This window comes from Pseudomonas sp. P4795, assembly GCF_048822895.1.
Lineage (GTDB): Bacteria > Pseudomonadota > Gammaproteobacteria > Pseudomonadales > Pseudomonadaceae > Aquipseudomonas.
In genome coordinates, this window is record NZ_JBMFBT010000004.1 from 395,272 (window position 1) to 449,693 (window position 54,422).

At 60.5% G+C, this 54,422-nt stretch carries 56 protein-coding genes and 1 pseudogene (2 of these 57 only partly in view); 22 read left to right on the forward strand and 35 right to left on the reverse strand.

Annotation, left to right across the window (positions count from 1 at the left end; genetic code table 11):
• The 5 genes and pseudogenes from ACOI8A_RS13925 to ACOI8A_RS13945 all read left to right on the forward strand — a co-directional run.
• On the forward strand, positions 1–298 hold the final stretch of the coding sequence (locus ACOI8A_RS13925) for a putative 2-aminoethylphosphonate ABC transporter ATP-binding protein (RefSeq protein WP_420647394.1). The gene continues 779 nt to the left of window position 1, outside the view; the window shows 298 of its 1,077 coding nt (coding positions 780–1,077); its start codon lies off the left edge, out of view; it ends in the stop codon at positions 296–298.
• Entirely contained in the window at positions 298–2,022 is a 1,725-nt protein-coding gene (locus ACOI8A_RS13930) for a putative 2-aminoethylphosphonate ABC transporter permease subunit (RefSeq protein ID WP_420647393.1), read from the forward strand. Before ACOI8A_RS13925 ends, ACOI8A_RS13930 begins: the two co-directional genes overlap by 1 nt.
• A 50-nt stretch (positions 2,023–2,072) precedes the next feature.
• A complete protein-coding gene (locus tag ACOI8A_RS13935; RefSeq protein WP_420647392.1) occupies positions 2,073–3,098 on the forward strand; it encodes a putative 2-aminoethylphosphonate ABC transporter substrate-binding protein in 1,026 nt (341 codons plus the stop codon).
• Positions 3,099–3,280: 182 nt separating this feature from the next.
• Entirely contained in the window at positions 3,281–4,444 is a 1,164-nt protein-coding gene (locus tag ACOI8A_RS13940; RefSeq protein WP_420647391.1) for a TIGR03364 family FAD-dependent oxidoreductase, read from the forward strand.
• A gap of 17 nt (positions 4,445–4,461) precedes the next feature.
• Positions 4,462–4,569: pseudogene (locus tag ACOI8A_RS13945) on the forward strand (phosphohydrolase); the annotation flags it as partial.
• 127 nt (positions 4,570–4,696) lie between these two features.
• Here the strand turns inward: ACOI8A_RS13945 and ACOI8A_RS13950 are convergent.
• A complete protein-coding gene (locus tag ACOI8A_RS13950; protein ID WP_420647390.1) occupies positions 4,697–6,073 on the reverse strand; it encodes a GTPase/DUF3482 domain-containing protein in 1,377 nt (458 codons plus the stop codon).
• Complete coding sequence (locus ACOI8A_RS13955) at positions 6,066–7,445, reverse strand: DUF2868 domain-containing protein (protein ID WP_420651295.1); 1,380 nt, start codon at positions 7,443–7,445, stop codon at positions 6,066–6,068. The genes ACOI8A_RS13950 and ACOI8A_RS13955 overlap by 8 nt, the downstream gene beginning before the upstream one ends.
• 85 nt (positions 7,446–7,530) lie before the next feature.
• Here ACOI8A_RS13955 and ACOI8A_RS13960 point away from each other — a divergent pair, with 85 nt between their 5' ends.
• On the forward strand, positions 7,531–8,043 hold the full coding sequence (locus ACOI8A_RS13960; RefSeq protein WP_420647388.1) for a dihydrofolate reductase: 513 nt from the start codon (positions 7,531–7,533) through the stop codon (positions 8,041–8,043).
• Positions 8,044–8,159: 116 nt separating this feature from the next.
• Here ACOI8A_RS13960 and ACOI8A_RS13965 read toward each other — a convergent pair whose 3' ends face one another.
• Positions 8,160–9,551: an L-cystine transporter gene (locus ACOI8A_RS13965; protein ID WP_420647387.1), complete on the reverse strand. Its 1,392-nt coding sequence runs from the start codon at positions 9,549–9,551 to the stop codon at positions 8,160–8,162.
• 240 nt (positions 9,552–9,791) lie between these two features.
• On the opposite strand from ACOI8A_RS13965, the gene ACOI8A_RS13970 reads away from it, so the two are divergent.
• Positions 9,792–10,847 (forward strand): haloacid dehalogenase-like hydrolase, encoded by a 1,056-nt coding sequence (locus tag ACOI8A_RS13970; protein ID WP_420647386.1) that lies wholly within the window; start codon positions 9,792–9,794, stop codon positions 10,845–10,847.
• A gap of 206 nt (positions 10,848–11,053) precedes the next feature.
• Here ACOI8A_RS13970 and ilvD read toward each other — a convergent pair whose 3' ends face one another.
• The 5 genes from ilvD to ACOI8A_RS13995 all read right to left on the reverse strand — a co-directional run bounded on the left by ilvD (position 11,054) and on the right by ACOI8A_RS13995 (position 18,031).
• A complete protein-coding gene (gene ilvD, locus ACOI8A_RS13975) occupies positions 11,054–12,895 on the reverse strand; it encodes a dihydroxy-acid dehydratase (protein WP_420647385.1) in 1,842 nt (613 codons plus the stop codon).
• Positions 12,896–13,151: 256 nt separating this feature from the next.
• Positions 13,152–14,384 (reverse strand): multidrug effflux MFS transporter, encoded by a 1,233-nt coding sequence (locus tag ACOI8A_RS13980; protein ID WP_420647384.1) that lies wholly within the window; start codon positions 14,382–14,384, stop codon positions 13,152–13,154.
• Positions 14,377–15,339: a diiron oxygenase gene (locus ACOI8A_RS13985; RefSeq protein WP_420647383.1), complete on the reverse strand. Its 963-nt coding sequence runs from the start codon at positions 15,337–15,339 to the stop codon at positions 14,377–14,379. Before ACOI8A_RS13985 ends, ACOI8A_RS13980 begins: the two co-directional genes overlap by 8 nt.
• Positions 15,336–16,409 carry a SagB family peptide dehydrogenase gene (locus tag ACOI8A_RS13990; protein ID WP_420647526.1) on the reverse strand — a complete coding sequence of 358 codons (1,074 nt, stop codon included), beginning with the start codon at positions 16,407–16,409 and terminating at the stop codon, positions 15,336–15,338. Before ACOI8A_RS13990 ends, ACOI8A_RS13985 begins: the two co-directional genes overlap by 4 nt.
• A 425-nt stretch (positions 16,410–16,834) precedes the next feature.
• On the reverse strand, positions 16,835–18,031 hold the full coding sequence (locus tag ACOI8A_RS13995) for a class I SAM-dependent rRNA methyltransferase (RefSeq protein ID WP_420647382.1): 1,197 nt from the start codon (positions 18,029–18,031) through the stop codon (positions 16,835–16,837).
• A gap of 266 nt (positions 18,032–18,297) precedes the next feature.
• Between ACOI8A_RS13995 and ACOI8A_RS14000 the strand changes: the two genes are divergently transcribed.
• From ACOI8A_RS14000 to ACOI8A_RS14010, 3 genes are all read left to right on the forward strand, one after another.
• Positions 18,298–19,110 carry an HDOD domain-containing protein gene (locus ACOI8A_RS14000; RefSeq protein ID WP_420647525.1) on the forward strand — a complete coding sequence of 271 codons (813 nt, stop codon included), beginning with the start codon at positions 18,298–18,300 and terminating at the stop codon, positions 19,108–19,110.
• 12 nt (positions 19,111–19,122) lie between these two features.
• Positions 19,123–19,935, forward strand: a complete 813-nt coding sequence (gene mutM / locus ACOI8A_RS14005) for a bifunctional DNA-formamidopyrimidine glycosylase/DNA-(apurinic or apyrimidinic site) lyase (protein WP_420647381.1) — start codon at positions 19,123–19,125, stop codon at positions 19,933–19,935.
• A 70-nt stretch (positions 19,936–20,005) separates the two neighbouring features.
• The gene (locus tag ACOI8A_RS14010; protein WP_420647380.1) at positions 20,006–20,329 is read left to right on the forward strand and encodes a multidrug transporter; all 324 of its coding nucleotides are present in this window, start codon (positions 20,006–20,008) and stop codon (positions 20,327–20,329) included.
• An 80-nt stretch (positions 20,330–20,409) separates the two neighbouring features.
• On the opposite strand, the gene ACOI8A_RS14015 is transcribed toward ACOI8A_RS14010, so the two are convergent.
• The 5 genes from ACOI8A_RS14015 to ACOI8A_RS14035 form a co-directional block, all read right to left on the reverse strand.
• Entirely contained in the window at positions 20,410–20,661 is a 252-nt protein-coding gene (locus tag ACOI8A_RS14015; RefSeq protein WP_420647379.1) for a YfhL family 4Fe-4S dicluster ferredoxin, read from the reverse strand.
• Between the two features lie 156 nt (positions 20,662–20,817).
• Positions 20,818–21,297 (reverse strand): pantetheine-phosphate adenylyltransferase, encoded by a 480-nt coding sequence (gene coaD, locus ACOI8A_RS14020; RefSeq protein ID WP_420647378.1) that lies wholly within the window; start codon positions 21,295–21,297, stop codon positions 20,818–20,820.
• A 115-nt stretch (positions 21,298–21,412) separates the two neighbouring features.
• A complete protein-coding gene (locus ACOI8A_RS14025; RefSeq protein ID WP_420647377.1) occupies positions 21,413–23,008 on the reverse strand; it encodes a GMC family oxidoreductase N-terminal domain-containing protein in 1,596 nt (531 codons plus the stop codon).
• Positions 23,009–23,049: 41 nt separating this feature from the next.
• Entirely contained in the window at positions 23,050–23,595 is a 546-nt protein-coding gene (locus tag ACOI8A_RS14030; RefSeq protein ID WP_420647376.1) for a twin-arginine translocation pathway signal protein, read from the reverse strand.
• 23 nt (positions 23,596–23,618) lie between these two features.
• Complete coding sequence (locus tag ACOI8A_RS14035) at positions 23,619–25,049, reverse strand: coniferyl aldehyde dehydrogenase (RefSeq protein ID WP_420647375.1); 1,431 nt, start codon at positions 25,047–25,049, stop codon at positions 23,619–23,621.
• A 147-nt stretch (positions 25,050–25,196) separates the two neighbouring features.
• On the opposite strand from ACOI8A_RS14035, the gene ACOI8A_RS14040 reads away from it, so the two are divergent.
• Positions 25,197–25,868, forward strand: coding sequence for a TetR/AcrR family transcriptional regulator (locus ACOI8A_RS14040; protein WP_420647374.1), 672 nt, complete (start codon positions 25,197–25,199; stop codon positions 25,866–25,868).
• A gap of 28 nt (positions 25,869–25,896) precedes the next feature.
• Positions 25,897–26,751 (forward strand): sulfurtransferase, encoded by an 855-nt coding sequence (locus ACOI8A_RS14045; protein ID WP_420647373.1) that lies wholly within the window; start codon positions 25,897–25,899, stop codon positions 26,749–26,751.
• Here the strand turns inward: ACOI8A_RS14045 and ACOI8A_RS14050 are convergent.
• From ACOI8A_RS14050 to ACOI8A_RS14065, 4 genes are all read right to left on the reverse strand, one after another.
• Positions 26,670–27,737, reverse strand: a complete 1,068-nt coding sequence (locus tag ACOI8A_RS14050; RefSeq protein WP_420647372.1) for a hydrolase — start codon at positions 27,735–27,737, stop codon at positions 26,670–26,672. The two genes, ACOI8A_RS14045 and ACOI8A_RS14050, sit on opposite strands and share 82 nt — an antisense overlap.
• Positions 27,738–27,898: 161 nt before the next feature.
• A complete protein-coding gene (rsmD, locus tag ACOI8A_RS14055) occupies positions 27,899–28,510 on the reverse strand; it encodes a 16S rRNA (guanine(966)-N(2))-methyltransferase RsmD (protein WP_420647371.1) in 612 nt (203 codons plus the stop codon).
• Positions 28,510–29,997 (reverse strand): M16 family metallopeptidase, encoded by a 1,488-nt coding sequence (locus ACOI8A_RS14060; RefSeq protein WP_420647370.1) that lies wholly within the window; start codon positions 29,995–29,997, stop codon positions 28,510–28,512. The genes rsmD and ACOI8A_RS14060 overlap by 1 nt, the downstream gene beginning before the upstream one ends.
• On the reverse strand, positions 29,990–31,345 hold the full coding sequence (locus tag ACOI8A_RS14065; RefSeq protein WP_420647369.1) for a M16 family metallopeptidase: 1,356 nt from the start codon (positions 31,343–31,345) through the stop codon (positions 29,990–29,992). The genes ACOI8A_RS14060 and ACOI8A_RS14065 overlap by 8 nt, the downstream gene beginning before the upstream one ends.
• Positions 31,346–31,689: 344 nt before the next feature.
• On the opposite strand from ACOI8A_RS14065, the gene ftsY reads away from it, so the two are divergent.
• The 4 genes from ftsY to rpoH all read left to right on the forward strand — a co-directional run bounded on the left by ftsY (position 31,690) and on the right by rpoH (position 35,789).
• A complete protein-coding gene (gene ftsY, locus ACOI8A_RS14070) occupies positions 31,690–33,129 on the forward strand; it encodes a signal recognition particle-docking protein FtsY (RefSeq protein ID WP_420651294.1) in 1,440 nt (479 codons plus the stop codon).
• Positions 33,126–33,797 carry a cell division ATP-binding protein FtsE gene (gene ftsE / locus ACOI8A_RS14075; RefSeq protein ID WP_095057385.1) on the forward strand — a complete coding sequence of 224 codons (672 nt, stop codon included), beginning with the start codon at positions 33,126–33,128 and terminating at the stop codon, positions 33,795–33,797. The genes ftsY and ftsE overlap by 4 nt, the downstream gene beginning before the upstream one ends.
• Complete coding sequence (gene ftsX, locus ACOI8A_RS14080; RefSeq protein ID WP_420647367.1) at positions 33,794–34,819, forward strand: permease-like cell division protein FtsX; 1,026 nt, start codon at positions 33,794–33,796, stop codon at positions 34,817–34,819. Before ftsE ends, ftsX begins: the two co-directional genes overlap by 4 nt.
• 115 nt (positions 34,820–34,934) lie before the next feature.
• On the forward strand, positions 34,935–35,789 hold the full coding sequence (gene rpoH, locus ACOI8A_RS14085; protein WP_420647366.1) for an RNA polymerase sigma factor RpoH: 855 nt from the start codon (positions 34,935–34,937) through the stop codon (positions 35,787–35,789).
• Between the two features lie 147 nt (positions 35,790–35,936).
• On the opposite strand, the gene mtgA is transcribed toward rpoH, so the two are convergent.
• Positions 35,937–36,659 carry a monofunctional biosynthetic peptidoglycan transglycosylase gene (gene mtgA, locus ACOI8A_RS14090; RefSeq protein ID WP_420647365.1) on the reverse strand — a complete coding sequence of 241 codons (723 nt, stop codon included), beginning with the start codon at positions 36,657–36,659 and terminating at the stop codon, positions 35,937–35,939.
• 74 nt (positions 36,660–36,733) lie between these two features.
• Here mtgA and ACOI8A_RS14095 point away from each other — a divergent pair, with 74 nt between their 5' ends.
• The 4 genes from ACOI8A_RS14095 to trmB all read left to right on the forward strand — a co-directional run bounded on the left by ACOI8A_RS14095 (position 36,734) and on the right by trmB (position 38,975).
• On the forward strand, positions 36,734–37,105 hold the full coding sequence (locus ACOI8A_RS14095) for a DUF423 domain-containing protein (RefSeq protein WP_420647364.1): 372 nt from the start codon (positions 36,734–36,736) through the stop codon (positions 37,103–37,105).
• Positions 37,106–37,184: 79 nt separating this feature from the next.
• Complete coding sequence (gene thiS, locus ACOI8A_RS14100; RefSeq protein WP_420647363.1) at positions 37,185–37,385, forward strand: sulfur carrier protein ThiS; 201 nt, start codon at positions 37,185–37,187, stop codon at positions 37,383–37,385.
• A gap of 60 nt (positions 37,386–37,445) precedes the next feature.
• Positions 37,446–38,240 (forward strand): thiazole synthase, encoded by a 795-nt coding sequence (locus tag ACOI8A_RS14105; protein ID WP_420647362.1) that lies wholly within the window; start codon positions 37,446–37,448, stop codon positions 38,238–38,240.
• Between the two features lie 9 nt (positions 38,241–38,249).
• Positions 38,250–38,975: a tRNA (guanosine(46)-N7)-methyltransferase TrmB gene (trmB, locus tag ACOI8A_RS14110; protein WP_420647361.1), complete on the forward strand. Its 726-nt coding sequence runs from the start codon at positions 38,250–38,252 to the stop codon at positions 38,973–38,975.
• Between the two features lie 124 nt (positions 38,976–39,099).
• On the opposite strand, the gene ACOI8A_RS14115 is transcribed toward trmB, so the two are convergent.
• The 9 genes from ACOI8A_RS14115 to ACOI8A_RS14155 form a co-directional block, all read right to left on the reverse strand.
• Complete coding sequence (locus tag ACOI8A_RS14115) at positions 39,100–39,423, reverse strand: DUF3392 domain-containing protein (protein WP_008083808.1); 324 nt, start codon at positions 39,421–39,423, stop codon at positions 39,100–39,102.
• A gap of 35 nt (positions 39,424–39,458) precedes the next feature.
• Positions 39,459–40,664, reverse strand: coding sequence for a radical SAM family heme chaperone HemW (gene hemW / locus ACOI8A_RS14120; RefSeq protein WP_420647360.1), 1,206 nt, complete (start codon positions 40,662–40,664; stop codon positions 39,459–39,461).
• Positions 40,661–41,257 (reverse strand): RdgB/HAM1 family non-canonical purine NTP pyrophosphatase, encoded by a 597-nt coding sequence (gene rdgB / locus ACOI8A_RS14125; protein WP_420647359.1) that lies wholly within the window; start codon positions 41,255–41,257, stop codon positions 40,661–40,663. Before rdgB ends, hemW begins: the two co-directional genes overlap by 4 nt.
• Positions 41,254–41,688 (reverse strand): DUF4426 domain-containing protein, encoded by a 435-nt coding sequence (locus ACOI8A_RS14130; protein WP_420647358.1) that lies wholly within the window; start codon positions 41,686–41,688, stop codon positions 41,254–41,256. The genes rdgB and ACOI8A_RS14130 overlap by 4 nt, the downstream gene beginning before the upstream one ends.
• Positions 41,689–41,714: 26 nt before the next feature.
• The gene (gene metW, locus ACOI8A_RS14135; protein WP_420647357.1) at positions 41,715–42,335 is read right to left on the reverse strand and encodes a methionine biosynthesis protein MetW; all 621 of its coding nucleotides are present in this window, start codon (positions 42,333–42,335) and stop codon (positions 41,715–41,717) included.
• A gap of 7 nt (positions 42,336–42,342) precedes the next feature.
• Positions 42,343–43,482, reverse strand: a complete 1,140-nt coding sequence (gene metX, locus ACOI8A_RS14140) for a homoserine O-succinyltransferase MetX (RefSeq protein ID WP_420647356.1) — start codon at positions 43,480–43,482, stop codon at positions 42,343–42,345.
• A 267-nt stretch (positions 43,483–43,749) separates the two neighbouring features.
• Positions 43,750–44,340, reverse strand: a complete 591-nt coding sequence (locus ACOI8A_RS14145; RefSeq protein ID WP_420647355.1) for a YggT family protein — start codon at positions 44,338–44,340, stop codon at positions 43,750–43,752.
• A 10-nt stretch (positions 44,341–44,350) separates the two neighbouring features.
• Positions 44,351–45,169 carry a pyrroline-5-carboxylate reductase gene (gene proC / locus ACOI8A_RS14150; RefSeq protein ID WP_420647354.1) on the reverse strand — a complete coding sequence of 273 codons (819 nt, stop codon included), beginning with the start codon at positions 45,167–45,169 and terminating at the stop codon, positions 44,351–44,353.
• A 23-nt stretch (positions 45,170–45,192) separates the two neighbouring features.
• Positions 45,193–45,879 (reverse strand): YggS family pyridoxal phosphate-dependent enzyme, encoded by a 687-nt coding sequence (locus tag ACOI8A_RS14155; protein ID WP_420647353.1) that lies wholly within the window; start codon positions 45,877–45,879, stop codon positions 45,193–45,195.
• 56 nt (positions 45,880–45,935) lie between these two features.
• Between ACOI8A_RS14155 and ACOI8A_RS14160 the strand changes: the two genes are divergently transcribed.
• The gene (locus tag ACOI8A_RS14160; RefSeq protein WP_420647352.1) at positions 45,936–46,970 is read left to right on the forward strand and encodes a type IV pilus twitching motility protein PilT; all 1,035 of its coding nucleotides are present in this window, start codon (positions 45,936–45,938) and stop codon (positions 46,968–46,970) included.
• A 104-nt stretch (positions 46,971–47,074) separates the two neighbouring features.
• Here ACOI8A_RS14160 and ACOI8A_RS14165 read toward each other — a convergent pair whose 3' ends face one another.
• Positions 47,075–47,692 (reverse strand): C40 family peptidase, encoded by a 618-nt coding sequence (locus ACOI8A_RS14165; protein ID WP_420647351.1) that lies wholly within the window; start codon positions 47,690–47,692, stop codon positions 47,075–47,077.
• 248 nt (positions 47,693–47,940) lie between these two features.
• On the opposite strand from ACOI8A_RS14165, the gene ACOI8A_RS14170 reads away from it, so the two are divergent.
• A complete protein-coding gene (locus ACOI8A_RS14170) occupies positions 47,941–48,375 on the forward strand; it encodes an NINE protein (protein ID WP_420647350.1) in 435 nt (144 codons plus the stop codon).
• Between the two features lie 128 nt (positions 48,376–48,503).
• On the opposite strand, the gene ACOI8A_RS14175 is transcribed toward ACOI8A_RS14170, so the two are convergent.
• The 7 genes from ACOI8A_RS14175 to gshB form a co-directional block, all read right to left on the reverse strand.
• A complete protein-coding gene (locus ACOI8A_RS14175; protein ID WP_420647349.1) occupies positions 48,504–49,775 on the reverse strand; it encodes a dihydroorotase in 1,272 nt (423 codons plus the stop codon).
• Positions 49,772–50,776 (reverse strand): aspartate carbamoyltransferase catalytic subunit, encoded by a 1,005-nt coding sequence (locus tag ACOI8A_RS14180; RefSeq protein ID WP_095164512.1) that lies wholly within the window; start codon positions 50,774–50,776, stop codon positions 49,772–49,774. The genes ACOI8A_RS14175 and ACOI8A_RS14180 overlap by 4 nt, the downstream gene beginning before the upstream one ends.
• Positions 50,777–50,803: 27 nt before the next feature.
• Entirely contained in the window at positions 50,804–51,310 is a 507-nt protein-coding gene (pyrR, locus tag ACOI8A_RS14185) for a bifunctional pyr operon transcriptional regulator/uracil phosphoribosyltransferase PyrR (protein WP_420647348.1), read from the reverse strand.
• A 97-nt stretch (positions 51,311–51,407) separates the two neighbouring features.
• Positions 51,408–51,845, reverse strand: coding sequence for a Holliday junction resolvase RuvX (gene ruvX, locus ACOI8A_RS14190; protein WP_420647347.1), 438 nt, complete (start codon positions 51,843–51,845; stop codon positions 51,408–51,410).
• Complete coding sequence (locus ACOI8A_RS14195; protein ID WP_420647524.1) at positions 51,845–52,417, reverse strand: YqgE/AlgH family protein; 573 nt, start codon at positions 52,415–52,417, stop codon at positions 51,845–51,847. Before ACOI8A_RS14195 ends, ruvX begins: the two co-directional genes overlap by 1 nt.
• 237 nt (positions 52,418–52,654) lie before the next feature.
• On the reverse strand, positions 52,655–53,554 hold the full coding sequence (locus ACOI8A_RS14200; protein ID WP_420647346.1) for an energy transducer TonB: 900 nt from the start codon (positions 53,552–53,554) through the stop codon (positions 52,655–52,657).
• A 77-nt stretch (positions 53,555–53,631) separates the two neighbouring features.
• A protein-coding gene (gene gshB / locus ACOI8A_RS14205; protein WP_420647345.1) for a glutathione synthase crosses the window boundary here: on the reverse strand, positions 53,632–54,422 show its 3' portion. It continues 163 nt past the right edge of the window; the window shows 791 of its 954 coding nt (coding positions 164–954); its start codon lies beyond the right edge, outside the window; the stop codon is at positions 53,632–53,634.

Below are 54,422 nucleotides of genomic sequence, written 5' to 3' on the forward strand. Positions count from 1 at the left end.
TCAGGTCGGCGGGATGAACATGCGTCTGGCCGACGGTAGTGTCAGTGGCGCCTCGGGCCGCTTGTTCTGCCGCCCGGAAGCGATCAACGTTAATCCGCTGGTGCACGAGGAAAACCTGTTCCCGGCCAAGGTGCGCGAGATCACTTTCCTCGGCAACCGCTGCCGCATGAGCTTCGAGCTCGATCAATTGCCCGGCCATGCACTGCTCGCCGAACTGGCGCCGGAAGCAATGCCGCGCCTCGGCGCGCAGCAAATCATGGTCGCTTTGCCGCCGCGCAGCTTGCAGGTGTTTGCCTGATGAACCGCAATATCGCGCTGCCGTTACCGCACAAGCAGGTACGGCAGGTGTCCCGCGCCGAGATCGGCGACCGCATCTTTGTGGTCGGCGGCAAACTTCTGCTGCTGGTACTGCTCGGTGTTGCAGTGCTGATGCCGTTGCTGGCGATCTTCTGGCGCGGCTTTAGCAGCGAGGCCGGGCAGGGCGGTGGCTGGCTCGCCGCCAAGGAATTGGTGAACAGTGAAAACTTCCACTGGTTGCTCGGCAACAGCCTGAAAGTTTCCCTCAGCGTCGCGGCCATTGTCGTACCGCTGGCCTACCTGTTTGCCTACGCACTGCAACGCACGCTGATTCCGGCCAAGGGCATCTGGCGCGGGATTTCGCTGCTGCCGTTGATGGCGCCGTCGATGCTGCCGGGGATTGCACTGGTCTATCTGTTCGGTAACCAGGGCATGTTGCGCGGACTGCTGTCGGACAACATCTACGGCTTCTGGGGAATTGTGCTGGGCGAGGTGATCTACACCTTTCCGCATGCGCTGATGATTTTGCTCTCAGCCTTGTCGCTGGCGGATGCGCGCTTGTTTGATGCGGCGTCGAGCATGGGCGCCAGCCCGGCCAAGGCTTTTCGCAGCATCACCTGGCCGGCGACTCGCCAAGCCGTGTTCGCCGCGTTCTGTCTGGTGTTCACCCTGACCATCACCGATTTCGGCGTACCGGTGGTGGTCGGCGGCGACTATCAAGTGCTGGCGCTGGAAGCTTATAAAGCCGTGGTCGGCCAGCAACAGTTCGGGCGCGGCGCGTTGATCGGCATGGTGTTGCTGCTGCCGGCACTGTTCAGCTTCGGAGTGGACGCCTGGCTGCGTCGGCGTCACGGCGACTCCATGAGCGGCCGCGCCCAGGTGTTCAAACCGGCGCCGTCGAAGCTGCGCGACAGCTGCTATCTGGCGATCGTCCTGCTGATCAGCGCCGCGTTGTTGCTGGTGTTCGGCATGGCGGTGTTCTCGTCGCTGGTGAAGTTCTGGCCGTACAACCTGTCGCTGTCGCTCAACCATTACCAGTTCAACGAAACCGCCGGCGGTGGTTGGCTCGCCTACAGCAACAGCCTGAGAATGGCGTTGGGCACGGCGTTGATCGGCAGCGTGCTGATCTTCACCGGCGCCTACCTGATGGAAAAAACCCGCAGCCAGCGCGGACTGAATCTGACCTTGCGCATGCTCAGTTTCATTCCGATGGCGGTGCCGGGTCTGGTGCTTGGCCTGGGTTACGTCTTCTTCTTCAACCTGACCGGCAACCCGCTGCATGTGCTGTACGGGACGATGACGCTGCTGATCGTCTGCACCATTGCTCACTATTTGACCACTGCGCAGATGACCGCGACCACTGCGCTGCGCCAGCTCGACGCCGAGTTCGAAGCCGCCGCGCTGTCACTCAAGGCGCCGCTGTATCGGCATTACCTGAAAGTTACCGTGCCGATCTGCCTGCCGGCGCTGCTGGACATCGTGCGCTACCTGTTCGTCTCGGCGATGACCACCGTGTCGGCAGCGATCTTCCTCTACAGCCCCGACACCATCCTCGCAGCGGTCGCGGTGCTGAACATGGATGACGCCGGCAACGTCGGCGGCGCGGCGGCGATGTCGACGTTGATTCTGTTCACCTCGGCGGGCGTGTCCTTGCTGCTGGCGTGGGCTTCGCGCGGCTTGTTGCGCCGCTCCCAGGCCTGGCGGCAGAACGCGCCCGGTCACTGATTTTCCGTAACCCTCAACTCACCTCTTTAATCCGAGAAAGGAAACCGATCATGTTCAAGCCTATGGCCCTGGCCGCTGCTGTGCTCGCAACTTTCAGCCTGAACGCCTTCGCGGCGAAAACCGAGTTGACGGTGTACACCGCCCTCGAAGCCGAGCAGTTGAAGACTTACAAAGAAGCCTTCGAAAAGGCCAACCCGGAGGTCGAGATCAAGTGGGTGCGTGATTCCACCGGGATCATCACCGCCAAACTGCTCGCCGAAAAAGATCGCCCGCAGGCAGATGCGGTCTGGGGTCTGGCGGCGTCGAGTCTGGCGATTCTCGATCAGCAAGGCATGCTGCAAAGCTACGCGCCGAAGGATCTGGGCAAGATCGGCGCGAACTACCGCGACGCCGCCAACCCGCCTGCCTGGGTTGGCATGGACGTGTGGGCCGCAACCATTTGCTTCAACACCGTCGAGGCCGAGAAGCAGGGCCTGACCAAACCGGTGAGCTGGCAGGATCTGACCAAGCCTGAGTACAAGGGCAAGATCGTCATGCCCAATCCGGCGTCGTCCGGCACCGGTTTCCTCGACGTCAGCGCCTGGCTGCAAACCTTCGGCGAGAAGCAGGGCTGGGCTTACATGGATGGCCTGCACCAGAACATCGGCCAGTACGTTCACTCCGGCTCCAAGCCTTGCAAACTGGCGGCGGCGGGGGAGTTTCCCATCGGTATTTCCTTTGAATACCCAGCCGTTCAGCTGAAACGCCAAGGCGCGCCGCTGGACATCATCCTGCCGAAGGAAGGCTTGGGCTGGGAGATCGAAGCGACTGCCGTGATCAAAGGCACGCCGCATGCAGACGCCGCGAAGAAACTGGCTGACTTCTCTGCCAGCGCTGAAGCGATGGATTTGTATAAAGAGAACTTCGCCGTTCTGGCGCAGCCGGGTATCGCCAAGCCGCAGACCGAATTGCCGGCGGATTATGAGCAGCGCCTGATCAAGAACGACTTCGCCTGGGCCTCGAAGAATCGCGACGAGATCCTCACCGAATGGCGCAAGCGCTATGACGGCAAGTCCGAGAAAGTCGTCGCCAAGTAAGATCTTTTTCGACTGTCAGGGCCTCATCGCTGGCAAGCCAGCTCCTACAGGTTTCAAGGTGTCCCCGCAGTCGGTGTTCACCACAAAATCTGGGGGAGCAGGCAAGCCAGCTCCCATATTGACCGGTGCGGAACATACATTTTGTGGACACCGCTGAACCTGTGGGAGCTGGCTTGCCAGCGATGACGGTCTCTCATTCAGAGCACCTCCAGATGACCCAACACAAAGACCTGCTCATCGTCGGCGCCGGAATCCTCGGCCTGTCCCACGCCTACGCCGCCGCCAAACGCGGCCTCAAGGTCGCGGTTTTCGAGCGCACCGCCACTCCCCTCGGCGCCTCGGTGCGCAATTTCGGCCAGGCGCTGGTCACCGGCCAGCCACCCGGGCCGATGCTCGAACTGGCCAAGGCCAGCCGCAAGATCTGGGGCGATTGGGCGCAGCTTGCCGGCCTGCAACTCAAGCGCAACGGCTCGTACCTGTTCGCCCGCACCGAAGCCGAAGAACACTTGCTGGAAGCCTTTTGCGCCGGTCGCGCCGTGGAGCACGACTACCGCGTCGACCTGCTGCGCGGTTCCGCATTGCGCGATCTGTATCGCGGCCAGTTCAGCCATCACCGCGCTGCATTGCACGGCTTGGAAGATCAACAGGTGTATTCGCGCGAAGCGATTCCGGCGCTGATCGAGTATCTGCGTCGCGAACTCAACGTCGAATTTCATTTCTCGACACTGGTGCGTGACGTCGAACCGGGCCGTCTGCACAGCACTGCTGGCGTGTTCATGGCCGAACACATCATCGTCTGCTCCGGCCACGATTATCAGACCCTGCTCGCCGAACCCATCGCCGCGCTCGACCCGCAAATCTGCCGTCTGCAAATGCTCCGCGCCCGGCCGCAGGTCAATCTCAACCTGCAACACGCCTTGCTCACCGGCCTCAGCTGCGTGCACTACGGCGCCTTCGCCGATCTGCCGGAAGCGACGGCGGTGCAGGCGCAGATCCTGCGCGAAGAGCCGCACTTGCAGGAACACGGCATTCACCTGCTGATCAGCCCGACGCCCTACGGCGAACTGATCATCGGCGACTCGCACCATTACGGCAGCGATGCATCGCCGTTCAACGCCGAGCAAGTCGACAACTGGATGCTCGAACTGGCCGAACAGACCCTCGGCTGCAAAGTGCAAGTGCTCGAGCGCTGGCAGGGGGTGTATGGATCGCGCGGGCCGGGGCCGTTTTCGTTCCTGCGTCCGGCACCGGGACTGAGCGTGGCGCTGATGCACACCGGAGTCGGCATGAGCGTCGGCCCGGCCATGGCTGAGCGCAATATCGCGCAGGTGTTGGGGGAGATTTGATGACGCGTCACGAGCAAGTCAGTTTGCGTATGCGTCAGTGGGATGAAATGGCCAAAGAAATGGCGGTGCCAGTGATCGACCTTGCGGTTTTGAAGGATAAAGCGGCGCGCCTTTTGGCTGTATAAGCTTCACACCGAGTCGCTGCCATCGCTGGCAAGCCAGCTCCCACAGGAATTTTGGTGTTCACAAGATCTGTGTTCATCGAAGAACACTGTGGGAGCTGGCTTGCCAGCGATGGCGCCAGATCAGACACTACAAATCTGCAGCAAGAGACTCGATCTGCTCCTGTCTTTCCGCCTGATTCAACTTCGAATGCGGATTCAACGAAGACCACTGCGGATGCGCCCGCGCCTTCTTCAATGCCTCGGGCAACTTGCCTTCGCGCCAGGTCTTGTCCTGCGGCGTCGCCACTTGAATGCTCTCCAGCGCCGCATGGCCTCGGGCATTCAACGCTTGCAGCAGCTGCCGTTGACGAAGCGCCAACAGGCGCAAAACATTGTCATCGACGGTCAGTTCACGCTGGCCTTTGATCTTGCCCAGCAAGCGATTGCCGTAACTACGCGCAGTTTGCAGCGCGCCACCGGCAATCGCCCCGGCCAGTGCCGCAGCGCCAAGCGTAATGCCGCCGACCAGCAAATCCACCCCGGCGCCGGCCGCCGCACCCGCAGCGATGCCGCCACCCACACGCACGCCAAGTTGCTTGAGGGTTTCCGGGTTGAACAGGTCATCGCCCCAACGCCCGTCGAGCAACGGCAGATCACTGGCCGCCGCATCCTGTGGACGAAACGCGTAGAGCTTGAGCAGCGCCTCAACGCAACGTTGCTCGCGCTGACGCACGGCTTTGCGCAGTTCGCTGATGGCTTGTTGTTCCTGCGCGGCTTCACTGGCCACGCTACGTCGGCACGCGGCGCAGTCGATCAGCAAGTCGGCGATCAGCCGCGCGGCGCTTTGCTCGCGGGCCAGGCGCTGTGCCTGTTGATCGGCGATCAAGCGTTCCAGTTGCGGGCGGGCATTTTCCAGCAGCAGTGCGAGGCTTTCGTACAATCGGCGCTCGCCATCCTCCGGCGGGGCAACGCTGTCGAAACGTACCAGAGCATGCAGACCGAGGCGCGCCAGTGCTTCCCGCCAGTCCGGTTCGCGATGGCTGGCGCTGCTGACGAAATTCAGTATCGGCAGCAGCGGTTTGCCGCAACTGGCCAACACTTCCAGTTCATCGCGGTACTTGGCCAGCACCGGTTCGCGGGCATCGATCACGTACAGACCGGCGTCGGAGGCCAATAGCTGGCGCAACACTTTGGCTTCCTGTTCGAAACGTTGCCGCGCCTCACTGCCGTCGAGAAAACGCGCCAGTCGCGCCGGCCCGTCGAGACGTTCACCGGGTCTCTCAAGTCGTTCAAGAAAGTCGAGCAGGGCGATGGCGTCTTCCAGCCCCGGCGTGTCGTACAGATCGAGCAACGGCTCGCCGTCCACTGACAGTCGCGCGCCTTCGACATGCCGCGTAGTGCTCGGCCGGTGCGAGACTTCGCCGAAGCCGACATCGCGCGTCAGGGTGCGCAGCAGCGAGGTTTTGCCGACGTTGGTGTGGCCGACCACCGCGAGTTTCAGCGGCGCTTTGCGGGCGTCAGTCATGTCCGTTCTCCAGCCAGTTCAGTGGCGCACTGTCGGCAAACGGCAGCTCAAGTTGTTGCAGCGCCACATGCCAGTCGCCCAGACGCTCGGCGTCCAGCGCCTGGCCCTGCGGCGGTTGCAGTAGCCAGATCCGCGTGGCCGTGGCATTGCGCGCCAGTTCGGCGATCAGCGCCAGACTGCCGCGATCCGGCGAACGCAGCGGATCGCAGGCGATGGCCAGACGCGCGGGCGGGAAGCGGCTGAGTTGTTCGAGGAGTTTGTTACGCGATTCGCGGCTGTCGAGCACGCCGGCGTTGCTGACGTTTTTCGGCAGTGTGGGTGGCCATGGACGTTGATCGTCGAGCTCGATGGCCACCAGCAACGCACCCTCGCTGGCGTGTTCGCCGACGCTGCTTTCGACACGATGCAGATGCTCTGGCGCGGCGTCGGTGATGCCGAGGCGTTCGCTGGTCGGCATCAGGCGTTCGCGCAATTGCACGTAGCCGGGCAGGTTCAAATCCAGACGCAACGCGGATTTGCCGCTGCTCCAGCGCCAGAAGCACACCAGCGCCAACAGCAGACGCGGCAACACGCCGAACACCACCAGCACGCCGACCAGCCAGGTCGCCCAGGCCAGACGCGTACTTTCGATATCGAGTGCTCCGTCGCCGCTGGCGCGGATCATTTCAACCGTCGGAATATTGAAACCGAGCAGCGCCGGCAGTGTGCCGAGGCTCCGGGTCATGTTGATGAAGGTGTCGCCGCTGAGAATCGTGGTCTCCCAGACAAAGCCGTAGCGTCGTGTCGCCATCAGCGTCAGTAGCAGGATCAGCGCACTGAGCATCGCCAACAGCCACAAGCCGTTGACCAACGCGCCGAGCGCCCAGCGATTGAGTTTCTTGCGTTGCAGCAACAGCAGCAGGGCCGGCGCCAGTTGCGCGGCTTTGGCGTCGCGAGCGAATTTTTCGCTGAGCCACAGCCACAAACGGCCGAGCGCGGCGCCGTGCTCGCCGGCGAATAGCAGTCCCAGTGCCCAGCTCAACAGCAGAAGCAGATTCAGCCCGAGCAGGCTGCCCAAGGCCCAGAACACATTGACCGGAGTTTGCCCGTCGCCTAGCGCGGCGAATGCCAGCCCGGCGCCGCTGACAATTGCGAACACCGCGAGCACGATCAGCGCCAGTCGCGCGCCTTGCAGCCAATGCGTGAGAGCAGAAGTCAGCCCGTCACGCTCGGCCAGCCACAACGCCCGGCGTTGAACACGGCTGGGCAGATCACCGCCGGCCGCACGGGCCAGGCGATTGGCTTCGAGATCGTCCAGAGGCCCGGCGTATTCTTCGCGCAGGCGGATGGTTTCAGTCAGCCAAAGGTTTTGCAGTGGAGTCAGTTCAGTCACGCGGCATCCCGTCGCTCAATTGAGCGGTGAGCATAACCGCTGTGGCGCTTATCCGGGTAAGCGCGGCTCTGGTATCCTCGCGGCCATGACTAAATCACTCCCCCTCAGCCTGATCGCAGCCCTCGGTGAAAACCGGGTGATCGGCGTCGACAACAGCATGCCTTGGCACTTGCCTGGCGATTTCAAATATTTCAAGGCCACCACGCTCGGCAAGCCGATCATCATGGGCCGCAAGACCTGGGACTCGCTCGGTCGTCCGCTGCCCGGTCGCTTGAACATCGTGGTCAGCCGTCAGGCCGATCTGGTGCTCGAAGGCGCGGAAGTTTTTTCGTCGCTGGAAGCTGCGCTGGTGCGCGCCGAAGAATGGGCGAAAGCGCAGGGCGTCGATGAGTTGATGCTGATTGGCGGTGCGCAGTTGTATGCGCAAGGGCTGGCGCAGGCGGATCGTCTGTATCTGACCCGTGTGGCGCTGAGCCCGGAAGGCGATGCGTGGTTTCCGGAGTTTGATCCGGACCAGTGGAAACTGGTGTCGAACGTGCCGAACCCGGCCGATGGCGACAAACCGGCGTACAACTTCGAAGTTTGGGAAAAAGCCTAAAAGATCGCAGCCTGCGGCAGCTCCTACAGGGGGGCCGCGGTGTTCACACATGATGTGATTCACCGCAAATCTCTGTAGGAGCTGCCGCAGGCTGCGATCTTTTGATCTTGCTTACATCAAGCCTGCGCCAACTCCGCATGCTCATCCGCATCCAGCAGCGCTTTATCCGTCTGCTGCATCACCTGACTGGTAATCGCACCCGCAGTGATCGAACCGCTCACGTTCAGCGCCGTACGACCCATATCAATCAACGGCTCAACCGAAATCAGTAACGCCACCAGTGAAACCGGCAAGCCCATCGCCGGCAGTACGATCAGCGCCGCGAACGTCGCGCCGCCACCCACGCCCGCCACACCGGCCGAACTCAGGGTCACAATCGCCACCAGCGTCGCGATCCACAGCGGATCCAGCGGATTGATGCCTACGGTCGGCGCAACCATCACCGCCAACATCGCCGGATACAAACCCGCGCAGCCATTCTGGCCGATGGTCGCACCGAACGACGCGGCGAAACTCGCAACAGATTGCGGAATGCCCAGACGGCGAGTCTGCGCTTCGATGCTCAACGGAATGCTCGCCGCGCTGGAGCGGCTGGTGAACGCGAAGGTCAGGACCGGCCAGATCTTGCGGAAGAAGCGCAGCGGATTGATCCCCGCCGCCGACACCAGTAAGCCATGCACCACGAACATCAGGCCCAGACCGAGGTACGACACCACCACGAAACTGCCGAGTTTGATGATGTCTTGCAGGTTGGAACCGGCCACCACTTTGGTCATCAGCGCCAGCACGCCGTACGGGGTCAGCTTCATCACCAGACGCACCAGACGCATCACCCAGGCTTGGAGGGTGTCGATGGCGTTGATCACTTTTTGACCTTTCTCGACGTCATCCTTGAGCAGTTGCAGCGCCGCTACTCCAAGGAACGCAGCGAAAATCACCACGCTGATGATCGAGGTCGGCTTCGCCCGTGCCAGATCGGCGAACGGGTTCTGCGGGATGAACGACAGCAGCAGTTGCGGCACATTCAGGTCGGCGACCTTGCCCGCGTAGTCGTTCTGAATGGTTTGCAGACGAGCCATTTCCTGGGTGCCGGCGACCAGACCTTCAGCGGTCAGGCCGAACAGGTTGGTCAGGCCGATCCCGATCAGCGCCGCAATGGCGGTGGTGAACAGCAGCGTGCCGATGGTCAGGAAGCTGATCTTGCCCAACGACGAAGCGTTGTGCAGACGCGCTACGGCGCTGAGGATCGAGGCGAACACCAGCGGGATCACGATCATTTGCAGCAGCTGCACGTAACCATTGCCGACCAGATCAAACCAACTGATGGAGGCTTTGAGCACCGGGTTGCCGGCACCGTAAATCGTGTGCAGCGCGACACCGAAGGCGACGCCGAGCACCAGCGCGAGCAGTACTTTTTTCGCCAGGCTCCACGAAGTGTGGCGGGTTTGCGCCAGACCGAAGAGCAGGGCGAGGAACACCAGCAGATTGAGGATCAGCGGCAGATTCATGAAAACTCCGATATGACTGTGTTAGTCGCATTCTTGGGCAACTGCGAACCGGCAAGCCTAACAGCTTGATTTCCATTGATTTAATACCTAAATCGCAGGTCGTCCGTCGTTTTTGGAATAAGCCGGTGTCGCTCTTGGGGATGCAGTTGGCGCGATAGGAACGTGCACGGTCGCTGACAGACGGGGACTGTCACACTAATTTGTTAGCGTCGATCTCTTTGAGTCAGGGGAGATCCATTGATGAAATTTGCACCGAAATTTCTCGCCGCAGCACTGTGCCTTGGCCTCGCCGGCCAGGTGTTCGCCACCGACCTCAAGCACTGGCCGGCAGATCAGGCCAAGGCGCTGGACGCGATGATCGCGGCCAATGCCAACAAGGGTAACTACGCGGTGTTCGACATGGACAACACCAGTTACCGCTACGACCTCGAAGAATCGCTGCTGCCGTTCATGGAAAACAAGGGCCTGATCACCCGCGACAAGCTCGATCCCTCCCTGAAACTGATGCCGTTCAAAGACACTGCCGAGCACAAGGAAAGCCTGTTCAGCTACTACTACCGTCTCTGCGAAGTCGACGACATGGTCTGCTACCCATGGGTGGCGCAGGTGTTCTCCGGTTTCACCCTCAAGGAACTCAAGGGCTACGTCGATGAGCTGATGGCCTCGGGCAAGCCGGTGCCAGCGACGTATTACGAAGGCGACGTGGTGAAGACGCTCGACGTCAATCCGCCGAAGATCTTCACCGGGCAAAAAGAGCTCTACAACAAGCTGATGGAGAACGGCATCGAGGTCTACGTGATGACCGCCGCTTCCGAAGAACTGGTGCGCATGGTCGCCTCCGATCCGAAGTACGGCTACAACGTCAAACCACAGAACGTAATCGGCGTGACTACTCTGCTGAAGAATCGCGAGACCGGCGAATTGACCACCGCGCGCAAGCAGATCACCGCCGGCAAATATGACGAGAAGGCCAACCTCGGCCTCGAACTGACGCCATACCTGTGGACACCCGCGACCTGGATGGCCGGCAAACACGCGGCGATCCTGACCTACATCGACGAATGGAAGAAACCGGTACTGGTGGGCGGCGATACTCCAACCAGCGATGGCTACATGCTGTTCCACGATGTTGACGTGGCCAAGGGTGGCATCCACTTGTGGATCAACCGCAAGGACAAATACATGACCCAGCTCAACGGCATGATGGCCAAACACGCGGCGGCGCAGGCCAAAGAAGGCTTGCCGGTGACGGCGGACAAGAACTGGGTGATCGTCAAACCTGAAGAAATCCAGTAACCCTCGATCCCCCCGATCCCCTGTAGGAGCTGCCGAAGGCTGCGATCTTTTGACTTTGACTTTGACTTTGACTTTGACTTTGACTTTGAAGATCAAGATCAAAAGATCGCAGCCTGCGGCAGCTCCTACATGGATCTGGTTTTCATTCTTCAGGCAAAAAAATGCCCCGCACTTGGCGGGGCATTTTTATGTGCGACGGTTAAAAATTACAGACCGTCAAGCATCGCCTTGTCACGCACAGCACCCTTGTCGGCGCTGGTCGCCAGCAGGGCGTAGGCCTTGAGGGCTGTGGTCACTTTGCGTGGGCGGATTTCCACCGGCTTCCAGCCCTTCTTGTCCTGCTCGACCCGGCGTGCGGCCAGTTCTTCGTCGCTGATCAACAGGTTGATCGAGCGGTTCGGAATGTCGATCAGCACTTTGTCGCCGTCCTGCACCAGACCAATCGCACCGCCGGCTGCGGCTTCTGGCGAAGCGTGGCCGATCGACAGACCGGAAGTACCGCCGGAGAAACGGCCATCGGTGAGCAGAGCGCAAGCTTTGCCCAATCCTTTGGACTTCAGGTACGACGTCGGGTAGAGCATTTCCTGCATGCCCGGGCCGCCCTTCGGACCTTCGTAGCGAATGATGACGATGTCGCCTTCCTTCACTTCGTCGGCGAGGATGCCGCGTACCGCGCTGTCCTGGCTTTCGAAGATCTTCGCATTGCCTTCGAATACGTGGATCGACTCGTCGACACCGGCGGTTTTGACCACGCAGCCATCGAGTGCGATGTTGCCGTAAAGCACGGCCAGGCCACCTTCTTTCGAATAGGCGTGTTCGAAGCTGCGGATGCAGCCGTTTTCACGGTCGTCGTCGAGGCTTTCCCAACGGGTCGACTGACTGAAAGCGGTCTGCGTCGGAATGCCCCCCGGGCCGGCCTTGAAGAAGTGATGCACGGCTTCATCGTCGGTCTGGGTGATGTCCCATTTGGCGATGGCTTCTTCCATGCTGCGGCTGTGGACGGTCGGCAGGTCGGTGTGCAGCAAGCCGCCACGGGCCAGCGAACCGAGAATGCTGAAGATGCCGCCAGCACGGTGCACGTCTTCCATGTGGTACTTCTGGATGTTAGGCGCGACCTTGCACAGTTGCGGCACGATGCGCGACAGGCGATCGATATCGCGCAGGTCGAAGTCGATCTCGGCTTCCTGGGCGGCAGCGAGCAAGTGCAGGATGGTGTTGGTCGAACCGCCCATGGCGATGTCGAGCATCATCGCGTTCTCGAACGCCTTGAAGTTGGCGATATTGCGCGGCAATACCGACTCGTCGTTCTCGGTGTAGTAGCGCTTGCACAGCTCGACGATGGTGCGGCCGGCCTGCAGGAACAGTTGCTCGCGGTCGCTGTGGGTGGCAAGGGTCGAACCGTTGCCCGGCAATGCCAGGCCGAGGGCTTCGGTCAGGCAGTTCATCGAGTTGGCGGTGAACATGCCGGAGCACGAACCACAGGTCGGGCAAGCGCTGCGCTCGTACTCGGCAACCTTCTCGTCAGAAGCGCTGGAGTCGGCGGCGATGACCATTGCATCGACGAGGTCGAGGCCGTGGCTGGCCAGTTTGGTCTTGCCGGCTTCCATCGGACCGCCGGAAACGAAGATCACCGGAATGTTCAGGCGCAAAGCGGCCATCAGCATGCCCGGGGTGATCTTGTCGCAGTTCGAGATGCACACGATGGCGTCGGCGCAGTGGGCGTTGACCATGTACTCGACAGAGTCGGCGATGATCTCGCGGCTCGGCAGCGAATAGAGCATGCCGTCGTGGCCCATGGCGATGCCGTCATCGACGGCGATGGTGTTGAATTCTTTCGCTACGCCACCGGCACGTTCGATTTCACGGGCAACCAATTGACCGAGATCCTTCAGGTGCACGTGCCCCGGAACAAACTGAGTGAACGAGTTGGCAATCGCGATGATCGGCTTTTTGAAGTCGTCATCTTTCATCCCGGTGGCGCGCCACAGTGCGCGGGCGCCGGCCATGTTGCGGCCGTGGGTGGATGTTTTCGAGCGGTAATCTGGCATGGAGCACTCCGGGCGGCTAATCACATAACAAAGGGGAGTGAGCTTCTATTGACGTCTGGAACACTCAGAAATGGCCGTGTGTCCTGATGTTGCCGATGACGTTGCGGGATCGCCGCTGGTCTCAGCCTGAGCTCATAAACCCGCCGGGGGATGAATGGCGATGAATCTGGCGATTCTACACCGCTGGCGTCAGGAGGGAATGGCGCAAAGCGTGCTTCCAGCGGTGACGCAGCGTGTGAGATGACGACCGGCAGGATTAATCGCTGCCCGGTTGCGCGATGGAATTTGCCTCGGAGCTTTTGCCGCGGCGGCTGATCTGGCTGTTCAACGCCAGTGCCACGCTGCTGAGGATGACGAAGCTGTAGCCCAGCGTCGATTGCAGATTCGCCGGACTCAGGCTGATCAACGCGCTGATCAAACCGCCGCAGATAAAGATCAGCGTACTGCCGGCCGACGCCGAGGTGCCGGCATTGTCGGGGAACATGCCCATTGCTCGGGAGGTGGCGGCCGGACGCGCGATAGTGGTGCCGGCGGTGCAGATCAGCATCGGGATCAGCACGGTGGCCGCTGCCAGTTCGAAGTTGACTGCGAGATAGAGCATGACCAGTCCTGACAGCAGGATCAGGCTCAACCCGACGACAATCTGCTGACCCGCGGCGATCCTTCTACTGAGCACGGTGGCGATGATGCCGCCGACCACATATGCCGCACCGTAGATAAGCAGGATCAATGAAAAGTCATAGGCCGACAGTTGCAGATGATCCATGAAAATCAGCGGCGAAATCACGATGAAAGAAAAATGGCAGGCAAACGCGAACGCCGAGATCAGCCAATAGCCGACGAAATCAAAATCGCCCAGCACGCGGCGATAGGCCTTGAGAAAGTTTGTGCGAGTACCGCGGACGGCAGGACGGCTGTTATCCAGAAATAGCCAGGCCTTGATCAATACCAGCGCCGCCAACACGGTGAAAACCCAAAAACTGCCGCGCCAGCCGAGGGTCGCCTGGAGAAACGTGCCGGCCAACGGGGACACCGAGATGAAGACCCCGGTGGCGGTGACCATCAGGATGCGCAGGCGGTCACGTTCTTCACCTTCAAACAGATCCTGCACCAGTGCCTGAGACAGAACGAAACAGCCGCAGCCCAATGCCTGCACCACGCGGAACATCAGGAACAGCGAGTAATCATTGGTCATCACACATCCCATGGCACCCAGCATCGAAACCGTCATGCCCGCGAGCAACAGACCTTTGCGTCCGATCACGTCGGACAGCGGGCCGATCAGCAATTGCGCAAATGCAATGCCGACGGCAAACAGGCTGATCGACAGTGCGATGTCTGCCGGCGTGCGACTGAAGTGTTCTGCCAGTGCCGGAAACGACGGTAGCAGGACATCCAGCGGAAACACGCCGAGCAAGACCATCGCCAACAGCAGACTGACCGCCGCACGGCGTTGCCCTGGAGTTACCGCAGATTTTCCGTCATCCATGGATCAGTCCTGCCTTGGCAAAAAGTGTCTGGTTTTGAGGCGACGCGAAAAATCCGGCTTTTCTCAGGGCGTCTAGCGTAGCGATGGCGCCAGAACGTGCGCGCAAGCGACTGGCTTGCTCAGTGGCCATGCCACCGACAATTTGCAGCAGCGCATTGTCGGCAATCCCGGCACCGCTCAGGCTTTGTTGCAGCCAAGGCTCATCGACCTCAAAGAATATGCCGATGATTTCCAGCAGCATTCTCGCGGTGAAGGTTCGCTGGCGGCTGTCGAGGCCGGGCCACAGGTGCTGAAACACCTCGGCGAAATACCGGCTGTGCCGGGCCTCGTCGGTGAGGTGATCGCGCAGCATCTCGCTGACATTGGATACCAGACTGTCACGGCACACGTCGAGCAGCTCGCGAGCAATGATGGTTTCCGAGACGAAACCGAGCAGAAACCAAGTCAGTGATTTGTGCTTTTGCGGTGTGCGAGCGATCAGCGCGTTCATGCGGGTAATGCGTCGGGGCATCGCCGGACGGTCGCTGATGCCATAGAAGTCGGCAATCTGCTCGGCAACCTGACTGGAAAACAATGCGTGGTAGCCCTCGTCGGTGTACAGCTGCAGCGCAGCGGTTTTCATCTGTAACGGAACGGCGGCAGGCAGCTCGCCGTGGACAATCACTTCCACGGCGCGATTGACGATGCGGTGTTCGAGCAAAGTGGTGTAGTCGAGAAAGTGCACCAGATGATTGGCTGTCAGCCGGTGCAAGACGCTGGGACCGGCTTGCTGGATGATCGGGTGCGCCAGATAAGGCAAGAATCCAGGGGGGAACCAGTGGCGGGTTTTCAGTTGCAGCTCCACGTCGTCCGGCAACTGGTAGTCGTGGACACTGACGCGTACCGAGGCGCGGTTATTCCAGTCCCCGAGCGTGAAGCGCTGCGCTGCGTCCGGGACCTCCTTGAAGGCACTCACGCCTGCGGCACTTGCAGCAATTCGCGCATTTCCTGACACATCGCCTGTCCGTCGCTTGCACCGCAACCGACGAAGAACAATGGTTGTTCCGCGCTGCCCGAGGTTTTCAACAATGCTTCGACCTGATCATCGGCGAATGCACCGGTGAGCCAGGTGTTCATGCCAAGTGCCGTGGCCACCAGTTGGAAGGTCTGTGATAGATGCCCGGCTTCAACGAAGGCCATTCGATAAGCACGCGAATGCTGGTACTTCCACCAGAGACGATCAAAGCGGGCGGTGATGAACAGACCCAGCGGCAGGTTGTTGATGAAATGCTGGCCAGCCAGGAGATTGCCCAGCGGCTCGCTCGGCAATTGATCGACGAAGCTCAAGGCGTGCTCTGCGGGATGATAGGCGTAGACCCCGGGTGCCAGTCCATCGACGTGCTGCACCAGCAGAAAGCCGTTGCAGGCATTGAGACCGCCGCCGGAAGGGCTGCTTCGGCGCGCACTCAGGCCTTCGGCAATGCTCGGGTCGCAAGCGCTATCGCGCTCGCGCAAATAGCCGAGGGTCAGGTAGAGCAGGGTGCCGACGTCTTGCAGGGAAATAGCGGCGCCAGTGAAGGAACGGCAGGTTTTTCTCTGCATCAGCGCGTTCCGAAAACTGTCGTTGTTCAGCGCGGCGAGTGCGGGTAAAGCGATAAGGTCTCGCGGAGAATGATCCGCGCGAACTGGCGCAGCAGGTGAAGTGGCTAGCACCTCTGTGCAATGTTCCAGATATTGCCTGGACCATTCTTGAATATTTTGTGGGGTATGTTCGCAGGGAATATTTTGCGTGCCGATATGATAAATCTTCGACAGTTCATCCCAGCCCCAGGCAGGGCAGTCAATTTTAGATGTGGTCAGTATTTGTGCATCTAAAAGTTCTGTATCAATAATATTATTGATGTCAAACAAGTTCGGGTTGTTAATGAGTTGTGCCAGGCGAGTGGAGTAATTCAGATCAAGTTCATGTTGCGTGTGATCTTTGTAGTTCCAGACTACTTGGCCGGGTGTGCAGGGCAATATGAATAAATAAGGATTTATGTGCATGTTCATACAAGGTGCTCTGGATTGGGTATAAGGCGCTGGGGCGCCGGCCGTCCCCAGCGTCTGCTTTACTTAGCGGGCTTTAGGCGCAACCAGAAAAGCCAGGTTTGCGATTTTGCCGGATTCCAGAGTAATTGCTTTCATGTTTGAACTCCTTGTTCATTGATTAGTTGAGCCACCTCGTGGTGACAACTCAATCATAGTTTGTAATGGATTAATGGCAAGCAGATATTGAGTAGGAATATTCCAGTAATTTTGTCGGAGTGATCTTTGGTTTGGAATAGTTGTGTCAGTTAAATATGAGTAATTAACAAATTTAAGGAAATGTCCTGCACGCCATCAGGACGACTAGTGTAGGAACAGAAAGTAGTAAAAAGCAGAAAGGGAGCCCGCAGGCTCCCTTTCTGGTGTCATCAATCCCGCAGGAATCAGCTGTTAGGCAGCAGGCGGCAGGTGATGCTCTTGATGTAGCGGGTTTCGGCAATCGCCGGGTGCACCGGGTGATCCGGGCCCTGACCGCCACGCTCCAGCAACTGAATATTACGATCCAGGTGACGGGCACTGGTCAGCAGGATGTTCTGCAAGTCGTCTTCCGGCAGGTGCATCGAGCACGAAGCGCTGAACAGGATGCCGTCCTTGGTGAGCAGGCGCATGGCTTGCTCGTTCAGACGACGGTAAGCGCCTTCGCCGTTTTTCATGTCCTTCTTGCGTTTGATGAATGCAGGCGGATCGGCAACGATCACGTCGAAGCGCTCTTCGCTGGCTTTCAGCTCTTTAAGGGCTTCGAAAACGTCGCCTTCGATGCAGGTCATTTTCTCGGCAACGCCGTTCAGCGCGGCGTTGCGCTCAACGCCGTCAAGGGCGAAGGCCGAAGCGTCGACGCAGAACACTTCGCTGGCGCCGAATGCGGCAGCCTGCACGCCCCAGCCACCGATGTAGCTATAAAGGTCGAGCACGCGTTTGCCTTTGGCGTAAGGGGCCAGGCGCGCGCGATTCATGCGGTGATCGTAGAACCAGCCGGTTTTCTGACCCTGAATCACCGGGGCTTCGAATTTCACGCCGTTCTCTTCCAGGGCAACCCATTCCGGCACCAGGCCGAACACGGTTTCGACGTAGCGGTTGAGGCCTTCGGCGTCACGCGCAGCGGAGTCGTTCTTGAACAGAATGCCGCTCGGCTTGAGCACTTGGGTCAGTGCCGCAATCACGTCATCTTTATGCGCTTCCATGGTGGCCGAGGCGATCTGCACCACGAGGATGTCGCCGAAACGGTCGACTACCAGACCCGGCAGCAGGTCGGAATCGCCGTAAACCAGGCGATAGAACGGCTTGTCGAACAGGCGATCTCGCAGCGAGAGAGCGACGTTGATGCGGTGCACCAGCAGCGACTTGTCCAGCGGCAGCTTGATATCGCGCGATACCAGACGAGCGCAGATCAGATTGTTCGGGCTCATCGCGACGATGCCCAGCGGCTTGCCGCCGGCAGCTTCGAGGATGGCCTGGTCGCCGGCCTTGAAGCCGTGCAATGGCGTGGCAGCCACGTCGATTTCGTTGCTGTAGACCCACAAGTGGCCGTTTCGCAGGCGTCGGTCGGCGTTGGCTTTGAGGCGCAGGCTAGGCAGGGACATGACGTCGCTCCGGAAAAAAGAGCGGGAGTATACCGTGTTGCGCCGCGTGCAGGTTCGGCGCAGGACATGCGGCATCCGGGGCGGCCCGCAAATCGGGTCAGGCGAAATCCTCGGCATGGTCTTGAATGAAAGTTTTGCGCCGATCTGCCGCTCATTTGTCGCCTGTCGGTTTTTAGCGGTTAGAATCGCCGCCTGTCCCAGAGTGTGTACTTATGTCCCAAGAGCTGACCACCGAACAGATTCAACAATCCCTGCAAGGCATCAGCGTGCCTGCGCAGCCGCAGATCATGGTGGATCTGCAAATGGAGCAATACATGCCCGACCCGGACCTGGAGGTGATCGCCAAGCTGATCGCTCAGGACCCCGGCCTGTCCGGCGCGCTGCTGAAAATCGTCAACTCGCCGTATTACGGCTTGAGCAACAAGATCACCTCGATTCAGCGTGCCGTTAACCTGCTGGGCAGCCGTTCGATCATCAATCTGATCAATGCGCAGTCGATCAAGGGCGAGATGAATGACGATACCATCGTCACCCTCAACCGTTTCTGGGACACCGCCCAGGACGTGGCGATGACTTGCCTGACGCTGGCCAAGCGGATCGGCACTCAGGCCGGCGACGAAGCCTACGCCTTGGGTCTGTTCCACGATTGCGGCGTGCCGTTGATGTTGCAGCGCTTCCCCAACTACATGCAGGTGCTGGAAAAGGCTTACGCCAATGCCAGCGCCGAATGCCGGGTGGTGGATACGGAAAACAGCGAATTCAACACCAACCACGCCGTGGTCGGCTATTACACCGCCAAATCCTGGCGCCTGCCGGAACACGTCAGCGGGGCGATTGCCAATCACCACAATGCGCTGGCGATTTTCACCGATGAGTCGTCGCGCAACAGTCAGATGAAGAACCTCTTGGCGATTCTGAAAATGGCCGAGCACATCTGCGCGTCGTATCGGGTGCTGGGCGGTCAGACCGAAGACTTCGAATGGAAGGCTGTCGGGCCGCTGGTGCTGGATTACGTCGGTCTGTCGGAATACGATTTCGAAACCCTGAAACAAACGATCCGCGACCTCGGCGCGCATTGATTCGAGAAGCTCATGCCTGAATTGCCGGAAGTCGAAACCACCCGTCGCGGTATTGCGCCGCATCTGGAAGGCCAACGGGTCAGCCGCGTAATCGTGCGTGACCGGCGACTGCGCTGGCCGATCCCGGAAGACCTCGATGTGCGCCTGTCCGGGCAGCGCATCGTGCTGGTCGAGCGGCGGGCCAAGTATCTGTTGATCAAGGCCGAAGTCGGTACTTTGATCAGCCACTTGGGCATGTCTGGAAATTTGCGGCTGGTCGAGGCCGGGCTGCCGGCGGCCAAGCATGAGCATGTGGATATCGAACTCGAATCCGGTCTGGCGCTGCGTTATACCGATCCGCGACGCTTCGGCGCGATGCTCTGGAGCCTCGATCCGCTCAATCACGAATTGCTGATCCGCCTCGGGCCGGAGCCGTTGACCGATCTGTTCGACGGCGAACGCTTGTTCCAGCTGTCGCGCGGGCGCTCGATGGCGGTCAAGCCGTTCATCATGGACAACGCGGTGGTGGTCGGCGTCGGCAATATTTACGCGACCGAAGCGCTGTTTGCCGCCGGGATCGACCCGCGCCGCGAAGCCAAGAGCATTTCCCGCGCGCGCTATCTGAAACTGGCGATCGAGATCAAACGCATTCTTGCGGCGGCCATCGAGCGCGGCGGCACCACATTGCGCGATTTCATCGGTGGCGACGGTCAGCCGGGGTATTTCCAGCAGGAGTTGTTTGTCTATGGCCGCGGCAACGAGCACTGCAAGGTCTGCGGCACCGGTCTGCGCGAAATGAAGCTCGGGCAACGCAACAGCGTCTGGTGCCCGCGCTGCCAGACTTGAGCGCAAACGGCTGAAAAAGTCCTACGGTCTATAGTGAGTTGTCTCACTGTTCAGCCCGAAGGATCGCGCCATGAAGTGCTTGCAAGCCCTGTTTCTTGCAGCGCTGCTGTGTTCCAGCCTGATTGCTCAGGCCACGCCAAGCGGCAGCGGTGATCCGCGTTACACCATTCAGAACCCACCGGCCTACGCCATGCTCGGCGACTTGCTGATTGCTCGACCTTTACTGGTGGTGGCAACGGTGATCGGTGCGGGGGCGTTTGTCGTGTCGCTGCCGTTTACCGCGCTGGGTGGCGGGATTGGCGATGCGGGGCAGGCGTTGGTGGTCGAGCCGGCGAAAGCGGCTTTTGTGCGGTGTCTGGGGTGTATCGGGGAGGGGTTTGAGCAGCGTGAGTGAGCTGATCGGGTTTTTGTGGTGTTGCTGAAGGCCCCATCGCGGGCTTGCCCGCGATGGCGTCGGAACAGACGCCGAGGGATTCAGGCCTTGCCGGTAATCTTGTGGTACTTCTCCAGCAACTGTTCAGCAGTCTCCGGATGCGCTTCGTCCAGCGGAATGCAATCCACCGGGCAGACCTGCTGGCACTGCGGCTCGTCGTAGTGACCGACGCACTGGGTGCACAGATTCGGGTCGATCACGTAGATCTCTTCGCCTTGGGAAATCGCGGCGTTCGGGCACTCGGGTTCGCAGACGTCGCAGTTGATGCAATCGTCGGTGATGATCAGGGACATGCTTGCTCCAGCCGGGGCGCATGGCCCGGGCGCTATCTATCAATGCGCGCAATTGTGCCGCATTGGCGCCCGCAGTGCACGCGGGTGCGATCAACTGCTCTCGCGAAAGTTGGCGTTTTGCGGCGGCTGCGAAGAGCTCGCAGCCTGCGGCAGCTCCTACTTTTTGAAGCGTTGAGTCAGCGCTTCCGCTACCACCGGGTGCACAAACTTGGTGATATCGCCGCCCAGCGCCGCGATTTCCCGCACCAGCGTCGAAGAAATGAACGAGTAACGCTCGGACGGGGTGAGAAACAGGCTCTCGACGTCCGGGGCCAGTTGGCGGTTCATGTTGGCCAGCTGGAATTCGTATTCGAAGTCCGACACCGCGCGCAGCCCACGCAGGAACACGTTGGCGTTCTGCTCTTTGGCAAAGTGCGCGAGCAGCGTCGAGAAGCCGACCACTTCCACGTTCGGCAGGTGCTTGGTGACTTCGCGAGCCAGTTCCACCCGTTGTTCCAGCGGGAACAGCGGGTTTTTCTTCGGGCTGGCAGCGACGGCAATGATCACATGATCGAACAGGCGCGAGGCGCGTTCGACCAGATCGCCATGGCCCTTGGTAATAGGGTCGAAGGTACCTGGGTACAACACTCGGTTCATCGCGTCGTCCTGGCGGGAGTCCGTTGGGGAGTCGGATGGTATCGCAGCCGTCCCGGCCGGGAAAGTCGCCTGTTGGGTAAGAAAGCACTATAGACGCCAGAAATTTTCTGCTTTTTCACGAATTTCTCAGCCGTTCGGCGAGGGATGTCGCCAGTTGCGCCGTCAACCCGTACACCGACAACTGCGGATTGGCGCCGATGCTGGTGGGGAACAGTGAGCCGTCGTGGATCGACAGATTGCGCAGCTGATGATGGCGACCGAGGCTGTCAGCGACAGCGGTTTTCGGGTCTTCACCCATCGCGCAACCGCCCATGACGTGGGCGCTGCCCAGGCGCGTGCGATACAGCTCAAGGCTCAAGCCGTCGATCAAACTGCGGGCCTCGGCCAGGCTGTTCACGTAACGCGCGTCGGCGTGCATCGGCATCACTGCTTTGGCGCCGCCAGCGAACTGGATCTCGGCCATGCTGTGAAAGGCCCGGCGCAAACCGTCCCAGGCGTAGGGTGAAACCTGGTAATCGAGGACCGGCGACCCGTCGCCGCGAAGTTCGACGCTGCCGCCCGGACTGTCCGGATGAAAGCCGTCGCGCAGCAACGCGAGCATGGCGTGGGTGTGCGGCAGGTCGGCCATGTGCCGGGCACTTTGTTCGCCGAAGCCGCCGAGCAGTGTGGCGGCGAGCGCCGGGTGCAGCGGCGGCACTTCGAGTTTGTACGCCATGTGCCCGGTGGCACCGTCCTTCCACTGGAAATGGTCGGAATAGATCGACTGCGGCGCGCCGTAAAACGGGTTGATCACTTCGTCGAACAGCGCGGCGGACATGTTCACCAAATGCAGAAAGGTGCGCTTGCCCAGACGCTGATGCGGATCCGGCGCATCCGAACGCAGCAGCAGCGCCGGGCTGTTGATTCCGCCACCCGCCAGCACGTAATGCCGGGCCTTGACCGTGATGGTGCGGCCGGTCGGCTCGACACAGCGCTCGTCCATCGCCACGCAGTGCAGGCCGGAGACCTTGTCCCCGCTGATCAACAACTTCTCGGCGCGCGCCAGATAGAGCAGTTCGCCGCCCTTTTCCAAAGTGGCGGGAATGGTCGTGACCATCATCGATTGCTTGGCGTTGGTCGGGCAGCCCATACCGCAGTAGCCAAGGTTCCAGCAGCCGCGCACGTTGCGCGGGATCACGTGCCAGCTGTAGCCGAGTTGCTCGCAGCCCTTGCGGATCACGTCATTGTTGGCATTCGGCGGCACCATCCACGGAGCGACGCCGAGGCGCTGCTCCATTTTCTCGAACCACGGTGCCATTTCGGCGACGCTGTGGCCTATGACGTTGTGCTCCCTGGCCCAGTGGTCGAGGGTTGGCTCGGGAGTGCGGAAACTCGACGTCCAGTTGATCAGCGTGGTGCCGCCGACTGCGCGGCCTTGCAGGATGGTGATCGCGCCGTCCTTGCTCTGGCGCCCGATGCCTTCCTGATAAAGGCTGCTGTAGGCCTGATCTTCCATCATCTTGAAGTCGCTGCTGGTTTTCAGCGGGCCTTCTTCGATCAGCAGCACTTTGTAGCCAGCGGCGCTGAGGATTTCCGCCGTGGTGCCGCCACCGGCGCCGCTGCCGATGATCGCAACGTCGGCTTCCAGCGTCAGGTCGTCGGTGAGTTGCGCGCCGTTGTAGGTTTTCCAGCCACGGGCGAGGCCTTCGCGGAACGGGTCAGGTACGGGCATCGATCAGATTCTCTTATTGTTTTTGGAGTGCGGCGCAGCTGTTAAACAGTCGGCGGGCCGGGATAAGCGCAATGCGCCCAGGATTCGCTGCGGGCGTACCAGGCCATCATGACCATTTGCAGCAATGAGCTGTGGCCCATGCGCAACAGGCTCAATGAGCTGTTTTGCCAGCGCTGGAGAAAATGCCGCATCGCGTCGGAGCTGGCGTTTTCCCAACTGCCCCAGATTCCGGTCAGTGGCCCGCGCGTGACGGCCATGCCGAGCACGTCGAACAACTGCCGTGTGAGCTTGAGCATTTCCGGCGACAGGTGGTCGAGGCTGCGATCCAGGGATTTCAGCGTGCCATCGACGGCCGCAGGCATGGCCGCGCTGGCCACGGCACCTTCAAGCATCACCGGAATCAACGCACGCAGAAACAGCAGATCGCCGCTGCGTAACGTGACAAATCCATTGGCCGCGACGTTCGACGAGCAGCCGCTGAGGCTGGCACCAAGGCCGGCAGTGGCAAGAAACGCGCTGGCGCCGAGGCTGAATTTCAGCAGGCCACGGCGCGACAGTGCAGGTGTTTCGGTCAGGCTTGGGTGCATTATTTTTATTCCCGGCGCAGACGTTAACGAATGAACAGTTTCTGGATCAGTTTCTGAATGGCTTTGCCGTACGGCGGATAAATCAGCCTGGCCGCGTTGAATCGCTGTTTGACCAGTACGCCTTTTGCCTTGCTGAAGGTCAGAAATCCTTCGTGGCCATGGTAGTGACCCATGCCGGAAGGGCCGACGCCGCCGAACGGCATATCGTCCTGCGCCACATGCAGCAGCGTGTCGTTGAGGCACACGCCGCCGGAATGGGTTTCGTGCAACACGCGCTGTTGTTCGCGTTTGTCGTAGCCGAAGTAGTAAAGAGCCAGAGGTCGTGGCCGCTTGTTGATGTAAGCGAAAGCCTGATCGAGATCCTGATACGGCACGATCGGCAGCAACGGGCCGAAGATTTCGTCCTGCATCACCAGCATCTCGTCGCTGACATTCAGTAACAGGCTGTGGGCCATGCGTCGGCCCTGTCCCTGAGCGAACAGCGGAATCAGCAGCGCACCCTTGCTGGTGGCGTCGCTCAGGTAACTGCTGAGCCGCGCCAGTTGCCGATCATTGATGATTGCCGTGTAGTCCGGGTTGTCGGCGAGCGTTGGATAAAACCCGCGCACGGCCTGACGATAGGCTTCGACAAAAGCGCCGACGCGATCTTCCGGCACCAGCACGTAGTCCGGGGCGACGCAGGTCTGCCCGGCGTTGAGGGTCTTGCCGAAGGCGATGCGCTCGGCGGCGTCCTTCAGCGGTACGTCGCGGGAGACGATGGCTGGCGACTTGCCGCCCAGCTCCAGGGTCACCGGAGTCAGGTTTTCCGCCGCCGCACGCATTACGTGTTTGCCGATGCTGGTGGCGCCGGTGAACAGCAAGTGATCGAAGCGCAACCGCGAGAAGGCCACGCCGATATCGGCCTCGCCGAGCACTACGCAGACCAGGTCTTCGGGGAAGATTCGCGCCAGCAGCTCCTTGAGCAGCAGGCCGGTGGCCGGGGTCGATTCGCTGAGTTTGAGCATCACCCGGTTGCCCGCCGAGAGCGCCCCGACCAGCGGGCCGATGGCCAGAAACAGCGGGTAATTCCACGGCACGATGACGCCGACCACGCCCAGCGGCTGGTAAATAACTTTCGCCGATGCTGGCTGAAAAGCGATCCCTACCTTGCGTCGCGACGGCTTCATCCAGCCTTTGAGATTGCGGCTGGCGTAGTGGATACCGTGCAGACTTGGCATCAGTTCGGCGAGCAGCGTTTCATCGGCGCTGCGGTGGCTGAAATCGGCGCTGATCGCCTCGACCAAGGCTTGCCGTTCATTGCTCAACAGCTCACGCAGAGACTTGAGCCATTGCTGGCGTTGCGCGGCGGGCGGCATCGGGTTGGCGGCGTAGGCGGCCCGTTGCGCATCGAACTGACGGTTGAGTTCTTCCAGCGGCTGTTGCAACGTTTGCAGGTAGGCAATATCGGCAGTCATCGTCGGCTCCGGTTTTTGTTGTAATGATGAACTTTTTAGAGTCGATGCTCTAGAAAGTCAAATGACTTCCTTGCGCGCGATGGTTTTATCCAATTCCGGATAGGTCGTAAGATGCCCCTCAACGCACTCTGAATTAAAGCTCAAGCCATGGCCCCACGGATCAAAACCAGCGAGCGCATCGTGCAGAACAGCCTCGAACTGTTCAATCAGCAGGGCGAGCGCAGCATCAGCACCAATCACATTGCTGCCCACATGGAGATTTCTCCCGGCAACCTGTACTACCACTTCCCCAACAAGCAGGCGATCATCGCCGTGCTGTTCAGTGAGTACGAAAGCCTGGTGGACAGCTTCCTCCGCCCGCCACAGGGCCGCCCGGCGACGGTCGAGGACAAGCGCTTCTACCTCAAGGAGTTGCTGTCGGCGATGTGGCGCTACCGGTTTCTGCACCGCGACCTCGAGCACTTGCTTGATAGCGATCCGGAGCTGGCCGCGCGTTACCGGCGCTTCTCTCAGCGCTGCGTAATCCAGGGCGCGGCGATCTATGAAGGCTTCGTCGCCGCCGGGATCCTGAAAATGGATCGGGTGCAGATTGAATCGCTGACGCTCAATGCGTGGATCATCCTCACCTCGTGGGTGCGCTTTCTGTGTACCACCCGCGAGAACTCCAATCACCTCAGCGAGCAGGCCATCAAGCGTGGCGTGTATCAGGTGCTGGTGCTGGAAGCCGGGTTCGTCACCGATCAGGCGCGTGAAGCGGTCAATGCATTGTTCGAAGAATTTTACGTGCCGCTGGCGCAGGCCCTCGAAGACAAGCCGTAACCATTTACGCTCACAGGAGTCGTTCGCTATGCCGATTGCGCAACTGATCAGCCCGCAAGCTCTGGATGCCCGCAAGGATCAGCCGGGGTTGGTGATTCTCGATTGCCGCTTTGCTCTGGAAGATCCTGATTACGGCCAGCGCAGCTATGCCGAAGGGCATATCGCCGGGGCGAGTTACGCCGATCTTGAGCGCGACCTCAGCGGCAAGGTGATCAAGGGTGTGACCGGACGCCATCCGCTGCCCGAACCTGCCGAGTTGGTCGAGCGTCTGCAAGCGTTCGGCATCAATGCCGACAGCGACGTGGTGCTGTATGACGACGGCCCCGGAGCTTTCGCGGCGCGCGCATGGTGGTTGCTGGCATGGCTGGGCAAGCGTGACGGCGTGTTCATTCTGGATGGCGGGCTCAAGGCCTGGCATGCGGCCGGATTGCCGCTGAGTCTGGATGCACCCTCCGGAGTTCGGGGGGATTTCGCGGGTCAGCCGGACATGAGCTTGCTGATCAGTGCCGAGCACTTGCAGCAGCGCCTCGGCCAGCCAGCGCTGACCTTGCTCGACGCGCGCGCATTGCCGCGTTTCAAGGGTGAAGTGGAACCGATTGATCCGATTGCCGGGCACATCCCGGGCGCGCAATGTGCGGCGTTCAGTGAAAACCTTGATAGTGACGGACGTTTTCTGCCGGCCGAGCAGCTCAAGCAGAGATTTGCGACGAAGATCGGCGAGCGCTCGCCGGAAGATCTGGTGGCCTATTGCGGTTCCGGGGTGACGGCGTGCCACAACCTGTTCGCGCTGTGCCTGGCGGGTTATCCGTTGGGATCGTTGTATGCCGGGTCATGGAGCGAGTGGATCAACGAGCCTGCGCGCGGTGTTGCCACCGGCGAATAAACAGCCGTCAGCCATTGGGGAATGCGTCTTTCAAGGTAATAACCTGGCTGACGCACGGTGCCGTCGACGAAGCCGACATGCCCGCCTTTGGCCTGCAGTTCAAACTGCGTCGACGCTGACAGTTCGCTGGCCTGCGGCAAGCTGTGCGGGAACACGAATGGATCGTCCGCCGCCTGAATGATCAGGGTCCGCGTGCGGATCTCGCTGAGGAAATAGCGGCTGGATGCGCGGCGATAGTAATCCTCGGCATCGACGAAACCATGCAGCGGCGCGGTGATCCGCCCATCGAAATCCCAAAAGGTGCGCATGTTTTCCAGCGAACCGAGGGCGGCCAGCGCGGCGAGTCCATCCTCGCGACCGTCATGCTGGAACTGGCGCTGTTTGTTCTTGATGTAGGCGACCATCTCGCGCATGAAATGCGCCTGATAGACCTTCGAGAATCCTTGGCCGATTCGATCTGCGCACTGGTCAAGACGAAACGGCACCGACACCGCCACCGCGCCGAGCACGCCGCTGTCAGCACCGGTTTCCCCAAGATGCTTGAGCAACACGTTGCCGCCCAGCGAATAACCAACCGCGTACAGCGGCGCCAACGGCCGTTTGGCCTTCAGATGTCTGATCGCTTCGGCAAGGTCTTCGCTGGCGCCGGAATGGTAGCTGCGCGGCAGCAGGTTTGGTTCGCCCGAGCAGCCGCGCCAGTTCAGCGCAACACTGGCCCAGCCTTGCGCGGCCAGTGCGGCCTGGATTCCAGCGATGTACGGCGAATTGGATGAGCCCGTGAGACCGTGCAACAGCAACACCAGCGGTGCTTCGGCACTGTGCGGGCCGTGCCAGTCAAGGTCGAGGAAATCACCGTCGTCCAGCCACAGCCGTTCGCGCTCACGATCAAGGTGTACGGTTTTGCGCCACAGCGGCCCCCACAAGGTTTGCAGGTGCGGATTGCCGAGGCCGAAGGCGGGGCGGAACGGATCTGAAGAAGGGGGCACGATTGCTCTCGATGCAGAGGCGACCAGATCGCTTTTGTGGCGAGGGAGCTTGCTCCCGCTGGGTCGCGAAGCGGCCCTTTTCTACCTGATAGAAGAAGGGGCCTGCTGCGCAGTCCAGCGGGAGCAAGCTCCCTCGCCACGGTTTGTTCTCAAGCTTTTGGTTAACCGGCGATCTCTGCCGTACGTTGCCACAACGCGTAGTACACCCGCCCGGATTTCTGCTCGCGGTGCAGGCGCCAGTTGCCCGGCAGGCCGAGAGTCGATGGCGCGTTTTCGCTTTCAGTGTAGATCCACGCATCCGGCGCCAGCCACTGGCGCTCTTCGAGCAGGGTGCACACGGCGGGCAGCAGGTTCTGGTTGAACGGTGGGTCGAGGAACACTAGATCGAACGCGCTGGCAGTCTGGGTTTCCAGATAGCGCAGGGCGTCGGCGGTCTGTACCTGACCTGTGGTGCAACGCAGGGTGCCAAGATGTTCTTTCAGGCTGGAGACCGCGATGTTGCTGGCATCCAGCGCCTGTCCCATGGCTGCGCCACGCGACAGCGCTTCAAGAAACAGCGCGCCGCTGCCGGTAAACGGATCCAGCACCTTGGCCCCGGCCACGTACGGCGCGAGCCAGTTGAACAGGGTTTCACGCACGCGATCCGGCGTCGGGCGCAGGCCCGGCGCATCGGGGAAGCTCAGCTTGCGGCTGCCCCATTCACCGCCAATGATGCGCAGTTGGTTCACACCGTTGTGTACGTTGTGCACAGGTTTTTTTGGACGAGTAGCCATTAATGCTCCGGAACCCCGAGCGGTTGCTCGGCAGGTTTATCAGATGGGGCCGGTAACGGCTTTTGCGGCACGGTCGGGCCAGCGGTGACGATGACCAGTTTGTCCGTGCTCAGGTGTTTGTTCAGTGCGCTTTTGACTTGTTCGACGGTCAGGCTCTGGGACTGACGCATGAAGTCATCCAGATAGTTTAGCGGCAGGTTGTAGAAACCCATCGCGCCGAGCTGACCGACGATGTCGGCATTGCTCGCGGTGGACAGCGGGAAGCTGCCGGCCAGTTCGCGTTTGGCGTCGTCGAGTTCTTTCTGGGTCGGGCCGGTTTTCAGATAATCGGCGAGTACGTCTTGCACCAGTTTCAGGGTGCCTTCGCTCATTTCCGCGCGGGTCTGGAGGTTGATCATGAACGGGCCGCGCGCTTGCATCGGGCTGAAACCCGAATACACGCCGTAGGTCAGGCCACGCTTCTCGCGCACTTCGCTCATCAGCCGCGTACCGAAACCGCCACCGCCGAGGATCTGGTTGCCCATCGACAACGCCGCATAATCCGGGTCGTCACGGTCGATGCCCAGTTGCGCGATCATCAGGTTGGTCTGTTTCGATGGAAACTCGATGTGGCCGACGCCGGCTTTCGGTTCAACCGGATCAGCGATTTTCGCCAGCGCCGGGCCTTTCGGCAGGGCAGCCGAGATCTGCTTGGCAATCGCTTCGGCATCGGCGCGGGACAGATCGCCAACCAGCGCAATCACCGAGTTACCGGCCGCGTAGGCCTTGGCATGGAACTCACGCAGTTGCGCCAGAGTGATCTTCGGCACGCTTTGCGCGCTGCCATCGCTGGAATGCGCGTACGGGTGATCGCCGTACAGACGCTTCATCAGTTCGAGGCTGGCGAGTTTGCCGGGGTTCTGTTTATGATATTCAAAACCGGCGAGCAGCTGATTTTTGATGCGCGCGAAGGAATCGTCGGGGAAGGTTGGCTGACCGACCACGTCGCTGAACAGCTTCAGCGCCGGTTCACGTTGCTCAGGCGCACTCAGGCTGCGCAGCGAGGCGAGGGCCATGTCCTTGAATGCGCCGTTGCCGAAATCGGCACCGAGGCTTTCAAAGCCTTCAGCGATGGCGCTGACGTCTTTGCCCGCCACGCCTTCGTTAAGCATGGCGTTGGTCAGCACCGCCAGACCCGGCGCATTGCCGTCCTGGCTGCTGCCGGCGGCGAAGATCAGGCGCAGGTCGAACATCGGCAATTCGTGGGCTTCAACGAACAACACCTTGGCGCCTTCGGCGGTGTTCCAGGTTTGCACGTCGAGCTTGCGGCTGCTTGGCGCCTTGCCGTCGAGTTCGGCCAGCGATTGCAGTTTCTGGCTCGACTTGGCCTTGTCCAGCGCTTCGCTGGCGGTGCTTTTGTCGCTTGGCACCAGGTAGAACGCGGCGGCGCCGATTACTGCGACGGCGATCAGGCCGAGCAGCAGGCGTGGGGTTTTGCGCTCACTCATGAGGCGTCTCCAGTGGCAGAACATGGGCGACGCTGAGACGTTCGCGGGTGAAATACAGCTTGGCGGCGTTCTGGATGTCTTGCGGGGTCACGCTTTCCAGATCGGCGAGTTCGGTGTCCATCAGCTTCCACGACAAACCAACGGTTTCCAGTTGGCCAATGGCGGTGGCCTGGCTGGTGATCGAATCACGCTCGAACACCAGACCGGCAATAACCTGAGCGCGTACGCGTTGCAGTTCTTCGGCGGACGGCGCGGTGGTTTTCAGCTGCTCGAGCAGTTTCCACAGGCCGGCTTCAGCCTGAGCCATGGTTTTTTTCTTCTGGGTGTTCGGTGTGGCGGACAGGGTGAACAAGCTATCGCCGCGCGTGTAGGCGTCGTAGCTCGACGAACCGCCGGACACCAGCTCTTCGCCGCGCTCCAGTTGAGTCGGGATGCGTCCACTGTAGCCGCCATCAAGCAGCGCCGAGATCAGGCGCAGAGCGTTGACCGAGCGTTTGTCTTCAGCGGTGGCGATGCTCGGCACGTTGAACCCGAGCATCAGGCTTGGCAGTTGCGTCTGCACGTGCAGGGTAATTTGGCGTTCGCCGGGCTCGGCCAGTTCCAGCGGTTGCTTGGCTGGCGGCACGTCGCGCTTGGCGATGGGGCCGAAGTAACGCTGGGCAAGGGTTTTGACTTCGTCCGGGGTCACGTCGCCGACCACCACCAGCGTGGCGTTGTTCGGCACGTACCAGGATTGGTACCAGTGGCGAAGTTCTTCAACCTTCATCCGGTCGAGGTCGGCCATCCAGCCGATGGTTGGCGTGTGGTAGCCGCTGGCCGGGTAAGCCATGGCCTTGTAGCGCTCGTAAGCCTTGGACATCGGCTTGTCATCGGTGCGCATGCGGCGCTCTTCCTTGATGACTTCGATTTCCTTGGCGAACTCGTCGGCCGGCAGGCGCAGGTTGGCCATGCGGTCGGCTTCGAGTTCGAAGGCCACACCCAGACGGTCACGGGCCAGCACTTGGTAGTAAGCAGTGAAGTCGTCGCTGGTGAAGGCGTTTTCTTCGGCGCCAAGATCGCGCAGGATCAGCGAGGCTTCGCCGGGGCCAACCTTGTCGCTGCCCTTGAACATCATGTGCTCAAGCGCGTGGGACAGACCGGTCTGGCCCGGGGTTTCGTAACTGGAGCCGACCTTGTACCAGATCTGCGAAACCACCACCGGTGCGCGATGATCTTCGCGCACGACGACCTTCAAGCCGTTGTCGAGGGTGAATTCGTGAGTCGGTTGCGGGTCGGCTGCCAAGGCCGAAAGGGGCAGGCAGACTGTGCTGAGCAGCAGGCCTGCGGCGCGGCGGGCTAGAGCATTCATTCGTTTTTAAACCTGTTGGGCTGCCCGCTTGGTCTTAGCGTCAGCGGGCGAGAGGGTGCTAGGATACTGATCCGTTTTACTGGCGGCCACGCCTATGAGTCCACTTATCGGTCTATAGGTTGTACGGGTTACCGGCAGAAGCTTTGAGTTTCTCAGCTAAACTCGGCGTTTTCGCCGACGATGCCGCTCCAGTCCTTCGTATTTACAGACCTTTGAGGTGCCTGTGGCGCCTCGACAAAATGTTGCGCGTGAACAAGCTGAGTGAATAACAGTCTGTTCTGCATCGAATATTCAATTGCCGGGGCGCCCATGGGCGCGTCGCCACCGTGAGATAGCCGTCCTCCATGTTTGGTTCCAACGACGACAAGAAGACCCCAGCTGCGGCTGGCGAGAAGAAAAGCCTGTTCGGATGGCTGCGTAAGAAACCGCAGGAACCCGTCGTCGAACAGCCGCCTGCGATTCCTGAGCCAGCTCCTGAGCCTGCTCTTATAGAAGAAGCGCCGGCGCCGGTTGTGCTGCCGATTACCGAGCCAGTGTTGCAACCGGTGGTCGCGGCAGAGCCTGAGCCTGGAGTGGCCGCCGAGCTGCCGCTGACGCCAGTTGCCGAGCCTTGGTTGACCTTGCCGGTGGCGGAAGAGTCAGTGGCGCTGGTTGAAGAAGCTGCACCGCATGTGACGCCGACGATTCCTGCGCCAGTCGTTGAGGCCGCGCCTGTTATCGCCGAGCCTGAGCAGGTTGCTCCGGTCGTCGAAGTGCCTGCGCCTGCACCCGTTGTCATTGCTGAGCCGGTAGTCGTTGCAGTTGACGCGCCAGTCGAGTCCGCTGCCGAAGCACCGCGCACAGAGGAAACCAAGGCCGGCTTCTTCGCCCGTCTCAAGCAAGGTCTGTCGAAGACCAGCGCGAGCATCGGCGAGGGCATGGCCAGCTTGTTCCTCGGCAAGAAAATCATCGATGACGAGCTGCTCGACGACATTGAAACCCGCCTGCTGACCGCCGACGTTGGCGTCGAAGCGACTTCGGTGATCATCCAGCGCCTGACGCAGAAGGTCGCCCGCAAGGAGCTGGCCGACGCCGACGCACTGTACAAATCGCTGCAAGCCGAGCTGGCGGCGATGCTCAAACCGGTTGAACAGCCGCTGAAGATTTCTTCGCAGACCAAGCCGTTTGTGATCCTGGTGGTTGGCGTCAACGGCGCCGGCAAGACCACCACCATCGGTAAACTGGCGAAGAAACTGCAACTGGAAGGCAAGAAAGTCATGCTGGCCGCCGGTGACACCTTCCGTGCCGCTGCGGTCGAGCAATTGCAGGTGTGGGGCGAGCGCAACAAGATTCCGGTGATCGCCCAGCACACCGGCGCCGACTCGGCTTCGGTGATCTTCGACGCCGTGCAAGCCGCCAAGGCCCGTGGCATCGATGTGTTGATCGCCGACACCGCCGGTCGTCTGCACACCAAAGACAACCTGATGGAAGAACTGAAAAAGGTTCGCCGGGTGATCAGCAAGCTCGACGCGGATGCGCCGCACGAAGTGCTGCTGGTGCTCGATGCCGGCACTGGCCAGAACGCCATCAACCAGGCCAAACAATTCAACCAGACCGTCGAACTGACCGGTCTGGCGCTGACCAAGCTCGACGGCACCGCCAAGGGCGGGGTGATTTTCGCCCTGGCCAAGCAGTTCGGCCTGCCGATCCGCTACATCGGCGTCGGCGAAGGCATCGACGATTTACGTACCTTTGAAGCAGAACCCTTTGTCCAGGCATTGTTTGCCGAGCGGGAGCGTGCATGATTCGTTTCGAACAGGTCGGTAAGCGCTACCCGAACGGTCACGTCGGCTTGCATGAGCTGAGCTTTCGAGTGCGCCGCGGTGAGTTCCTGTTTGTCACCGGCCACTCCGGTGCCGGTAAATCCACGCTGTTGCGTCTGCTGCTGGCGATGGAGCGCCCGACCAGCGGCAAATTGCTGCTCGCCGGGCAAGACCTGAGCACCATCAGCAATGCGCAGATTCCGTTTCTGCGTCGGCAGATTGGTGTGGTGTTTCAGAATCACCAGCTGCTGTTTGATCGCACGGTGTTCAACAACGTCGCGCTGCCGTTGCAGATCCTCGGTTTGTCCAAAGCCGAAATCGCCAAACGTGTGGATTCGGCGCTGGAGCGCGTCGCGCTGTCGGATAAAACCGATCTGTACCCCGGCGACCTGTCCACCGGACAGCAACAGCGCGTCGGCATTGCCCGCGCCATCGTTCACCGTCCGGCCCTGCTGCTGGCGGACGAACCGACCGGTAACCTCGACCCGCGTCTGGCGGCGGAGATCATGGGCGTGTTCGAAGACATCAACCGTTTGGGCACCAGCGTGCTGATCGCCAGTCACGACCTGGCGCTGATCGCACGCATGCGCCATCGCATGCTGACCCTGCAACGCGGCCGATTGATCGGTGACGGGGAGGCTGCGGAATGAGTGCGACACGTAGCCCCAAGGTTTCCGAGCGCGTGGCCCCGAAGGCCGCCGATCCGCAACCGGCGAAGAAGAAAAAACACGACGATGATGACGGCCCGGACTTCGCGACGCTGTTCCGCGCCTGGGTCGAAAGCCATCGCGCCAGCCTGCTCGACAGCCTGCGTCGTCTCGGCAAGCAGCCAATCGGCAGCTTCTTCACTTGCATGGTGATGGCCGTTGCGCTGAGTTTGCCAATGGGCCTGTCATTGCTGCTGAACAACGTCGAGCGTCTCGGCGGTTCGTGGCAGCGTGCGGCGCAGATCTCGTTGTACCTGCAACTGGATGCGAGTCCGGAGCAGGGCGAGAAACTGCGCGAACAGATCAAAGGTATGCCTGGCGTTTCTGATGCTGAATATGTCGGCAGTGATCAGGCGCTGGAAGAGTTTCAGCAACAGTCCGGACTGGGCGAAGCCCTGCGCGAGCTGCCTGAGAACCCGCTACCCGGTGTAGTTCTGGTAACGCCGAACGAAGTCGACAAGACCACGCTGGAAGCATTAAGACAAAAACTTTCCGAGCTGCCCAAGGTACAGCAGGCACAACTTGATCTAGTCTGGGTCGAGCGTCTGGCCGCCATCCTCAAGCTCGGTGACCGTTTTGTCTTCGGTCTGACGGTGCTTCTGGTGTCTGCATTACTTTTGGTGATAGGCAATACCATTCGTCTTCATATTGAAAACCGCCGCACCGAGATAGAAGTGATTAAACTCGTCGGCGGCACTGACAGCTATGTGCGGCGTCCTTTCCTTTATATGGGCGCACTGTATGGCTTCGGTGCGGGGCTGTTGTCCTGGGGTGTATTGGCGTTTGGTCTGGACTGGCTGAACGATGCGGTGGTTGGCCTGGCCGGTTTGTATGGCAGTGATTTCGCGCTGGCCGGAGTGCCAGTTGCCGACGGTCTGTCGCTCTTGCTTGGCGCGGTGCTGTTGGGTTATATCGGTGCATGGATTGCAGTCGCACGCCACCTCAGGGAGCTGGCGCCGAAGTAGAATCTTTTTTGCGCGTGATTGGCCTCACGGTTTTTTAGGGAACTCGTACTTGAATTCCCGGTCAATTTTTCGCAGTGCTGAAAAGCACGAGTATGTAAGTCGGAGGTTTTTTCGTATGACCAATTCTTTGCAACCTGCGTACGCGTTGGTTCCAGGCGCAAACCTGGAAGCCTACGTGCACACCGTCAACAGCATTCCATTGCTGACGCCGGAGCGGGAGCGTGAACTGGCCGAGAGTCTCTATTATGAGCAGGATTTGGGGGCGGCTCGGCAGATGGTGCTCGCCCACCTGCGGTTTGTTGTACACATTGCCCGTAGCTACAGCGGTTACGGTCTGGCTCAGGCTGACCTGATCCAGGAAGGCAACGTCGGCCTGATGAAGGCTGTGAAGCGTTTCAACCCGGAAATGGGCGTACGTCTGGTGTCCTTCGCGGTGCACTGGATCAAGGCCGAAATTCACGAGTTCATCCTGCGCAACTGGCGGATCGTGAAAGTCGCGACCACCAAGGCTCAGCGCAAGCTGTTCTTCAACCTGCGCAGCCAGAAGAAGCGTCTGGCTTGGCTGAACAACGAGGAAGTCCACCGTGTGGCGGAGAGCCTCGGTGTCGAGCCGCGTGAAGTGCGTGAGATGGAAAGTCGCCTGACCGGTCATGACATGGCCTTCGACCCGGCTGCAGAAGCCGATGACGACAGCGCTTTCCAGTCGCCGTCCAACTATCTGGAAGACCACCGGTATGACCCGGCCCGTCAACTGGAAGATGCCGACTGGAGCGACAACTCCAATCACAACCTGCACGAAGCACTGGAAGTGCTGGACGAGCGCAGCCGCGACATCCTCTACCAGCGCTGGCTGGCGGAAGAAAAAGCCACGCTGCATGACCTAGCGCAGAAGTACAACGTGTCGGCCGAGCGTATTCGTCAGCTCGAGAAGAGCGCGATGAACAAGCTCAAGTTGTCGATCGCCGCATAACCGGTGCCTCGGCAATAAAAAACGCCCCGATCATCACTGATCGGGGCGTTTTTTTATGCGCGTATTTCAGGAGCTGCATCAATCCCTGTGGGAGCTGGCAAGCCAGCTCCCACAGGGATTTCGAAAGTTTGGAAGATGTGTGCCCGGCTATTGGGTCCAAGGCGCCCGTCGCGAATCATTGAGCGTCAGCAAATAGCTGTCCCCGCCCAACTGGCTCATCTGCTGACGAATCCACCCGGCGCGGCGCGACACATAACCGGTCGGATGGCTCGCGCTCCACACTCGTGGATTCGGCAGAACTGCCGCCAGATAACTCGCCTGCTGCCGTGACAGTGACTTGGCGCTCACGCCAAAGTGATGTCGCGCTGCCGCTTCTGCGCCAAACACGCCGTCGTCCCACTCGACGCTGTTCAGATACACCTCGAGAATCCGCTGCTTGGGCCAGAACACTTCGATCAGCGCGGTGAACCAGGCTTCCAGACCTTTGCGCAGATAGCTGCGACCCGACCACAAAAACAGATTTTTCGACACTTGCTGACTCAAGGTGCTGGCGCCGCGAATCGAACCGCCCAACTCGTTGTGCGCCAGTGCCGCCTGAATCGCGCGCAGATCAAAACCCCAGTGCTCAGGAAATTTCTGATCTTCGCCGGCAATCACCGCAACCTTCAGGTCATCGGAGATTTCATCCCACGGCTTCCAGTTGCGTTGCAGATCAATCGGCTCGCCATCGACCCACGATTCAATTTTGCGCTCGACCATCAGCGCGGTGCCCGGTGGCGGCACGAAGCGAAATACCAGCACCAGCAATACGCTGCCGCCCGCGAACCAGAGCAAGGCCTTGATGAAACGACGAAAAATTAAACGCAGCATAGAGATGGCTTGGCCGAACCCGTAGAGCGGGCCATTATACAGACCCTGCCGACCGAGTCTGACTGGAGTTCCAAATGCTGCGTGGCTTTCTGATGCTGGCCGCTTTTTTCGGTTTCACTGGCGTCGCCCTCGGCGCTTTTGCCGCTCATGGCTTGAAAAACCGCCTGACGCCCGAGTATCTGGCGATCTTCCACACTGGCGTCACCTATCAACTGGTGCACGCACTCGCGCTGTTTGGCGTAGCGCTGCTGGCCACGCAGATTCAGGGTCGGCTGATCACTTGGGCAGGGATTTCGTTTGCCGTCGGCATCTTGCTGTTCTCCGGCAGTCTGTACCTGCTGACTACCATCGGCATTGGCAAACTCGGGATCATCACCCCGTTCGGTGGCCTGGCATTTCTGATCGGCTGGATATGCCTCGGCCTGGCCGCCTGGCGTTTGCAGTAACCGCTTGACGCTTGGTGCTGACCTTTGGGTCATGAACGGGCTAGAATGCCAGCCCCTAAAAATGATGGCGGCATCCGGCATGCGCATTCAGTTGAACGGCGAATCCCTTGAACTGCCCGACGGTGAAACCGTTGCGGCCCTGCTGACCCGTCTGGATCTGACCGGACGCCGGGTGGCGGTCGAACTCAATCTGGATATCGTCCCGCGCAGCCAGCATGCCGAGACTGCTTTAAGCGACGGCGATAACGTCGAAGTGGTGCACGCCATCGGCGGCGGCTAATCATCCGGCCTGCATCGGCCGAGCATTCTGCAAGTCCCTCACCCCAACAGAGGATTTCCCATGAGCATCGTTCGTAGCGACAAGCCTTTTGTACTGGCCGGTCGTACTTACCAGTCGCGTCTGCTGGTCGGTACCGGCAAGTACCGTGACATGGAAGAAACCCGCGTGGCCATCGAAGCCTCGGGTGCCGAAATTGTCACGTTCGCCGTGCGTCGCACCAACTTGGGCCAGATCGCCGGCGAGCCGAACCTGCTCGAAGTGCTGTCGCCGGATCGCTACACGTTCCTGCCGAACACCGCCGGGTGCTTCGATGCGATCGAGGCCGTGCGCACTTGCCGTCTGGCCCGTGAGCTGCTCGATGGGCACAATCTGGTGAAGCTGGAAGTATTGGCCGACCAGAAAACCCTGTTCCCCAACGTGATCGAAACCCTCAAGGCCGCCGAAGTGCTGGTCAAGGAAGGTTTCGACGTGATGGTTTACACCAGTGATGACCCGATCATCGCCCGGCAACTGGCGGAAATCGGCTGCATCGCGGTGATGCCGCTGGCCGGTCTGATCGGTTCGGGTCTGGGCATCTGCAATCCGTACAACCTGCAGATCATCCTCGAAGAAGCCAAAATTCCGGTTCTGGTGGATGCTGGTGTTGGTACTGCTTCCGACGCCACCATTGCGATGGAGCTGGGTTGCGATGCGGTGCTGATGAACTCGGCACTCGCCCACGCGCAGCAGCCAGTGATGATGGCTGAAGCCATGAAACACGCGATCGTCGCGGGCCGTCTGGCCTACCTCGCCGGCCGCATGCCGAAAAAACTCTATGCCAGCGCCTCTTCGCCGCTGGATGGTCTGATCAAGTAAGAGCTACTGATGACTGAATCGAACGACACGCCAATCCAGACGGAAGAAGGCGACGAGCGCCAACACCGCCGCATCAAGAGTTTCGTGATGCGCGCCGGGCGCATGACCGAAGGCCAGCAGAAAGGTCTGGATCAGGGCACGCCGCTGTTCGTCCTGCCATTGGCCGATGCGCCGGTGGATTACGACCAGGTGTTCGGCCGCTCGGCGCCGCGCTCGCTGGAAATCGGTTTCGGCATGGGCCACTCGCTGCTGGAAATGGCCGCCGCTTCGCCGGAGCAGGATTTCATTGGCGTCGAGGTTCACCGTCCGGGTGTCGGCGCGCTGCTCAACGGCGTGCTGACGCAAGGCCTGACCAACCTGCGGGTCTACGATTGCGATGCGATCGAAGTGCTCAACCGCTGCATCGCTGACAACAGCCTTGATCGGCTGATGCTGTTCTTCCCCGATCCGTGGCACAAGAGCCGTCACCACAAGCGCCGTATCGTTCAGGCGTCCTTCGCTGAGCTGGTGCGCAGCAAGCTCAAAGTCGGCGGTATTCTGCACATGGCCACCGACTGGGAACCGTACGCCGAATACATGCTGGAAGTGATGAACGTCGCTCCGGGCTACCGCAACCTCGCCGAAGACGGCAAGTGCGTGCCACGCCCGGCCGAACGCCCGATCACCAAGTTCGAACGCCGTGGCGAACGACTTGGGCATGGCGTGTGGGATCTGAAGTTCGAAAAACAATCCTGAGCATCACGCCATCCACTGTAGGAGCTGCGGCACGCTGCGATCTTTTGATCCTGATCCTTAAAATCAACATCAAAAGATCGCAGCGTGCCGCAGCTCCTACAGTTGTTTTGGGTGTGCTGAAAAGTCAGCGGCGGTCTGCGACTACGCCAATAAGCACCAGCACCACCAACAACACCGGCGCCAGGCTGTAGTTGTTGAACTGGCTCAAGCCTTTGATCACCCACGGCGTGGCGTAGATCAACGCCGCGCCGCTGCCGATCAGGCACAGCAGCGCCATCAGGGGCACGCGCAGGGCGCCGGCGATGCTGCCCAGGCGTTGCTCGACCCAGCCTTTGAAGTCGGCGCCGAACAGCACCAGCAGGCAGCCGACCAGCGCCAACGCGATTTCCGAAAGGTTGCTGCGGCTCCAGCGGGACACGGTGGCGAGCAGGTCGAGAATCAAATCCATGGGTTTTTCCTTGGGGCTGCCGTTGGGCGTTGGGCTCAGCTCAGAAATTTCTGCAGCAAGTCGTTGAGGAACAGTTGTCCGCGCTCGGTGGCCGCCAGACGTGACGGTTCGACCTGCAACAAGCCGCTTTGTTCTGCCTCGCGGCGGTGTTCGTCGAGGCTTTCCAGCGACAGGCCGGTGCGTTCCGGATACAGGCGCGATTCGACGCCAGCAGTCAGACGCAGTGCGTTCATCAGAAACTCGAACGGCATTTCGTCATTGGTCAGGGCTTTCTCGCCCGCCTGATAATGCTTGGCCGGGTTGAGATAGTCCTTCGGCAGCCGCGTCTTCCAGGTGCGCACGATGCGCCCGTCCGGATGGCTGAGTTTGCCGTGAGCACCGGCGCCAATGCCGATGAAATCGCCGAAGCTCCAGTAATTGAGATTGTGCCGCGCCGCGCGACCCGGTTGGGCATAAGCTGAAACTTCATACTGCGCGTAGCCGTGCTCGGCCAGCAGCGCTTGCCCGGCCTCTTGAATGTCCCACAGCGTGTCGTCTTCCGGCAGCACGGGCGGTTGGTTCCAGAACACTGTGTTCGGTTCCAGCGTCAGTTGATACCAGGACAAGTGTGTAGGATTCAGCGCGATGGCCTGGCGCAGATCACTCAAGGCGTCGTCCAGTGACTGGTTGGGCAAACCGTGCATCAAGTCCAGGTTGAAGTTATCGAACCCGGCCTGGCGTGCCATGCCAGCAGCACGCACCGCTTCGTCACCGTTGTGGATCCGCCCAAGCGCTTCAAGCTTTTGTTGCTGAAAACTCTGGATGCCAATCGACAGGCGATTGATGCCCAGTTTGCGGTACGCGACGAATTTTTCCTGTTCGAAGGTGCCGGGGTTGGCTTCCAGAGTGATTTCGATGTCGTGAGCAAACGTGATGCGTTGTTCAACACCTTTCAATAGCCGCCCAAGCGCTTCAGCGCTGAACAGGCTTGGCGTGCCGCCGCCAAAAAAGATCGAACTCAACTCGCGCCCGTAGACCGCGTGCAGATCCTGATCGAGATCGGCGAGCAGCGCGTCGACGTACTCCTGCTCCGGCAGCACCGGGCTGGCGGTGTGCGAGTTGAAGTCGCAATACGGGCATTTGCGTACACACCACGGGATGTGGATGTACAGCGCCAGGGGCGGCAGCGTTGTGAGCGGTGCCCGAGGCGAGGAAGCGGCGCCGCCAATGATCAGCGACGACGCGGAGGAATCGTGAGTCATTTCAAGCCCAGACGCTGGCGCAGCAGAACCATTGCACGGGCGCGGTGGCTGATCTGGTTCTTGTCGGCCGGGCTCAGTTCGGCGCTGGAAACTTCGCGCTCCGGCACCCAGAACAGCGGGTCGTAGCCGAAACCGTGTTCGCCGCTGGCGGCGGTCAGGATGCGCCCGTGCCACAGGCCTTCGCAAAGGATCGGCAACGGATCGTCGGCATGTCGCACCAGCGCCAGTACGCAAACGAACTGCGCGCCGCGCTCGGCTTCAGGCACATCCTTCAAGGCATCCAGCAGTTTGGCGTTGTTCGCCGCATCGCCTTTACCGTCGGCATAGCGTGCCGAGTAGATGCCCGGCGCGCCGCCGAGAAAATCCACCGCCAGGCCCGAGTCATCGGCCAGCGCCGGCAACCCGGAGATGCGCGCCGCGTTGCGTGCCTTGAGGATCGCGTTTTCGACGAACGACAGACCGGTTTCTTCCGGTTCAACCTGGCTCCACTCGCCAATCGAGCGCAGTTGCACCGATTCGCCGAGCATGGCCTGGAGTTCTTTGAGTTTGCCGGCGTTATGGCTGGCCAGTACGAGCTGTGTGAGGTTCATCATTCGCCGGGGAAAAGTTCCTGGTTGAAATTGATGGTGTCTATCTTGTCGCCGGTCTGCACTTTGATCTCAAAAGTGCGCACTTCCTGCTGCTCTACCGGGTACTGGGCGATGTAGTAGATCGCGCCTTGTTCGGTGATCTGGCGGAAGGTCAGCGGCACGCTCTGGCTGGTCAGGTCTTTGACCGTGCCAGTCACCTGCGCGATGACTGGCTTGCCAGCCTTGATCACCGAGACGTTGATCACGCCTTGATTCTTGCTGCGGATCAGCTCGGCAGCCTTGGCGATGTCCGGCGTCAGAAACGTCGAGTTGAAGGTGTTGTAGTGCACCGTCACCTCGCCGAAGGTTTGCTTGCGCTCGCTCTTGATCACGTCGGCGGCCATGGCACTGATGCTCAGGCAAGCGGTTAACACGAACAACGCTAGACGACCCATGATCTCTCTCCTCGAAATGGCGTGTTTCAGACCGCGATCTGGTGATCCGCAAGCCCGGGGCTGCTGACGCGGTAGATACCGATCTCACCCAACAGATTAGGCCATAGCTTACTGGCCCACCCGTGGCGGTGCTGTTGATCCACGGCAAGCCGATCAATGACCTTGGCTTCACGTTCGCGGCACAGTTCTTCAAAGTCTTCGAAGGTGCAGAAGTGGATGTTCGGCGTGTTGTACCAGGTGTACGGCAGAAACTCCGACACCGGCATCCGCCCCTTGCTCGCCAGGTACCAGCGGCAGCGCCAGTGACCGAAGTTGGGGAAGGTGATGATGCACTGACGCCCGACCCGCAGCATTTCGTCGAGGATCTTGTCCGGGTAATGCACGGCTTGCAGCGCCTGCGTCATCACCACTACGTCGAAACTGTTGCTGGCGAAGTTGCCCAGGCCCTTGTCCAGATCCTGCTCGATGACGTTGACGCCTTTGGCCACGCACTGCGCGATGTTGTCGGCGTCATTTTCCAGGCCATAACCGGTGACCTGTTTGTGGTCGCGCAGCCAGGTCAGCAACTCGCCGTCACCGCAGCCGAGGTCGAGCACGCGGCTGCCGGCGGGGATCCATTCCTGGATGATTTCCAGATCAGCTCTCATGGCTTTCTCACAACGTAATGCGGTTCATGTAATTGCCGAACGCCTGCAAATAGCGCGGGATCGGAATCAGGAAGGCGTCGTGGCCCTGCGGCGCGTCGATCTCCAGGTAGCTGACGTCCTTACGCGCGGCCATCAGCGCGTTCACCAGTTCCCGCGAGCGGGCAGGGGAGAAGCGCCAGTCGGTGGTGAACGACATCACACAGAACTTGGCCGTAGCGTTGGCGAAGGTTTTCGCCAGGTCATCATCGAAGTTCGCCGCCGGATCGAAGTAATCCAGTGCTTTGGTCATCAACAGATAAGTGTTGGCATCGAATCGCCCGGAGAACTCCTCGCCCTGATAGCGCAGGTAGCTTTCGACCTGGAACTCGACACTGTGGAAGTCGTAGTTGAGCTTTTCGCTCTTCAGGCCACGGCCGAATTTCTCGCCCATCGAATCATCGGACAGATACGTGATGTGCCCGACCATGCGCGCGAGCATCAGGCCGCGCTTGGGGATTACGCCGGCTTCCTGGAACGAGCCGCCATGGAATTCCGGGTCGGTGAGGATCGCCTGACGCGCCACTTCGTTGAAGGCGATGTTCTGCGCCGACAGCTTGGGGGCCGAGGCGATGGCCAGGCAGTGGCGCACGCGATCCGGGTAAGTGATGGTCCATTGCAGCGCCTGCATGCCGCCGAGGCTGCCGCCGATCACTGCCGCCCACTGGCCGATGCCGAGCAGGTCAGCGAGACGCGCCTGGCTGTGCACCCAGTCTTCCACGGTCAGTACCGGGAAATCGGCGCCGAAGGGCTTGCCGGTCTCCGGGTTGATGCTGCTCGGGCCGGTGGAGCCGTTGCAGCCGCCGAGGTTGTTCAGGCTGACCACGAAGAATTTGCTGGTGTCGATCGGCTTGCCGGGGCCGATGCAGCTGTCCCACCAACCGGGCTTGCGGTCGTCGACGCTGTGATACCCGGCGGCGTGATGATGGCCGGACAACGCATGACAGATCAGCACGGCGTTGCTCGCCTGCGCGTTGAGCGTGCCGTAGGTTTCATAGATCAGGTCATAAGCGGGCAGCGACCGGCCACAGGCCAGGGCCAGCGGTTCGCTGAAGTGCGCCGTTTGCGGCGTCACCAGACCAACAGAATCGGGGGGAAAGGCAGCTGGCATCGACCCTGCTCTCGTTGAAATGAGGCGTAAGTCTAAAGACCGGGGGGGTTAGCAGCAAGCGGCCCTCACCCTAACCCTCTCCCGGAGGGAGAGGGGACTGACCGAGGCGATCTTCAGAGCTACGCCGACCTGAAATTTCCGCGCCGGACTCCGGTCTCGGAAACAACACAGCTGAGCTCCCTCTCCCTCGGGAGAGGGCTGGGGTGAGGGGAGAGGCCGACACGGAATCAGACCGAACAACGCCCACACCGCCCCAGCAAAAACCGATCACATCAACAAACGCAATATCTCCGGCATCATCGTCATCGCCGCCAGATTGTTGATCACCAACATATCGATCAGCTTCAACACCAGGAAGGCAAAAATCGGCGACAGATCCAGGCCACCAAGATTTGGCAGGAAACGCCGGAACGGCGCCAGCGCCGGTTCACAGATCTGGTTCACCAGTTCAGCACCCGGGTTATGGCTGCCCGGTGCGACCCAGGACAGGATGATGCTGATGATCATTGCCCAGAAGAAGATCTTCAGGAACAGCGCGGCCACGCCGATCAGCGACCAGATAAACAGTTGCAGCGGATTGCCGGTGGTGCCGTAAGTCAGCAGCAGGGTCAGCGCCATCAGCGCCAGTTGCACCAGAATTGCCAGTACCAGCGACGACATGTCCAGACCGAACATGCTCGGGATGATCCGGCGCAGTGGCTTGAGCAGCGGCTGGGTGGCTTTGACGATGAACTGGCAGAGCGGGTTGTAGAAGTTCGCGCGCACCAGTTGCAGGACGAAGCGCAACAACACGATCAGCAGATACAGACTGCCGAGGGTTTGCAGCACGTAAACCGCTGCGGTGTTCAATCCAATCATGTAAGGCTCCTTATTTGCCCAGTTGTTCGGCCATTTCGGCCGAGCGGTGCGCGGCGGCGCCGAGTGCTTTTTCTACCAGCGCTTCGAAGCCGCCAGCCTGGAACGATTTGATCGCGGCTTCAGTGGTGCCGGCCGGTGAGGTCACGCGACGGCGCAGTTCAGCGGCGTCGACATCGCTGGAAACGGCCATATGCGCGGCGCCGAGGGCGGTTTGCAAGGTCAATTGTTCGGCGGTTTCTTTTGGCAGACCGAGTTTGACGCCAGCGGCAGTCATGGCTTCGATCAGCAGGAAGAAGTACGCCGGGCCGGAGCCAGACACCGCAGTCACCGCATCGAGTTGCTGCTCTTCGTTCAGCCACAGCGCAATGCCGACGGCGGACAGCAACTCTTCGGCCTGCTGACGCTGCTCGGCAGTCACTTCGCTGGTCGCGTACAAACCGCTGACGCCTTGGCGCAGCAGCGCCGGAGTATTCGGCATGCAGCGCACAATCGGCTGCTCGCCGAGCCACGCGGTCATGCTCGCGCAAGTGATGCCGGCAGCAATCGAGACAATCAGTTGATGAGGTTTGAGGCTCGGGCGAATCGCTTCGCACACGGCTTTCATGGCTTGGGGTTTGACCGCCAGCACTACTACGTCGGCGCCGTCGATGGCCTGAGCGTTGTCGGCGAAGGTTTCGATGCCGTGTTCGCGGCTGACGCGCGCGCGGGTTTCTTCACCCGGATCGCTGGCGCGGATCAGCGCGGCGTCCAGACCCTTGGCCCGCAGGCCGCCGATCAGGCTGGCGGCCATGTTGCCGGCACCGATAAAGGCAATACGTGTGTCGCTCATGTCTGATCCTTATCTGGAAATGTTCAAGATTGGGAATAGTCTCTGGCGCCAAACAGGGCCGTACCAATACGTACCCATGTCGCGCCTTGGGCAATGGCCGACTCGAGGTCGTGGCTCATGCCCATGGAAAGTGTGTCGAGCGGCAGATTGAGGCTCGCTTGCAATTGCTGCACGGTGGCAAACGCGGCGTCCTGTTCGGCGCGCTCTTCGGTCGGCTCGGGAATCGCCATCAATCCGCGCAACTTGAGGCGTGGCAATGCGCTGATCGCCTGGGCCAATGCAGGCAGATCCGCCGGGGCACAGCCAGACTTGCTGGCTTCACCGCTGACGTTGACCTGAATGCAGATGTTCAGCGGCGGCATGTCCGCCGGGCGTTGTTCGGACAGGCGTTGGGCGATTTTCAAACGATCCACAGAGTGCACCCAAGCGAAATGCTCGGCGATGGCGCGAGTCTTGTTCGATTGAATGGGGCCGATGAAGTGCCAGATCAAGGGCAGGTCGGCCAGTTCGAGCTGTTTGGCCAAGGCTTCCTGCAGATAGTTCTCGCCAAAATCCCGCAGGCCGGCGGCGTACGCTTCACGCAGGGCTGCGGCGGGTTTGGTCTTGCTCACGGCCAATAGCTGGACGCTGTTTTCGGCGCGCCCGGCGGATTGGGCGGCGGCACGGATGCGCGAACTAACCTGAACAATGTTGTCTGCTATCGTGGACATCAAGAGGCGCCAGCGGTCTGAAGGTTCGCGGCATTCTACTGGAATTGAGGGACGCTATGGATATCACTGAACTGCTGGCCTTCAGCGCCAAACAGGGCGCTTCCGACCTGCACTTGTCGGCCGGATTGCCGCCGATGATCCGCGTAGATGGCGATGTGCGGCGGATCAATCTGCCGGCGCTCGATCACAAACAAGTGCACGAATTGATCTACGCCATCATGAACGACACCCAGCGCGTGGACTTCGAGAAACATCTCGAAACCGACTTTTCCTTCGAAGTACCCGGAGTCGCGCGGTTTCGGGTCAATGCCTTCAACCAGAATCGCGGCGCCGGGGCAGTGTTTCGTACCATTCCATCGAAGGTGCTGAGCATGGAAGACCTCGGCATGGGCGACGTCTTCCGCAAGATCACCGACGCCCCGCGCGGGCTGGTGCTGGTCACCGGGCCGACTGGCTCGGGCAAGTCGACCACGCTGGCGGCGATGATCGATTACCTCAATACCCATCGCCATCACCACATCCTGACCATTGAAGACCCGATTGAATTCGTCCATGAATCGCGCAAATGCCTGATCAATCAGCGTGAAGTCCACCGTGATACCCGCAGTTTCGCCACAGCGCTGCGTTCGGCATTGCGTGAAGATCCGGACGTGATTCTGGTCGGCGAGATGCGCGATCTGGAAACCATCCGCCTGGCGCTGACCGCCGCGGAAACCGGACACCTGGTGTTCGGCACGCTGCACACCACGTCGGCGGCCAAAACCATCGACCGGGTGGTGGACGTGTTTCCCGGTGACGAGAAGTCCATGGTGCGTTCGATGCTCTCGGAATCGCTGCTGGCGGTGGTGTCGCAGACGCTGATCAAGAAGATCGGTGGCGGTCGGGTGGCGGCGCACGAGATCATGCTCGGCACGTCGGCGATCCGTAACCTGATCCGCGAGGACAAGGTCGCGCAGATGTATTCGTCGATTCAGACCGGTGGGTCGTTGGGCATGCAGACACTCGATATGTGCCTGAAGGAACTGGTGACCAAGGGCTTGATCAGCCGCGAGCATGCGCGAGAGAAAGCGCGTACGCCGGATAATTTCTGAGGGCCAAAAGCAAAAGATCGCAGCCTGCGGCAGCTCCTACAGGGAAACGCTAATCCCGTGTAGGAGCTGCCGCAGGCTGCGATCTTTTGATCTTGCTGTAAGGCTTAGCGCTGAACCACGCGCAACTGGTTCGGTTCTTTCGGCAACACACGCTTGGCAACCACGTAGTGTTTTTCCCAGTACGGCTTGTTCAGTGTGTCGATGCTCACCGACTTGCCACGACGCGGTGCGTGGATAAAGCGGTCGTTGCCCAGGTAGATGGCAACGTGATTGACCCGACGACTCTTGATGTTGAAGAAAATCAGATCGCCCGGCTTCAGATCCTTGCGTTCGACTTTCTCGCCGTGGCCGCTGGCCATGGCGTTCGAGGTGCGTGGCAGGTCGAACGTGGCGTCGTTGAACGCGTATTTCACCAGACCGCTGCAATCGAAGCCTTTACTTGGGCTGCTGCCGCCCCAACGATACGGAGTACCGAGGACGTTTACCGCGCGGCTGAGGACATTACTGCTTTCCTTGCTCGCCATCGGTGGCACCAGCTTGCTGTTGCCTTTGCTGCTCAGCGTGGTGATTTTGCTCTGCTTGCTCTTGTTCGAGGGAGCAGAAGCATGGGATTTCGGGGTGAAACCGTTAACGTTGGGAAGACGTTGCTCACGATTGGTGGCGTGGGCGGCCAGTGGCAGTAACAGGCAAATGGTTAGCCATGTCTTGAAAAATGGTCGCATTAGGCGTGGCTCTTAAGTGATAGCGCGCAACTTTATAACAGCTTTTTTGTCCCTTCCGAGGCCGTTGGTCGATTCAAGCGGCGGGCAACGGAACCAAATAAGCGGCAAATTGACGCGATTGTCGGACACGAGTCCGATGCTATAAGGCTTTGACGGACGTCACCCTAACATTTGCCATACGTCGGCTACCTGTAAAAAAGTCACAAAGAATTCAACAATATTTATCTATCGCGTGCATCGAGGTCTTAATGAGCAGCTATCAGCTACCCCGTGTGAAAGAAAAAGACACCCACAGCAAATTCATCGGTTACCTGCTGTGGATATTCGGATTTACCGGCGCGCACCGCTTTTATTACGGCAAGCCGGTGACCGGGACGATCTGGTTTTTCACCCTTGGATTGTTGGGAATCGGCTGGCTGATCGACCTGTTTCTGATCCCGGCAATGGATCGCGAAGCAGATCTGCGTTTCACCGCAGGGCCGATCGAGTACAACGTGGCGTGGATTCTGCTGGCGTTTCTCGGCGTATTCGGCGTGCACCGGATGTATCAGGGCAAGTGGATCAGCGGTTTGCTGTACTTGCTGACGGGCGGGTTGTTCTTTCTGGGCGTGCTGTATGACTTCTGGACGCTGAACGATCAGGTCTCGGTGCGCAACGCCGAGAATCGCGGCGCCTTCCAGTAAGCAATCGCCAGCCTGCTGGCGATTGCAGCAACGCTGAGTGAAGATCAAAAGATCGCAGCCTGCGGCAGCTCCTACAGGTTGGAACGCATTCCATTGTAGGAGCTGCCGCAGGCTGCGATCTTTTGCTTTTAGGCTTGGTGACTGATCCGCCCATCCACCAAGGTGTAGCGAACCACACCCGGCAAAGTGTGACCCAGGAACGGGCAGTTCTCGCCCTTCGAGCGCCAGCCTTCACCGGCAACCGTCGAAGCCTTCGGATCGAACAGCACGATATCCGCCGCGCCACCCACCGCCAGCTTGCCCGCCGGCAGGCGCAAGGCGTCGGCCGGGCCAGCGCTCAAACGCGCGAGCAAGGTCGGCAGATCGAGCAGACCATCCTCAACCAGCGTCATCGCCAGCGGCAGCAACAGCTCAACGCTGCTGATGCCCGGCTCGGTCGCGCCGAACGGTGCCAGTTTCGCGTCACGTTCATGCGGCTGGTGATGGCTGGAGATCGCCGACACCACGCCGGACTTCACCGCCGCACGCAAACCATCGCGGTCGGCGCGGGTGCGCAGTGGCGGTTGTACGTGATACAGGCTGCTGAAGTCGATCAGCGCTTCGTCAGTCAGAATCAGCTGATACAACGCCACATCCGCCGTCACCTTCAGACCCCGCGCCTGCGCCTGGGCGATCAAGGCCACGCCGCGCGCGCTGGTCAACTGACTGAAATGCGCGCGTACGCCAGTCTGCTCGACCAACAGCAGGTCGCGAGCCAAAGCTACGGTTTCAGCAGTTTCCGGAATGCCTGGCAAACCGAGGAAACTTGCGGTCGGGCCTTCGTGGGCCAAGCCGCCTTCAGCCAGGTCGTGATCCTGCGAGTTGAAAATCACCGTCAGATCAAAGGTCGCCGCGTAATCCAGTGCTCGGCACAGGGTGCGGCTGTTACGGAAGCTCTCCAGACCATTGCCGAACGCCACGCAACCGGCGTCGCGCAAGGCAACCAGTTCGGCCAGTTGCTCGCCATCCAGACCTTTGCTCAGCGCACCAATCGGGAACACCTTGGTGTTGCCGGCTTCGCGAGCGCGGTCGAGGATCAGCTCGGCCACCGCCGAGGTATCCAGCACCGGTTTGGTCTGTGGCGGGCAGCACAGGCTGGTCACGCCACCGGCGGCAGCGGCACGGGTTTCGCTGGCAATCGAGCCTTTGCGGCTGTAGCCCGGCTCGCGCAGGGCGACGTTGAGGTCGACCAGGCCAGGTGCGGCGATCAAACCCGTCGCATCAATGGTTTCCAGCGCGGTGAAACCGGCCGGCGCAGCGCCGAGGGCGATGATCTTGCAGGCTTCAATGTGAATATCGGTGATTTGATCCAGGCCGCTGCTTGGATCGATGACGCGGGCGCCGAGAATGCTGAGCTTCACTGGGCGTTCTCCTGCTCGAATTGACGTTGCGCAGTCTGCCCGCTCATTGCCATGGACAAGACGGCCATACGGATCGCGATGCCGTAGGTAACTTGATTGAGGATCACCGAATGCGGGCCGTCGGCCACTGCCGATTCGATCTCCACACCACGGTTGATCGGCCCCGGATGCATGACGATGCAATCCGGTTTGGCCCCGGCCAGACGCGCGGTGGTCAGGCCGAACAGGCGATAGAACTCGCCTTCACTCGGCAGCAGGCCGCCGGTCATGCGTTCACGTTGCAGACGCAACATGATCACCACGTCGACGTCTTTCAGGCCTTCGGTCATGTCGGTGTAAACCTTCACGCCGTACTGCTCGATGCCGATCGGCAGCAAGGTTTTCGGCGCGATCACGCGAATGTCCGGGCAGCCGAGGGTTTTCAGCGCGAGCATGTTCGAACGCGCGACCCGCGAGTGCAGGATGTCGCCGACGATGGCCACCGAGAGGTTTTCGAAGCTGCCCTTGTGCCGACGGATGGTCAGCATGTCGAGCATGCCCTGAGTCGGGTGGGCGTGACGGCCGTCGCCGCCGTTGATGATCGCCACTTGCGGGCAGACATGTTCGGCGATGAAGTGCGCAGCGCCGGAATCACCGTGGCGCACGACGAACATGTCGGCAGCCATCGCTTCGAGGTTGCGCAGGGTGTCGAGCAGCGTTTCGCCCTTGCTCGCCGACGAGGTCGAGACGTTCAGGGTGATCACGTCTGCCGACAGCCGTTGGGCGGCCAGTTCGAAGGTGGTGCGAGTGCGGGTGGAGTTTTCGAAGAACACGTTGCACACGGTCTTGCCGCGCAGCAGCGGGACTTTCTTGACCGCCCGGGCGCCGACTTCAAGGAACGAATCGGCAGTATCGAGGATTTCCGTCAGCAACTCGCGGCGCAGGCCGTCGAGCGAGAGGAAGTGGCGCAGCTGGCCCTGATCATTGAGCTGCAGCGGGCGCTTGGTATCTAGAGGCGTCATCGCGAGGGGGACTCTCAATAGGGCGGATTAAAGGGCAAAGTCTTGCAGTTCGAGTGTCAGCGGCTCCGGGCCGGACAGCTTCACGCGCTCGTGAGCGGCCAGCGCCAGGGTTGCACCGACCACGTTCGGGCGGATCGGCAGCTCGCCGGCTTCCAGATCCAGCAGGCAGACCAGCGTCACGCTGGCCGGGCGGCCGTAGTCGAACAGTTCGTTCATGGCGGCGCGGATGGTCCGGCCGCTCATCAGTACGTCGTCGATCAGCACCAGATGCTGGCCTTCGATCTCGAAGGGAAGGGCGGACGGGCGCACTTGCGGGTGCAGGCCGTTCTGGCTGAAATCGTCGCGGTAGAAGGACACATCCAGGGTGCCGAGCGGCGCATCGCTGCGCATTTCCTTGAGCAAGGCCTGGGCGACCCAGATGCCACCGGTGCGAATGCCGATATAACGCGGTTCGCTGATGCCACGCTGGGCCAGGTGCGCCTTGAGGCTAGTGGCCATCTGGCTGATCAGATCGGCGGGATTGGGCAGACTCATGGTTGCTCCTTCTTTGACCCGAGCCTGATCCTGCCGGATGTGGCTCGGGGGTTTAGCCAAAAGAAAAGCGCCGTAGCGCTTCTCGAATTAAATGCGCTCAGGACGCAAACAGTGCAGTGTTTTCATCGAGCCAGCCTTGCAGCAGCAGGGCGGCGGCGATGGCGTCCACCGGGTTGTCGCGGTAGCTGCCTTTTTGTCCGCCACGCGCCAGGCGCTCGCCCTTGGCTTCGAAAGTGGTCAGGCGTTCATCGTGGGTATAGAAGGGCAGGTTGTAGCGACCGTTGAGGCGGCGGGCAAATTTCTCGGCGCGCACGCACATGTCGCTTGGCGTGCCGTCCATGTTCAGCGGCAGGCCGACCACCACAGCGTCGGGTTTCCATTCCTTTATAAGCGCTTCGACCTGATTCCAGTCGGGAACGCCGTTTTGCGCTTTCAAGGTGCACAGCTCGCGAGCCTGGCCGGTGATCACCTGGCCGACCGCGACGCCGATCTGTTTGGTGCCGTAATCGAAGCCGAGAATCAGACGCAGAGCCATCAGGCGTGCCCCGCCTGGCTGGTCAGCAAGCTGAGGTTGATCCCCAAATGCTTGGCTGCCGCTTCCAGACGCAGTTCGCTGCTGGTGTTGAACAGGATGTCCGCGTCATACGGGCAGTTGAGCCAGGCGTTGTCGGCGAATTCGGCTTCGAGTTGCCCGGCTTCCCAACCGGCGTAGCCGAGGGTGATCAGGCTTTTCGCCGGACCCACGCCGTCAGCGATGGCGAACAGCACGTCCTGGGAGGTGGACAGCGCCAGATCGCCTTCCAGCTCGACGGTAGCCTGAAAGGTCTTGCCCGCCGGATGCAGGACAAACCCGCGATCAGTCTGCACCGGACCGCCGATGAAGATCGGCACGTGCTGGCAGAGTGCTGGCGGCTCGATGTCCGGGCGCAGTTGTTCGAGGATGTCGGCCAGATTCAGCTCTTGCGGTCGATTGACCACCAGCCCCATAGCCCCATTGGCCGTGTGCTCGACGATGTAAGTCAAGGTGTGGGCAAAGTTCGGGTCGGCCATGTGTGGCATGGCGATCAGGAATTGATGCTTGAGGTAGCTGGGGCTGACGTTTTTCATGTGCGCTAGTGTGGCGTTCAAGGGGCGAACTGACAAGCTGGGGATGCGTTGCAAATGGTCCAGCGGGCTTTTGTGGCGAGGGGATTTATCCCCGTTGGGGCGCGAAGCGGCCCTGAAACTGATCCCCGCGGTGGGTCAGATGCACCGGGTTGAAGGTTTTGCGACTGCTGCGCAGTCGAACGGGGATAAATCCCCTCGCCACAGTGAATCTCATCACTCCAGTTTTCGCGGAAAGTTTTAGTTACTGGAAAGCTTGTCGCCCCGGGCGAATTTCCAGGTGCGGATGATTTCCAGTCGGTCGACATCTGCCAGATCGCCGCTGAACGGTGCAAACGGCGCTGCCAGCCGCACAATCCGCTGCGCCGCCTGATCCAGCAGCGGCTGGCCGGAGGATTCCAGCACCAGCACTTCATACAGCGAGCCGTCGCGGTTGATCGAAACCATCAGGCGCAGGTTGCCGTAAATCTGCTGGCGGCGCGCTTCGTCGGGATAATTCAGGTTGCCGATGCGCTCGACCTTCTTGCGCCAGTCATCCTTATACCAGGCGCCCTTGTCGCGCATGGTCGAGGCCGCGCTGAGGCGGTGGATACGCGGGCGTTTGGCGTACAGCTGTTGTTCGTTGGCCAGTTCCGCTTCGAGACTGGCGATGTCGCTGGACAGCTGCGAGCTGTCGAACGTCGGCGCATCGACCGTCGGTTTGATCGGGGTTTTGGCTTCTTCTTTCTTGGTCGGGGCTTTTTTTGGCTTCGGCGCGACGGTGGTCACTGCAGCCTTGGGCGCGGCGTCCTGCACTTGCGGCTTGGCGGCCGGCGGCGGGGTGACCTTCTTCACCTCGTTGGCCTGGAACGGCGCGACTTCAGTCGTCTTCGGAATCGCCTTCTTGTCGAGGGTGCCGCTGCCTTCCTGATTTTCCTGCGCAAGGAAATCGGCCTTCTTCGGCTTGGTTTCGCTCTTGAACGTGGCGAGGGTGATTTCCAGGGTTTTGCTGATCTGCTTGGGCTCGACCATGGTGAAACCCACGCCAAGCAGCAGCGCCAAATGGATCAGCGCCGCGAGAAACAGGGTAAATCCGAGGCGATCGACCGGGCGCACGCCACGATGGGCGAGTTCTGCGGGCAGATCGGACGGGAGGGTCATGACAAGTAAACCAACATCGCGTTTTTCACAGGCCGCGCATGATAACGCAATGTTGGTCGCATCTTGGTTGTTCTAACTCAACGAGCCTTGAGCTTCTGATCGATGGCATCCATCAGCAAGCCGCCGATGTCGGTGCCGAACGCGTTGTCGATCTCGCGGATGCAGGTCGGGCTGGTGACGTTGATTTCGGTCAGGTGCTCGCCGATCACATCCAGACCGACGAACAGCAGGCCTTTCTCGCGCAGGGTCGGGCCGACTTGTGCGGCGATCCAGCGATCCTTGTCGGTCAGCGGACGTGCTTCGCCGCGACCACCGGCCGCGAGGTTGCCACGGGTTTCGCCCTGAGCGGGGATCCGCGCCAGGCAGTAATCCACCGGCTCACCGTCGATCATCAAGATGCGCTTGTCGCCGTCCTTGATCGCCGGCAGGTAAGCCTGGCCCATGATCTGCTGGCCGCCGAGGGCGGTCAGGGTTTCCAGAATCACCGACAGGTTCGGATCACCGGCACGGTGACGGAAGATCGACGTGCCGCCCATGCCGTCCAGCGGCTTGAGGATCACGTCGCCGTGTTTGGCGGCGAATTCACGCAGCACGTCGGCGCGGCGGCTGACCACGGTCGGGGGTGTGCACTGCGGGAACAGCGTGGCGAACAGCTTTTCGTTGCAGTCGCGCAGGCTCTGCGGCTTGTTGACCACCAGCACGCCGGCGGCTTCGGCTTGTTCGAGCAGATAAGTGGAGTAGACGAACTCCATGTCGAAGGGCGGATCCTTGCGCATCAGGATCACGTCCAGATCGCTCAGCAGCGAATCCTGCTCGGCGTCCAGTTCGAACCATTTTTCCGGGTTGGCGAACACCTTCAGCGGACGCA

Excerpts from the sequence above, each read along its gene's own strand:
- ACOI8A_RS14130 (WP_420647358.1), bottom strand. The coding sequence starts at position 41,688 with ATGGGTCGTCTAGCGTTGTTCGTGTTAACCGCTTGCCTGAGCATCAGT.
- rpoH (WP_420647366.1), top strand. The coding sequence starts at position 34,935 with ATGACCAATTCTTTGCAACCTGCGTACGCGTTGGTTCCAGGCGCAAAC.
- ftsX (WP_420647367.1), top strand. The coding sequence starts at position 33,794 with ATGAGTGCGACACGTAGCCCCAAGGTTTCCGAGCGCGTGGCCCCGAAG.
- ACOI8A_RS13990 (WP_420647526.1), bottom strand. The coding sequence starts at position 16,409 with ATGCACATAAATCCTTATTTATTCATATTGCCCTGCACACCCGGCCAA.
- ACOI8A_RS14145 (WP_420647355.1), bottom strand. The coding sequence starts at position 44,340 with ATGATTGGATTGAACACCGCAGCGGTTTACGTGCTGCAAACCCTCGGC.
- ACOI8A_RS14025 (WP_420647377.1), bottom strand. The coding sequence starts at position 23,008 with ATGCCCGTACCTGACCCGTTCCGCGAAGGCCTCGCCCGTGGCTGGAAA.
- metW (WP_420647357.1), bottom strand. The coding sequence starts at position 42,335 with ATGAGAGCTGATCTGGAAATCATCCAGGAATGGATCCCCGCCGGCAGC.
- ACOI8A_RS14155 (WP_420647353.1), bottom strand. The coding sequence starts at position 45,879 with ATGTCCACGATAGCAGACAACATTGTTCAGGTTAGTTCGCGCATCCGT.
- ACOI8A_RS14035 (WP_420647375.1), bottom strand. The coding sequence starts at position 25,049 with ATGACTGCCGATATTGCCTACCTGCAAACGTTGCAACAGCCGCTGGAA.
- ACOI8A_RS14060 (WP_420647370.1), bottom strand. The coding sequence starts at position 29,997 with ATGAGTGAGCGCAAAACCCCACGCCTGCTGCTCGGCCTGATCGCCGTC.
- ACOI8A_RS14030 (WP_420647376.1), bottom strand. The coding sequence starts at position 23,595 with ATGCACCCAAGCCTGACCGAAACACCTGCACTGTCGCGCCGTGGCCTG.
- ilvD (WP_420647385.1), bottom strand. The coding sequence starts at position 12,895 with ATGCCAGATTACCGCTCGAAAACATCCACCCACGGCCGCAACATGGCC.
- ACOI8A_RS14200 (WP_420647346.1), bottom strand. The coding sequence starts at position 53,554 with ATGACCCTCCCGTCCGATCTGCCCGCAGAACTCGCCCATCGTGGCGTG.
- ACOI8A_RS14180 (WP_095164512.1), bottom strand. The coding sequence starts at position 50,776 with ATGACGCCTCTAGATACCAAGCGCCCGCTGCAGCTCAATGATCAGGGC.
- mutM (WP_420647381.1), top strand. The coding sequence starts at position 19,123 with ATGCCTGAATTGCCGGAAGTCGAAACCACCCGTCGCGGTATTGCGCCG.
- thiS (WP_420647363.1), top strand. The coding sequence starts at position 37,185 with ATGCGCATTCAGTTGAACGGCGAATCCCTTGAACTGCCCGACGGTGAA.
- ACOI8A_RS14010 (WP_420647380.1), top strand. The coding sequence starts at position 20,006 with ATGAAGTGCTTGCAAGCCCTGTTTCTTGCAGCGCTGCTGTGTTCCAGC.
- ACOI8A_RS14105 (WP_420647362.1), top strand. The coding sequence starts at position 37,446 with ATGAGCATCGTTCGTAGCGACAAGCCTTTTGTACTGGCCGGTCGTACT.
- trmB (WP_420647361.1), top strand. The coding sequence starts at position 38,250 with ATGACTGAATCGAACGACACGCCAATCCAGACGGAAGAAGGCGACGAG.
- ACOI8A_RS14165 (WP_420647351.1), bottom strand. The coding sequence starts at position 47,692 with ATGCGACCATTTTTCAAGACATGGCTAACCATTTGCCTGTTACTGCCA.
- ACOI8A_RS14160 (WP_420647352.1), top strand. The coding sequence starts at position 45,936 with ATGGATATCACTGAACTGCTGGCCTTCAGCGCCAAACAGGGCGCTTCC.
- pyrR (WP_420647348.1), bottom strand. The coding sequence starts at position 51,310 with ATGAGTCTGCCCAATCCCGCCGATCTGATCAGCCAGATGGCCACTAGC.
- ACOI8A_RS14045 (WP_420647373.1), top strand. The coding sequence starts at position 25,897 with ATGCCGATTGCGCAACTGATCAGCCCGCAAGCTCTGGATGCCCGCAAG.
- ACOI8A_RS13980 (WP_420647384.1), bottom strand. The coding sequence starts at position 14,384 with ATGGATGACGGAAAATCTGCGGTAACTCCAGGGCAACGCCGTGCGGCG.
- ACOI8A_RS13950 (WP_420647390.1), bottom strand. The coding sequence starts at position 6,073 with ATGACTGACGCCCGCAAAGCGCCGCTGAAACTCGCGGTGGTCGGCCAC.
- ACOI8A_RS13940 (WP_420647391.1), top strand. The coding sequence starts at position 3,281 with ATGACGGTCTCTCATTCAGAGCACCTCCAGATGACCCAACACAAAGAC.
- metX (WP_420647356.1), bottom strand. The coding sequence starts at position 43,482 with ATGCCAGCTGCCTTTCCCCCCGATTCTGTTGGTCTGGTGACGCCGCAA.
- ACOI8A_RS14195 (WP_420647524.1), bottom strand. The coding sequence starts at position 52,417 with ATGAAAAACGTCAGCCCCAGCTACCTCAAGCATCAATTCCTGATCGCC.
- ACOI8A_RS13960 (WP_420647388.1), top strand. The coding sequence starts at position 7,531 with ATGACTAAATCACTCCCCCTCAGCCTGATCGCAGCCCTCGGTGAAAAC.
- mtgA (WP_420647365.1), bottom strand. The coding sequence starts at position 36,659 with ATGCTGCGTTTAATTTTTCGTCGTTTCATCAAGGCCTTGCTCTGGTTC.
- ACOI8A_RS14115 (WP_008083808.1), bottom strand. The coding sequence starts at position 39,423 with ATGGATTTGATTCTCGACCTGCTCGCCACCGTGTCCCGCTGGAGCCGC.
- ACOI8A_RS13970 (WP_420647386.1), top strand. The coding sequence starts at position 9,792 with ATGAAATTTGCACCGAAATTTCTCGCCGCAGCACTGTGCCTTGGCCTC.
- ACOI8A_RS13995 (WP_420647382.1), bottom strand. The coding sequence starts at position 18,031 with ATGTCCCTGCCTAGCCTGCGCCTCAAAGCCAACGCCGACCGACGCCTG.
- rsmD (WP_420647371.1), bottom strand. The coding sequence starts at position 28,510 with ATGGCTACTCGTCCAAAAAAACCTGTGCACAACGTACACAACGGTGTG.
- ACOI8A_RS13965 (WP_420647387.1), bottom strand. The coding sequence starts at position 9,551 with ATGAATCTGCCGCTGATCCTCAATCTGCTGGTGTTCCTCGCCCTGCTC.
- ACOI8A_RS14095 (WP_420647364.1), top strand. The coding sequence starts at position 36,734 with ATGCTGCGTGGCTTTCTGATGCTGGCCGCTTTTTTCGGTTTCACTGGC.
- ACOI8A_RS14040 (WP_420647374.1), top strand. The coding sequence starts at position 25,197 with ATGGCCCCACGGATCAAAACCAGCGAGCGCATCGTGCAGAACAGCCTC.
- ftsE (WP_095057385.1), top strand. The coding sequence starts at position 33,126 with ATGATTCGTTTCGAACAGGTCGGTAAGCGCTACCCGAACGGTCACGTC.
- proC (WP_420647354.1), bottom strand. The coding sequence starts at position 45,169 with ATGAGCGACACACGTATTGCCTTTATCGGTGCCGGCAACATGGCCGCC.
- ACOI8A_RS13935 (WP_420647392.1), top strand. The coding sequence starts at position 2,073 with ATGTTCAAGCCTATGGCCCTGGCCGCTGCTGTGCTCGCAACTTTCAGC.
- ACOI8A_RS14170 (WP_420647350.1), top strand. The coding sequence starts at position 47,941 with ATGAGCAGCTATCAGCTACCCCGTGTGAAAGAAAAAGACACCCACAGC.
- ACOI8A_RS14065 (WP_420647369.1), bottom strand. The coding sequence starts at position 31,345 with ATGAATGCTCTAGCCCGCCGCGCCGCAGGCCTGCTGCTCAGCACAGTC.
- ruvX (WP_420647347.1), bottom strand. The coding sequence starts at position 51,845 with ATGGCTCTGCGTCTGATTCTCGGCTTCGATTACGGCACCAAACAGATC.
- ACOI8A_RS13930 (WP_420647393.1), top strand. The coding sequence starts at position 298 with ATGAACCGCAATATCGCGCTGCCGTTACCGCACAAGCAGGTACGGCAG.
- rdgB (WP_420647359.1), bottom strand. The coding sequence starts at position 41,257 with ATGATGAACCTCACACAGCTCGTACTGGCCAGCCATAACGCCGGCAAA.
- coaD (WP_420647378.1), bottom strand. The coding sequence starts at position 21,297 with ATGAACCGAGTGTTGTACCCAGGTACCTTCGACCCTATTACCAAGGGC.
- hemW (WP_420647360.1), bottom strand. The coding sequence starts at position 40,664 with ATGACTCACGATTCCTCCGCGTCGTCGCTGATCATTGGCGGCGCCGCT.
- ACOI8A_RS14015 (WP_420647379.1), bottom strand. The coding sequence starts at position 20,661 with ATGTCCCTGATCATCACCGACGATTGCATCAACTGCGACGTCTGCGAA.
- ftsY (WP_420651294.1), top strand. The coding sequence starts at position 31,690 with ATGTTTGGTTCCAACGACGACAAGAAGACCCCAGCTGCGGCTGGCGAG.